The organism is Saccharothrix sp. HUAS TT1 (genome assembly GCF_040744945.1).
In the GTDB taxonomy this organism is placed as follows: domain Bacteria; phylum Actinomycetota; class Actinomycetes; order Mycobacteriales; family Pseudonocardiaceae; genus Actinosynnema.
The window spans coordinates 1,589,941-1,646,116 of sequence record NZ_CP160453.1 but is presented as its reverse complement, the minus strand read 5'-3'; the positions used below and the strand labels follow the sequence as shown (position 1 = coordinate 1,646,116).

The window sequence follows — 56,176 nt, the reverse complement described above, 5'->3', positions numbered from 1 at the left end:
GACCAGGTAGCCGGCCACCTCGTCACCGACCCGGACGTCCGCCAGCAGCGGCGCGGCCGGGTTCAGCGGGTGGATCGGGCGGGGCATGGGGAAGCCGCGGGTGTGCGCTTCGAGCTGGATCTCCGCCGACACGAGGTAGTCGCGCAGCCACCAGTCCTCGCGGGAGCGGTTCAGCCGTTTGACCGCCCACGTGCCGCGGGACGTGCGCAGGCGCCACATCAGGTGCGCACGCCCACCCGTCACCGGCGTCCACGGCTCGACCACGTCACCGAGGCCGAACGCCGCCGCCACCGCTCGCTGCCACTCCACCGGCGCACCTCGGGGTTCAGGACTCGGTCGAACGCCACACCTGCTCGTAGCGCTCCTGGTCACGTCGCGTCCGCTCCTTGCGCACCGCCGCCGCCGCGCCCGTCGGGTAGCCGTACTTCGTCATCCGGTGGTCGGTGCTCTCGATCGCGTACGACACCCCGAAGTACACACCCACCACCAGTCCCAGCGACCCGCAGGCGATCGCCAACGGCCACGGCGAGCCCAGGCCGAGCACCAGCGCCAGCGCGATCACCACCGTCAGCGGCAGCACCTGCAGGAACATCCGGACGCCGAACCAGAACAGCCACGTCGGCTTGGTGGCCTGCTGGAACACCCACTCCCGGTGCCGCTGGGGCAGCCTGCCGCCGAGCAGGTACCACGCCCGCAGCGGCAGCGACGGCCTGTTCACGACCGCTCCGTCGCGGCGATCACCCTGGTCAGCACGGTGTGCAGGTCGCGCAACTCGTCCAGCGACATGCCCAGCCGCTCGACCACCGCGGGCGGGATGGCCAGGGCGCGTTCGCGCAGCGCCGCACCGGCCCCGGTCAGCGCCACGGCGAGCAGCCGCTCGTCCGCCGCGTCCCGCGACCGCGTCACGTACCCGATCGCCTCCAGCCGCTTGAGCAGCGGTGACAGCGTCGCGGGCTCCAGCGCCAGCAGCCTGCTCAGCTCCTTCACCGACAGCGGCGCGCGGCCCCAGAGGGCGAGCATCACCAGGTACTGCGGGTGGGTGAGCCCCATGGGCTCCAACAGCGGCCGGTAGAGCGCGACCACGTTCCTGGAGGCGATGGACAACGCGAAGCAGACCTGCCGTTCCAGGGCCAGCGGGTCCTCAACGTTTTGTGCACTAATCATTTGTACACACACTAACACGCGCCTCGTGCGGCCGTTCTCCCCGCGCGCCACCACCACCGGCGCGGTGCGGGCGCCACGAGGGCGCCCGCACCGGCACGGGTCAGGCGCGCGTGGGCACCTTCTCCTCGTCCGGGTCGGACCGCAGCGACTCGACCAGCGCGTCGCGATCCGGCGACGGCTCCGGCTTGATCACCAGGCCGATGACCAGGTACAGCACCAGCGACACCAGCAGCGGCCAGGACACGATCACCGCCTGGGTGACGAACTCGACCTTGTTCTGCTGCAGCACGTACAGCACGGCCCACGTGCCGAGGCCGCCGACCACCGAGCTGGTCGCGGCGGTCGGGCCGACCTTCTTGAACCACGGCAGCATGCCGAGCATCAGCGGGATCGCGATCGGGCCCATGGTGGCCGCCACCAGGGCGATCACGACCTTGAGCACGAACCCCTTGGTGTCCGCCGTCAGCGCGATCGTCATGCTCAGCCCGATGAACGCGAACGTGGTGATCCGCGCCAGCCGCAGCTGCGCCGCCTCGCTGAGCCGCCGCACGCCCTTCCACAGCTTGGGCAGCATGTCCCGGGTGATGACGGCGGAGATCACGTTGGCGTCCGAGGACACCATCGCCATGGTGTGCGAGAAGAAGCCCGCCAGCACCAGGCCGACCATGCCCGCGGGCAGCATGGCCTTGCCCATCTCGACGTAGGCCTGCTCGGCGTTGGCCTCCATGCCGGGCACGATCAGCGGCGCGGCCCACATCGGGAAGAACAGGATCAGCGGCCAGAGCAGCCACAGCGCGCTGGACAGCAGCGCGGACCGCTTGGCGGCGGCGCCGGACGGCGCGGCCATGTAGCGCTGCGCCAGGTTCCACATGCCGCCGTTGTACTCCAGCGTCTTGATCAGGAACAGCGCCATGAAGAAGATCAGCGTGTACTGGCCGGACAGCGGGTCGGAGTGCGACTCGGGCAGCCGGTCCCAGATGGTCCACATGAAGTCGATGCCGCCGAAGTGCGCCGCGACCGCGACGAACATGGCGATGCCCGCCAGGCCCTGGATGATGAACTGGCCGAAGTCGGTCAGCGCGTCCGCCCACAGGCCGCCCATCACCGAGTAGACCATGGTGACCGCGCCGACGATCGTGATGCCGAGCCAGATCGGGACGCCCGCGAAGCCCTGGAGCAGCAGCGAGACGGCGACCCACTTGGCCGCGATGTCCACGACCTTCAGCGCCGCGCCCGCCCACGCCATGATCTGCTGGGTCGGCACGTTGTAGCGCCGGGCCAGGTACTCCAGCGGCGACTTGACGCCGTGCTTGGAGCGCAGCCGGTTCCAGGCGCCCGCCCAGAGGAAGGCGCCGATGCCGACGCCGACGCCGATCGTCAGCGCCCACCAGATGTAGACGGTCAGGCCGAGGCGGTAGGCCTCGGCGGCGAAGGCCACGAACATGACGGCGCTGTAGCCGGACATGTGGTGCGAGATGCCGGACAGCCACCACGGCATCCGGCCGCCGGCGGTGAAGAAGTCGGCGATGTTCTTGATCCGCCCACGTGACCAGTAGCCGATCGCCACCATCACGAAGAAGTACCCACCGACGACGATCCAGTCGAGGGTTTCCATGAGGCCTCCACGAGTCTTCGGCCCACGGGTGGCAGCGCGGGTACGGGCGGCGGCGGTGCGCGGCGTCCCACATGGGTGTGTGACGTACGTCTTACGAGGCTGTTGCGCCGCGCGGAAGGCCGCGCAGGGTCATTGAGTCACATTCGTGATTCTTGTTCACATATCTGACCCGGGTCAGTGCGCTGAACCCGTGAAAGAAATTCGGAAGAACCGCGTCATGGCTGGTCACCGACGTGGTCGCATGGTCATGCGAACCGGTGTCGACGTGCGCCCGCCCGCTCGGGGCGACGACCTGCGGGCCCCTGGGCCGGGGGTGGCCCTGGTGGACCCCCTGCCCCTGTTCCGCGAGGGACTGGCGGCCGTCGTCCGGCGCACGCCCGCCATGCACTGGCTGGGCTCCACCGGGCAGCTGCACACGGCGGTGCGGCTGCACGAGCGGCTGCGGCCCGACGTGCTGCTGGTGGACTCCCTGCTCGACCCGCAGGGCCACCTGACGACCCTGCTGACCGGCAACGACCCGGCCCTGGTGATCGTGTCGCTGGTCCGCGACCCGCACCGGACGGCGAAGTACGTGCGCACGGCGTTGGCGGCGGGCGCGCGCGGGCTGGTGCCGAGGGCGGCCGAGATCGGCGAGGTGCTGCAGGCCATCTCCCGCGCCCACGCCGACCGGTCCTACCTGGACCCGACGCTGGCGCCGCTGGCCGTCGGGTTCACGCCGACCGCGGAGGCGGGCACGCGCCGCTCGCTGTCCCGCCGGGAGTACGAGGTGCTGCAGCTCATCGCGGGCGGGATGGAGAACCAGGCGGTCGCGAACGAGCTGTACGTCTCGGTGGAGACCGTGCGCACGCACGTGAAGAACATCCTGCGCAAGCTCCGCGCTCGCGACCGGACCCACGCCGTGTCCCTCGCGTACCAGGCCGGGCTGCTCTCCGGTGGTCCGGTCGGGCCGGCCTGAACAGGTCCGATCCGGTCTGATTCGCCACAACCGCAGCGGACGGCCTTGCCGGGGTTACTGACAGGTAATACCCTGTTGTTACCGGTCAGTAGGGGACCGCCCCGACCAGCATGGAGTGAGCGACGAGATGGGTCACTACAAGAGCAACGTCCGGGACCTCGAGTTCAACCTGTTCGAGGTCTTCAACGTGCAGGACCACCTCGGCACGGGGCCGTTCGAGCAGTCCGACGAGGACACCGCGCGCGGCGTGCTTGCCGAGCTCAACAACCTGGCGGTCGGGCCGCTGGCGGAGTCCTTCGCCGACGCCGACCGCAACCCGCCGGTCTTCGACCCGAAGACCCACTCGGCAACGCTGCCGGAGTCGTTCAAGAGGTCCTACCAGGCCATCTGGGACGGCGAGTGGTACCGCTTGTCGCTGCCGAACGAGCTGGGCGGCTTCGGCATCCCGCCCTCGGTCCAGTGGGCCGCGTCCGAGCTGATCCTCGGCGCGAACCCGGCCGTCTACATGTACCTCGCCGGTCCGAACTTCGCCTCGGTCGTCTACAAGAACGGCACCGGGCAGCAGAAGCGCTGGGCCGAGATCATGATCGAGCGCGGCTGGGGCGCCACCATGGTGCTGACCGAGCCGGACGCGGGTTCCGACGTCGGCGCGGGCCGCGCCAAGGCCACGCTCCAGGACGACGGCACCTGGCACATCGACGGCGTGAAGCGGTTCATCACGTCCGCCGACCAGGACATGACCGAGAACATCATGCACCTGGTGCTGGCCCGCCCCGAGGGTCCCGGCATCGAGGCCAGGCCCGGCACCAAGGGCCTGTCGCTGTTCCTGGTGCCGAAGTGGCACTTCGACCCGGAGACCGGCGAGTCGACCGGGGAGCGCAACGGCGCCTTCGTCACCAACGTCGAGCACAAGATGGGCCTCAAGGTCTCCACCACGTGCGAGCTGGCGTTCGGCCAGCACGGCGTCCCGGCCAAGGGCTGGCTGCTCGGCGAGGTGCACGACGGCATCGCGCAGATGTTCCAGGTCATCGAGTACGCCCGGATGATGGTCGGCACGAAGGCCATCGGCACCCTGTCGACCGGCTACCTCAACGCCCTGGCGTACGCCAAGGAGCGGGTGCAGAGCGCCGACCTGACCCGGATGACGGACAAGACCGCGCCGCGCGTCACCATCACCAACCACCCGGACGTGCGCCGCAGCCTGATGCTGCAGAAGGCGTACGCCGAGGGCCTGCGCGCGGTCTACCTGTACACGGCGACGCAGCAGGACAAGATCGCCATGGGCGGCGCGGACAAGGAGCTGGCCGAGAAGGTCAACGACCTGCTGCTGCCGATCGTCAAGGGCGTCGGCTCCGAGCGCGCGTACGAGCAGCTGGCGCAGTCGCTGCAGACGCTGGGCGGTTCCGGCTTCCTGCAGGAGTACCCGATCGAGCAGTACATCCGGGACTCGAAGATCGATTCGCTGTACGAGGGCACCACGGCCATCCAGTCGCTGGACTTCTTCTTCCGGAAGATCATCCGCGACAAGGGGCAGGCGCTCGGCTTCCTCAACGGCGAGATCCAGGGGTTCCTGGACAACGAGGGCGGCAACGGTCGCCTGAAGGAGGAGCGGGCGCTGCTCAAGCAGGCGCTCGAAGACCTCCAGGGCATGCTCGGCGCGCTGGTCGGCTTCCTGACCAGCTCGCAGGAGGACGTGCGCAACCTGTACAAGGTCGGCCAGAACACCGTGCGCCTGCTGATGACCGCGGGTGACGTGCTGGTGGGCTGGCTGCTGCTGCGCCAGGCCGACGTGGCGCTGGGCAAGCTGGGCGGCGAGGCGCCGGTGTCGGCGAGGGACAAGGCGTTCTACGAGGGCAAGGTCGCGGTGGCGTCGTTCTTCGCCAAGTCCGTCCTGCCCGAGCTGACCGCCCGCCGCAAGATCACCGAGAACACCGACAACGCCCTGATGGACGTCGACGAGGCGTCCTTCTGACCTCCGGCCTCGGCCGGAATTGTCAGACCCCTCGGGCAAGATAAAAGCAGGGGTCCCCTTGGCGGGGACCCCTGCTTTTGCTTTGGCGGGGGTGGGGGTGGCGGCCTGGTAGTGGAGGGCGAGCTGCAGCGGGGCCGCCGCCGGTGTTGCCGGAGCAGGTCGGCTTAGCGGTGGGCGGCTCGGTCCGTTGCCGGTCGGGCCCGGTGCTTGGACGGCTGCCCCCGGATACCCGGCTCTGCTCGATCACCACCGTGACCTGCGGGTTGTCGCCTCGCTGACCGGCGGCCACCGCGATCGGTGCGCGTGACCAGCGGCCGGGCTCAGCGGTAGCCGCCGCCGGTGTTGCCGGTGCCGGTCCCACCACGGGACGTGTCAGGAGCCGGCGGCCCTGGCGGCGCGTTCGACCTCCGCACGGCGGTTCGCCCAGAAGGTCGCGTCCTGCCCGCGCCGGGCCAGGGCCTCCGCGTCCATCTCCACCGCGCCGTCCAGCTTTTCGCGCAGGATGTCGGCGTGTCCGGCGTGCCGGTTGGTCTCGGTGAGCACGTGGACCAGGACGTTGAACAGCAGCACGTCGGGGCGCGGCCACCACGGCACGTGGCCGGGTGAGTCGATGGCGAGGGCGGCGATCGAGGGGGCGGCGGACGTCGTACTCGGGCAGTCCGTCGAGCTTCCGCAGCACCGCCTCGCGGACCTCCTTCAGGTCGCCGTGCAGGTACTCCTTCGCGAATTCGTCGATCATGCGGCCAAGGGTGCCCGACCCGTCAGCGGTCCCGGCGGGTGTTGAGCCGGGCGGCCTGGCGCGTCAGGTGCTCGCGCTCGGCCAGGTTGGACGCCTTGCCGGCCGCCTCCACGTACAGCCGGGCCGCCCCGGCCACGTCGCCGTCCCGCTCGTGCAGGTACGCCGCCACCGCCGCGTGCCGGGGCAGGGACGGGTCCAGCGACGAGAGCGCGGCCAGCCCGGCCCGCGGCCCGTCGGCCTCGCCCACGGCCACCGCGCGGTTCAGCCGGACGACCGGGCTGTCGGTGAGGCGGGCCAGCTCGTCGTACCACTCCACGATCTGCACCCAGTCGGTCTCCGCCGCGACGGGCGCGTCGGCGTGCAGCGCGGCGATGGCGGCCTGGGCCTGGAACTCGCCCAGCCGGTCGCGGGACAGGGCGGTGTGCAGGATGCGCACGCCCTCGGCGATCGCCGAGGTGTCCCAGCGGCCGCGGTCCTGGTCGGCGAGGGGGACGAGGCTGCCGTCCGGCGCGGTGCGGGTGGCGCGGCGGGCGTGGTGGAGCAGCATGAGGGCGAGCAGGCCGGCCACCTCCGGGTGGTCGATCGCGGCGGCGAGCCGGCGGGTCAGCCGGATCGCCTCGGCGGCCAGGTCGACGTCGCCGGAGTAGCCCTCGTTGAACACCAGGTACAGCACCCGCAGCACGGTGGCGACGTCGCCGGGCCGGTCGAACCGCGTCTCGGACACCGTGCGCTTGGCGCGGCTGATGCGCTGCGCCATGGTCGCCTCGGGCACCAGGTACGCCTCGGCGATCTGGCGGGTGGTCAGCCCGCCGACGGCCCGCAGCGTGAGCGCCACCGCGGACGACGGCGTCAGCGACGGGTGGGCGCACAGGAAGTACAGCTGCAGCGTGTCGTCCACCGCGACCGCGGGGCCGGGCGCGGGCTCCTCGTCCACCAGGTCCTCGCGCCGGCGGCGGGCGGCGTCCGACCTGGTCGCGTCGAGGAACCGGCGCCACGCGACGGTGACCAGCCAGCCCTTCGGGTCCCGCGGCGGGTCGGCGGGCCAGGTGCGGACCGCCTCGACCAGCGCGTCCTGCACGGCGTCCTCGGCCGCCGCGAAGTCGGCTCCGCGGCGGCCGAGGATCGCGAGCACTTCGGGCGTGAGGCCGCGGAACGTCGCCTCGTCCATCCCAGGGGTCACTCGGTGATGGTGGGCGGCGTGGACAGGAACGGGCGCAGTTCCAGCCACTCGTGGATCGGCTCCCCGCCCGCGCCGGGCGCGGCCGACAGCTCGCCGGCCAGCTCGACGGCGCGGTCGTAGCTGTCGACGTCGATGACCATCCAGCCGGCGATGACGTCCTTGGTCTCGGCGAACGGCCCGTCGGTCATCGGCGGCCGGCCCTCGCCGTCGTACCGGACGAACGTCCCCTCGGGGGCGAGCGCCTGGCCGTCGACGTACTCGCCGGTCTCCTCCAGCCGGGCCGCGAAGTCCCTCATGTACCGCACGTGCGCCGAGATCTCCTCCGGCGTCCACCGGTCCATCGGCACGTCGTTGACCGCCGCCGGCGCGCCGCGGTAGTGCTTGAGCAGCAGGTACTTGGCCATCGTGGTTCTCCTCGGTGTGGTGCGACCCCATTCTGGTCGCTCTCGCACCGGGGACGGAGCGGGCGCGGGGTTCTCGACATCGTCGCCGAAAAAAGTTCGAGGACGGTGCACGCCCGTGGCGCGCACCGTCCTCGAAGGCGACTCCGCTCAGCCCTTGTGCGCCTTGGCCGCGGCGAAGCAGTACGCGCCGAAGCCCAGGAAGCCGACCGCGATCAGGGCCAGCGCGACCAGCCCGTACGGCTGCGCGGCCAGCGTGTGCAGCGCCTTGTCCATCCCGCCGGACTCGGACGGGTCGGCGTTGATCGCCGCGAAGGCGACCAGGACGCCGATGAGGAAGTACGCCGCGCCCTTGCCGATCCAGCCGATCCGGCCGAGCCGCTCGACCCACAGCCGGGTCGCGGGGGGCAGCTCTGACATGTCCAGGTCGTCCTCGAACGACTTCTTCACGCCCTTGCGCGCCACCATCACGCCGAGACCGAGCACGAACAGCGCCACCGCGCCCACCAGGACCTGGCCGAACGGCAGGGCCAGCAGCCGCGCGGTCCACGTCTGGGACTGCTCGGTCGAACTGCTCTGCGACGAACCGGTCGCGTAGCCGATCGCCGCGATGCCGATCACCGTGCCGGTGATGGCGCGGCCGACCGAGCCGCACTTGCGGTAGACGCGCTTGCGCTTCTTGGTCACCCAGCCGTAGCCGGACGCGGCCATGGTGAGCTGCCAGACCGCGAACGCGAACAGCCCGATCGCGAGCACCCACAGCAGGACCGGCCCGAGGGAGGTCTGGGCCAGCGTGGAGACCGCGCCCTTCTGGTCGGTCCGCTCCCCGGTGTCACCGAGGACCACTTGCGCCGTCAAAGCGGCCAGGAGCACGTGGACGAGCCCGTAACAGACCATCCCGGCCCGCCCGAGGACCTGCACGGCGGGATGTCTTCGCACCTCTTGCCCGGTGGTAGCCACGATCGGGTGATACCCGTTCGTGGCTACCGCGAACCGCGGTGGTCAGCCGCTGGGCGGCGGCTCGCAGATGATCTTGAACTGCGGGTCGTACCGGACCGTCCGGCTCTCCTGCCTGGTCTGGCCGGTGCGGCGGTCGGTGATGGTGCGCGTGTCGGTCACCGAGAACCCGGGCGCGCCGCCGCTCGCCTGGCAGTCCGGCTTGTCGACCTTGCGCTCCTGCGGCGGGGTGGGGTTGAACTCGGCGCTGGTGGACCCGGTGACGTCGTAGTTCTTGGTGCCCCACAGCACGATCTTGATCGAGGACGGGGTCCAGATCGTCTGGATCGCCACCCCGGTCTCGTCCGGGTTGGTGAACTTGATGTCGATCAGGCTGTTGCCCGCGGAGTCCATGAACACGGTGGCCTCGCGCCCCTTCGGGTACCGCGAGATCCAGTAGCTGTGCTCCTTGTGGCCCGCGTCCTTCATGCCCGCGTGGTAGGCGGCGTTGTAGAGCGTGGTGGCGAACTGCGAGATGCCGCCGCCGACCGCCTTGCCCGGGACGCCGTTCTCGATGATGCCCGCCTCGACGTAGCCCTGCGCGACGCCGCGCGGACCGGTGTGGCCGTTCAGGCTGAACGTCTCGCCCGGCTTCACGATCGCGCCGTTGACCTTCTCGGCCACCACGCGGATGTTCGTGCCGGACGCGGCCACGAAGCCACCGGTCTGGAACTCGCCGATGACCTCCTTGATGCCCATCTTGTTCGCCTGCTCGGTGGTCACCTTGGCGGGCGTGTGCTTGTACTCGGCCTTGATCGCCCGGTCGTTGTCGCGCTTGAGCACGTCCAGCGCCGTGGCCAGGGACTTCTCCCAGTCGATGCCGAGGCCGTCGACCGACTCCTTGACCACCGGCCGGCCGCCCTCGAACACGATCTCGGCGTCCTTGCCCTCTTTCTCGGTCTCCTTGAGCTGCGGGCCGGCGTGCTCGACCACCTTGGCGACGTCGACCTTCGCGGTCAGGCTGCCGTCCTCGGCCGGCTCGAACACCAGCACGGTGGCCAGCTGCTCGGGCGCGAGGGTGGCGTCCTTGCCCTCGCCCTGGATGATCAGCGGCGCGGCGGTGGCGGGCTTGGCGACCTCGTCCAGCGCCTTCTGCACGCTCTCCTTGGTCGTCTTGACCGGGGTGGTGGCCACCGGCAGGTCGACCGTGCCGCCGTCCGCCCAGTGCGCGAGCAGCTGCTCGGACGCGCCGGGCACGTCCAGCTTCTGCCCCTGCTTCGGGTCGACCGCGACCGGGGTCGCGCCCTCGAACCGGATGGCGCCCTCGGCGGGCTCGTGGTCGGTCTGCGCGCGCAGGGCCTCCAGCGCGGTGGACAGCTTGGCGTCGTCGCTGCGGGTGGCGAAGCCGACCTCGCGGGAGGTGAAGAACGAGGTGACGCGGGTGATCGGGGACAGCGGCTGGCTGCCCGCGCGGTCCAGCGTGGCGGTCCAGTCCAGCTCCAGGCCCGCCGCCTGCGGGTCCACCTCGGTCTCGACGTCGCCCGCGCGCGCCTTCACCGGCGCGGCCAGGCGGGGACCGATCTCGTCGCGCAGCCTCTGCTCGGCCTCGGGGTGGCTCAGGCCGCCGACGTCCACGCCCGCGACGGTCACGCCGCGCGGCACGTTGCCGCCGGAGACGACCAGGTCCAGGCCGTAGAGGACGACCAGCACGCCGAGCACGGCGGCGGCGATCAGGCCGCCCTTGCGCAGGCGCTTGCGACGGGCCTCGGCGTCGTCGGCCCCGGTGTCCTGGTCGACCATGACCGGGCCGTGGACGGTGGCGCCCGGCTCGGGCTCGGGCGGGGACACCGGCGTGGCGAACACGGTGGTGGCGTCCGCCGACGACGGGGGCCGGCCGAAGCCGCCGGGCGGGGTGTTGATCATCTGGGTGCGCTCGGCCGAGGCCGGCGGCGTGAGGGCGCGCGTCTGCTCGCCGGGTGGCGTGATCGCCTGAGTGGGTGGCGTGATCGCCTGAGTGGGTGGCGTGATCGCCTGGGTGGCGTCCGCGCCCCCCGCCGGCGGGTTCTGCTGCGCGTTGCGCGTCGGGTGCTGCTGCGTCACGTGGGGAGAGACGCTCGTCGGGGCGTTCGCGTTGTCGGGCGCGCCGGGCGGCGGCGCCGCGGTGCGGACGGTCGCCGCCGCGTCGGGCTCGTTGCCCGGCTCGTTGTCCGGCTCGTCCTGGGGCCACGCGGCCTCCTGGACCGACCCCGCGTTGAACTTCGCCGTGCGCTCCGATGCGGTGCCCGACGGGCGGACCGGCTCCATGGCCTTGGTCCGCTCAGCGTCGTACTCCGGTCGCTGGTTCTCCGGCACCGCTCCCCCTCTTGCCTCTCCGCAAGGTCCTGGGACTGCTTACCCGACCGTCGTCACGCGATGATCACAGTCGGGTGGTTCACAGGTCTCACCGCAGTTCTCACAGGTAGAGCCCGGTCCCGTGGTCCGTCCGCTCGGTGGCGGTCGCGTGCACGTCCCGTTCTCGCATGACGAGGTAGGCGTGGCCCTGCACCTCGACCTCGAACTGGTCCTCCGGGTTGAACAGCACCCGGTCGCCGACCTTGATGTGCCGCACGTTCGTGCCGACGCCCAGCACGTCCCCCCAGGCCAGCCGCTTGGCCATCTGGGCGGTCGCCGGGATCACGATGCCGCCGCTGCTGCGGCGTTCGCCGTCCTCCGGCGAGATCCGCACCATCACGCGGTCGTGCAGCATCTGGATCTCGAGCTTGACATCGGGCACCAGCAGAGTCTAGATGCCCTCGTCGAGGCCACCCATCATGAGGGGTAGCCGGTGCGGCCCGCCCCGCACCACCCGGATGGGCACACCCCAGTCCTGGCGGGCCAGCTTGCACACCGGGTGTTCGACCGCCGGGTCGTCCGTGCAGCTCGCGGCCTGCGCGACGACGTGCAGGACACCCTCCGTGACGCCCTCGGCGACCCGCAGCACGCGCACCAGGTCGGCGCCGACGCCCGCGCCCGCCTCCAGCAGCCCCGGCGGTGAGCTGGTGACCTCCAGCCGGGTGGACGGGCCGAACCGGTCGTCCAGCTTCTGGCCGGTCGGCGGGGTGAAGACGACCGCCAGCTCCACCTCGCCGGGCGCGATCACCGACGGCGGCCGGCGCACCTGGTGCGCGTCGCCGCTGACCAGCCGCGCGCCGGGGGCGACGGGGCGTTCCAGGCGGTGCGCGGCGGAGGCGACGACGACCAGCTCGCCGTCGACCAGGACCGCGTCGGACGGCTCGGCGACGTCGGTGGCCAGCGTGGACACCTCGCCGGTCGACGGGTCGTAGCGGCGGATCGCGCCGTTGTAGGTGTCGGCGACGGCGACCTGGCCGCCGGGCAGGACCGCCACGCCGAGCGGGTGCTGGAACAGCGCCTGGTCGGCCGGGCCGTCGCGGTGGCCGAAGTCGAACAGGCCCTTGCCGACGACGGTGCGCACGGTGCGGTCGGCGTCCAGCCGGCGCAGCGCGGAGGTCTCCGAGTCGACCAGCCACAGCCGGTCGCCGTCGGCGGCCAGGCCCGAGGTCTGGGCGAAGTGCGCTTCCGGCGCCGGGCCGTCGTGCAGGCCCTCGACGGTGGTGCCGGCGAGGCGTTCGACGCGGCGTTCCAGCGGCTTGAACAGGCCCAGCGTGTGGTTGCCCGCCATGGCGATGGCGACGCCGCCCGCCGGCTCCCACCAGGCCACGTCCCACGGGCTGGTGAGGTCGATCGCGTCGGCCGGGCCGTCGGTGTCGCCGGCGCGCCACTGCTCGCCGGTGCCCGCGACGGTGGTGACCTCGCCGGTGCCCAGGTCGAGGCCGCGCAGGAGGTGGTTGACCGTGTCGGCGACGACGACGTGGTAGCCGACCTCCGCGGCGACGTGGTCGGGCAGCAGCGCGATGCCCGCCGGTTCGGAGAAGGTGGGGTTCAGGCCGTCGCGGCGACCGCGCTCGCCGGTGCCGATGCGCCGGATCACGGTCTCGCCGTCGAGTTCCAGCTCGACCAGGCCGTGGTGCGCGGAGTCGCTGACCAGGAGGGTGTTGTTCCCGGTGAGGACGGCCTTGGCGGGGAACCGGAGCTCGGTCTCGCGGGGTGGCGGGGCGACGTACGGGCCCGTGCCGCGGTGCAGGGTGCCCTTGGCGTCGTGCTCGGCGACGATCTCGGACACCACCTGCCGCAGGGCGTCGAGGTGGCCCTCGCCGGCGGCGACGTGCACGACGTAGCCCTCCGGGTCGACCAGGACGAGCGTGGGCCACGCCTTCACCGCGTAGTTCTGCCACGTCGTCAGCTCGGGGTCGTCCAGCACCGCGTGCTCCACCTCGTACCGCTCGACGGCGGCTTCGAGGGCGGCGGGCTCGGCCTCGTGGACGAACTTGGGCGAGTGCACGCCGACGGTGACCAGGACGTCGGCGAACTCGGCTTCGAGGGGGCGCAGCTCGTCCAGCACGTGCAGGCAGTTGATGCAGCAGAAGGACCAGAAGTCGAGCAGCACGATCTTGCCGCGCAGGTCGGCCAGCTTGATGTCCCGGCCACCGGTGTTGAGCCAGCCGCGGCCCACCAGCTCGGGGGCGCGGACGCGGGCGCGGCGGCGTTGTGCGGTCGTCACGACCGGAGTCAACACGACTCGGACACCGACGTATTTCGGTGTCCACCAGCTGGGACGGCAGGTCGGTCAGCGGACGGTGCGCGGGCCCAGGACGGTGGCGTTCAGGGCTTCCACGCGGTGGCGCAGGGCGCGGTCGGCGGTGATCACCAGGCAGGGGCGGTCCGGTGGGTTGGCGCGGACCACGTCCACGATCGTGTCGTCACCCGATCCGGGGGCGGAGACCACGTGGACACCGGGGACCGACTCGACGTGCCGCGCCTTGCCCTCGACCACGAGGACCACTTCCAGCGGGCCTGGGAGGTTGGGCAAACCGCGTTCGGCCACCTCGACCAGGTCGTCCCGGAGCCGGGCGGCGGCGCCGGCGCGGTCGCGCCACCAGCCGTCGGGGACGGAGCCGACCACGTTGGCCGCGTCCACCACCAGGAGGGGGATGGTCATCGGACCATGCTCTCAGCAAACACCTGAACATTTGTCATACCCCGATGGCACCATGGAGTAGTCCATTGGGGGACAGACATGAACACGCAGGGGGAGATAGTGATGATCAGGCGCGCCCGCACGACGACGGACGACACCTGGAACGGTTCGGCCACCGTCAGGTAGCCGGACACAGGAAACCCCGCGGTGCTGCCAGGTCGGGGGTCCGACAGCACCGCGGGGTCACCTACATCATCGAGACACGATCGTGGACCGTTACATCCACTTACACGTGTGATGCAGATCACTTTCTGTGATGACAAAGCCCTGCCGCGCGGGAGGTGCGGCAGGGCTTCGTCATTTCCCCCTTCGCCGGCACGCGGACGACGGGGCGTGCACCCGGTGTCGATCGGGTGGTCGTCACGCGCGCCGGAGGAAGGACGTTCAGCGCAGGCCGCTCACCTGGGCCTGGGCGATCGCCATCAGCTCGTGCCGCATGGCCGGGGTGGGCGCCATGTCGATCGCGCGGGCGACGGCCTTGCGGTTGCGAGCCTCGACACGACGAGCGCGGAGCTTCGCAGTGAAGTTCATCGGGGGTTCATCCCTCTCAAAGGTGTTCCTCGGTGGTGTGCCTCAAGTATGCACCCAAGACGGGGTCGAGCGCACCCGATTATCCGGTGAGGTGCCGCACATGCCGATGAATCATCGGCAGTAACGCTCCGCTTCCCGACGATTCGCCTGAAGGACACCCTCTGGACCGGACGTGATGGGCGCAACGCGCGGGCTCGGCCGGCGTCGGCGCGGGCGGTAGCGTCGTGCCATGGCTGAGGTGGTGACGAAGGGCGTCGGCAAGGTCGAGCGGACCGCCGACCGCGCCGAGGTGCAGGTGAGCTTCGAGACCAAGGGCCCGACGCGCAACGAGGCGGTGGACGCGCTGACCGCGCGGGTCGCCGAGGTGGAGCCCGCGCTCGGGCAGCCCGGCGTCGAGGTGCGGTCGCGGCAGCTCAGCGTGCACGACGACTGGAACGGCAAGCGCCGGCACGGCAGCCGCGCGACGCAGAACTACGTGGTGCGGGTCAACGACGTCGCCGCGCTGGACGACCTGCTGGCCGCGCTCGTGCTCGCCGAGCCGACGTGGCTGAGCGGGCCGACGTGGCAGCTCGGCGACGACGCGGAGGCCGTCCGCGAGGCGCAGCGCGAGGCCGTGCTGGACGCGCGCCGGCGTGCCGAGGGGTACACGGCCGCGCTCGGCGCGCGGCTCGGCCCGCTCCAGCTGCTGACCGACGGCGACGCCGAGCTCTGGGCGACCGAGGCGCGCGGCATGCGGGCGGCCGGCTACGGCGGCGGCGCGCCCGGCGTGCCGCCGCAGGTGGACCAGCTGAACCTGGAGGCGCAGCAGATCGTGGTCACGGTCCGCTGCACGGCCTCGTGGACGCTCCTCGACTGACCTCCCCCGCGCTCAGCTGCTGGTCCTCGGCCCCGCCAGCTCCACCACGACCGAGCGGTTGCGGGCGGCGGCGGCGGGGATCAGGTCGCCCGCGCCGTCCAGGTCGACGGCCAGGGGCGAGGTGAAGCCCGCGCCGACGACCTCGGTGAACGCCGCCCGGCTCACGCCGAGGTCGACCAGCTCCGCCACCACGCGCTCGCCGCGCCGCTGGGTCAGGTTGGCCGACGCCTCGGCCGACGCCGAGCTGGCCGTGCGGGCGATGACCCGCGCGGTGGTGCGCCCGTCGAACTTCTCGGCCACTTGGCGCAGCAGCTCGCGCGCGCCCGGCGCCGGCTCGTCGCTGCCCGCCTTGAACAGCAGCGAGTTGGGCAGGTGCGACAACGCGTCCTGGTGCACGACCTCGCCGACGTCCACGGTCGGCACCTCGGCGCGCCCGATCGACGCGCCGCCGGGCACCGGCTCGGTGTCGTTCACGCAGCTCCTCGCGCCGAACTTCGCGCAGATGCCCAGCCACAGCGCGACCAGCGCCTCCTGCGCCGCGGGCGGCAGCGGCGGCTGGTCGCCGACCACCTGGCCGAGCCCGGAGAAGACCACGTCCTTGCCGGTCAGCTCGGGCAGCGCGTCGTCCGGCACGGACGCCACCACGGCGGCGACGTCGATGTCGAGCCCGATCCGGGTCAGGTCGACCGGGTCGGTGGTCTGCAGCCCGCTGCTCTGCAGCACGAGCACCGCGGGTCCCGCCGCCGACGCCATGTCCGCGAGCACGGACAGCGGGTCGAGGTCTTCGCTGGCGCCGCCGATCTGGGTGAGCTGCCCGGTCAGCCGGGTCATGTTCTGCTCGAAGCCCTGTTCGCGCAGCGCCGAGTCGCCCTCCAGGTCGTTGCCGTCCCGGACGGTGAAGTCCTCGTCGTAGTACGCGCCGCCGGACGCCTCGCCCTGGCGGTAGACCACGACGCGGGTGACGCCGTTGTCCACCGCCTGCGCCAGGCGGTCGACAACGCTCCTGGTCAGCGCGACGCGGGGCTCGTTGGCCGAGGCGGTGACACCGATGCGGACGGTGGTGGCCTCGCGGGACTGCTCCCCGCAGGCAGCACAGGACGCCGCCACCAGCACGACCGCGGCGAAGAGCCGTGAGTGGTTCATGCCATGGAGAGCGGAATCGGACAGCTTTGTGTTACCGCTAACACCCGTTCGGAGCAGCGATCAGCCCTCGCGCTCCACGATCGCCGTAACGCCCTGGCCACCCGCCGCGCAGATCGAGATGAAGCCCCGACCCGATCCCCGCTCCGCGAGCAGCTTCGCCAGGGTGGCCACGATCCGCCCGCCGGTGGCCGCGAACGGGTGACCGGCGGCCAGCGACGAGCCGTTGACGTTGAGCTTCGCCCGGTCGACCGGGCCGAGCGGCCCGTCCAGCCCGAGCCGGTCCCTGCAGAAGTCCGCGTCCTCCCAAGCCTTCAGCGTCGCCAGCACCTGGGACGCGAACGCCTCGTGGATCTCGTAGAAGTCGAAGTCCTGGAGCGACAGCCCGGCGCGCGCGAGCATCCGCGGCACCGCGTACGTGGGCGCCATCAGCAGGCCCTCGCCGCCGTGCACGTAGTCGACCGCGGCCGTCTCGGTGAACGTGAGGTGGGCCAGCACGGGCAGGCTCCGCGCCGCCGCCCACTCCTCGGACGCCAGCAGCACGGCCGACGCGCCGTCGCTGAGCGGCGTGGAGTTGCCCGCGGTCATCGTCGCGCCCTCGCCGCGGCCGAACACCGGCTTGAGCCGGGCCAGCGCTTCCACCGACGAGTCCGGCCGCAGGTTCTGGTCGCGGGTCAGCCCCCGGTAGGGCGTGACCAGGTCGTCGAAGAAGCCGCGCTCGTAGGCGGCGGCGAGGTTGTGGTGGCTGGCGGCGGCCAGCTCGTCCTGCTCCTCGCGGCCGATGCCCCACTCGCGGGCGGTGATCGCCGCGTGCTCGCCCATGGACAGGCCGGTGCGCGGTTCGCCGTTGCGCGGGACGTCCGGCACCACGTGCTTGGGCCGCAGCTTCAGCGCCGCCTTGAGCTTCGCGCCGGCGCCGCGCGCCCGGTTGAACTCCAGCAGCACGCCGCGCAGGTCCTCGTTCACGCCGATCGGCGCGTCGCTGGTGGTGTCCACGCCACCCGCGATGCCGACCTCGATCTGGCCGAGCGCGATCTTGTTCGCCACCGCGATCACGGCCTGGAGGCCGGTGCCGCACGCCTGCTGCAGGTCGTGGGCGGGGGTGGCGGCGGACAGCCCGCTGCCCAGCACGGCCTCGCGGACCAGGTTGAAGTCGCGGCTGTGCTTGAGCACCGCGCCCGCGACGACCTCGCCGAGCCGTTCGCCCCGCAGGCCGAACCTGCTGACCAGGCCGTCCAGGGTGGTGGTCAGCATGTCCTGGTTCGACGCCGTGGCGTAGGGGCCGTTCGAGCGGGCGAACGGGATGCGGTTGCCGCCGAGGATGGCTACTCGGGCCATGTCGTCCTCCAGGGTGGTGGGCGGGGTCGTGGTCGATTCTACCTACTGACCAGTAGACTTACTATCGAGTAGGGAGTGTGATGTGCGCATGGATCGTTACCAGTCGTTCGCCAGGTCCGGTCTCGGGCGGTTCGTCGTCGGCAAGCTGGGCCTGCCGGACCCGTACCCGCTGCGCCGCCACTCACCCGGACAACCCGCCCTGGACGGGCCCGTGCTGCTCGGTGGCGGCGACCGGCTGCTGGAACCGGTCCGCTCGGTGGCGCGGTCGACGGGCCTGGACGTGGTCGACACGGCGGTCGACGGCGTCCGGCACGGCGCGCTGGTGTTCGACGCGTCCGGCATCGACTCGGTCGAGCGGCTGCGCGAGCTGCACGCGTTCTTCCACCCGGTGATCCGCTCGCTCGCGCCGTCCGGTCGGGTGGTCGTGCTCGGCACGCCGCCCGAGCTGGCCGAGTCGCAGGTCGCGCAGCGCGCGCTGGAGGGGTTCACGCGCAGCGTCGGCAAGGAGCTGAAGCGGGGCGGCACGGCCCAGCTGGTGCACGTCGAGCCCGGCGCCGAGGACGCGGTCGGGTCGACCCTGCGGTTCCTGCTGTCCGGCCGGTCGGCGTACGTGTCCGGCCAGGTGGTGCGGGTCGGGCCGGCCGACGTCGAGGAGCCCGCGGACCGGGACCGGCCGCTGGCCGGGAAGGTCGCGCTGGTCACCGGCGCGGCGCGGGGCATCGGCGCGGCGATCGCCGACGTGCTCGGCCGCGACGGCGCGCACGTGGTGTGCCTGGACGTGCCCGCGCAGGGCGAAGAGCTGTCCGCGGTGGCCAACCGGGTCGGCGGCGCCTCGGTCCAGCTCGACATCACCGCGCCGGACGCGCCCGCGCGGCTCGTCGACCACCTCACCGGGCGGCACGGCGGCGTGGACGTCGTGGTGCACAACGCGGGCATCACCCGCGACCGCACGCTCGGCCGGATGGACGCCGACCGGTGGGACGCGGTGGTCCAGGTCAACCTGGCCTCGCCGGAACGGGTCAACGAGGCGTTGCTCGCCGCCGGCGCGCTGCGGCCCAACGGCCGGATCATCGGCGTCTCGTCCATCGCGGGCATCGCGGGCAACGTCGGCCAGACCAACTACGCCGCCACCAAGGCGGGCGTGATCGGCATGGTCGACGCGCGGTCGCGGCAGCTCGCGGGCCGGGCCGCGGTGAACGCGGTCGCGCCCGGGTTCATCGAGACGAAGATGACCGCGGCGGTGCCGCTGTTCATCCGCGAGGCGGGGCGGCGGATGAACAGCGTGTCGCAGGGCGGCCTGCCGGTGGACGTCGCCGAGGCCGTCGCGTGGTTCGCGCACCCCGCGTCGGCCGGCGTGACCGGCAACGTCGTGCGGGTCTGCGGGCAGAGCCTGCTGGGCGCGTGATGGCGAACCTGGTGCTGCTCTACGCCAAGGCCGCGCTGACCGCGTTCACCCGGCGCGGGGGCGAGCTGCCGGAGTCCTCTTCGGACGCCGAGCTGACCGTGGACCCGGCGCACCTGGCCCGGTACAACGAGGTCTGCGGGTTCGGCGCGCGCGACCACCTGCCGATCACCTACCCGCACGTGCTGGGGTTCGGGCTCCAGGTCCGGCTGATGACCGTGCCGGACTTCCCGTTCCCGCTGCCCGGCCTGGTGCACGTGGCGAACCGGATCGCGCAGCGCCGGCCGCTGTCGGCGGCCGAACCGCTGTCGCTGCGCGTGGCGCTGGCGAACCTGCGTCCGCACGAGCGCGGGCAGCAGTTCGACGTGGTGACCACGGTGTCCGTGGCCGGCGAGGAGGTGTGGGTCGATGTGTCGACATATCTCCGTCGCGACGGCGACGGCGACGGCGGCAGCGGCGAGGCGGGGAAGTCGACCCGGCAGGCCCCGCCGGAGCCGACGGCCCGGTGGCGGCTGCCCCGCGACCTCGGCCGCCGGTACGCCGCCGCGTCCGGCGACCGCAACCCGATCCACCTGCACCCGTTGGCCGCCAGGGCGTTCGGCTTCCCCCGCGCCATCGCGCACGGGATGTGGTCGAAGGCGCGCTGCGTGGCCGCGTTCGAGGGCAGGCTGCCGGACGCGCACGAGGTCGACGTGCGGTTCAGGGCCCCGGTCCCGCTGCCCGGCCAGGTCGACTTCTCCTCCTCGCGCGCCGGTGACGGGTGGCGGTTCGCGCTGTGGTCGGACCGGCCGCACCTGGAGGGCGTGATCAGCGGCTGACGTTGTCGGCCAGCGTGCGCAGGAGGTCGCGCAGCCGTGCCGTGTCCTCGGCGCCCAGGTCCATCGCCTCGCCCATCGCGGGCGGCACGTCCTTGGCGCGCTCGCGCAGCTCGTCGCCGAGCGCGGTGAGCACGAGCCGGACCGAGCGCTCGTCGTCCGGCCGGCGTTCGCGGCGGATCAGGCCCGCCGCCTCCAGTCGCTTGAGCAGCGGTGACAGCGTGCCGTAGTCGAGCTGGAGCGCGGCGGCGACGTCCTTGACGGGGACCGGACCGCGTTCCCACAGCACCAGCAGCACCAGGTACTGCGGGTAGGTCAGGCCCAGGTCGTCCAGCAGCGGCCGGTACCGCGCGGTGACGGCGCGCGAGGCGGCATAGAGCGCGAAGCAGAGCTGGTCGTCCAGCTCCAGGCTGAAGTCCCGCACGGCGGCCTCCTCTTGTGAGCGAGCCCACGATACACCCGCCCCCATTTAGATTGTGCACGATGGAATCGTGCACTAGCTTTTGGCGTTGTGAGGGTCAGCCGCACCACGCAGAGGAGCCAGAGATGACCGTCCTGGAACCGGCCGCCGCCGAGTTCGCCGCCGCGACCGCCAACCCGCCCTACCTGTTCGACCTCGGCCCGGTCGACGGCCGCCAGGCGGTGGACGCCGTCCAGTCCGGCGAGGTGGCCCGGCCCGAGGTCGCCGAGGAGTGGGTGACCGTCGGCGAGGTGCCCGTCCGGATCGTCCGACCCGTCGGCGCGACCGGCGCCCTGCCCGTCGTGCTCTACGTCCACGGCGCGGGCTGGGTGTTCGGCAACGCCCGCACGCACGACCGGCTGGTCCGCGAACTGGCCGTCGGCGTCGGCGCGGCCGTGGTGTTCCCCGACTACAGCCTCTCGCCCGAGGCGCACTACCCGGTCGCGCTGGAGGAGAGCTACGCCGTCGCGCGGTGGGTCGTCGCCGAGGGCGCTTCCCGCGGGCTCGACGCGTCGCGGCTGGCCGTGGCGGGCGACTCGGTCGGCGGCAACCTGTCCGCGGCGCTGACGCTGCTGGCCAAGCGGCGCGGTGACGTGGTGTTCCGGCAGCAGGTGCTGTTCTACCCGGTGACCGACGCGTCGTTCGACACGCCGTCGTACCGCGAGTTCGCCGAGGGCTACTTCCTGCGGCGCGACGCGATGCGGTGGTTCTGGGACCAGTACACGACGTCCGAGGAGCAGCGCGCGGAGATCACCGCCTCACCGCTGCGCGCGACGGTGGAGCAGCTGACCGGCCTGCCGCCGGCGCTGGTGATCACCGCCGAGGCCGACGTGCTGCGCGACGAGGGCGAGGCGTACGCGAACAAGCTGCGCGAGGCGGGCGTGCCCGTCACGGCGGTGCGCTACCAGGGCGTGATCCACGACTTCGTGATGCTCAACGCCCTGCGCGGGACGCACGCCGCCGAGGCCGCGATCAACCAGGCGGTGGCCGTGCTGAAGGGCGCGCTCGCCTAATCCCCGGGAGCGGCTTCCGCCCGGCGTGACGGCGGGCGCCAGACGTCGCCCGCCACGAGGTCGCCGAACCCCATCCACACCAGGTTCATCAGCCGGGCGGCGACGACGCCGGCCGGCTCCTCGGGGTTGTCGAGCCACCAGTCGGCCAGCGACTCGCCCGCCCCGACCAGCGCCGCGGCCAGCGACTCGGCCTCCTTGTCGCCCGCCCGCGGCACGGTGGTGAAGTCCGACGAGTGCACCAGCAGCGCCGCCACCAGGCTGATCGCCCGGCCGCGCATGTCGGCCAGCTCCGCGGCGAACGGCCCGCCCTGCGAGGACGCCTGCCGGTGCAGCACCTGCCAGCTCGCGCGGTTCTCGCCGACGAAGCCGAAGAACGCCCGCAGCCCGCTCCACAGCTGCACGTCCGGCGGCTCCTCGGCCTCGACGCCGGTCGCGATGGCCTCCATCATCCGGGTCGCCTCGCGGCGGATGCAGGTGGCGAACAGCTCCTCCTTCGAGCCGAGGTAGGCGTACAGCATCGGCTTGGAGATGCCCGCGACGTCGGAGATCTCGTCCATCGACGCCGCGTGGAACCCCAAGCGCGAGAAGACGTCCACCGCGGCGTCCATGATCTGCCGCTCGCGCACCGCGCGCGGCAGCCTCTTGGCCCGGCCCGAGCGGACCGGTTGCTCTGCGTGCATCGCACCCCCTGGATGGCTGGGACAAGATTACTCCGAGCCCCTTGCCGCCTTACCTACTCGCCAGTAGATTTACCAACGAGTAGGTAGCGGAGGTGCCACATGACCATCGACCTCACCACCGAGGCGATCGCGAAGCTCGGCCCGCAGGAGCTCATCTCGGCGCTCCGGCAGGTCGACCCGGGCGACCCGGCGCTGAAGGACGTCGACATCGACGTGATCGCGCGCGGCATCGACCCGAAGCGGCTCGGGCGGGACGAGTTCGCCGACCTGCTGGACGCGCTCGGCGCGCTGGCCGACGGCGGGGCCGACCTCGACCTGGCGAAGATGGACGCGCAGAACTTCGCGCGGATCATCTCGCGCGCGTCCAAGGAGCAGGTCGAAGCCGTCACGTCGCGGCGCGGGCTGCGCGAACGCGTGCTGGACGAGGTGTTCCGGCGCATGGAGGCGCACTTCCGCAGCGAGCGCGCGGGCGCCACGCGCGCCGTCGTGCACTTCCGGCTGACCGGCGGGTTCGACGGCGACGACGTGTACGAGGCGGTCATCGAGGACGCCGGTTGCACGATCAACAAGGGCACGACCCGTGACCCCCGGGCCGTTGTGGCGTTGGGACCGGTGGAGTTCCTGAAGCTCGCGACCGGCAACGCGTCGGCGCCGGTGCTGTTCATGACCGGCAAGCTGAAGGTCAAGGGAGACCTCGGCTTCGCGGCCGGGTTCATGAGCCTGTTCGACATTCCGAAGGCGTGAGGGGATCATGGGCGGTTTTTCGCTGGAGCTGAACGAGGACCAGGTCGACCTGCGCGAGTGGGTGCACGGCTTCGCGAAGGACGTGATCCGACCCGCGGCGTCCGAGTGGGACGAGCGGGAGGAGACGCCGTGGCCGGTGATCCAGGAGGCGGCGAAGATCGGCCTGTACGGGTTCGAGTCGCTGGCCACCTGGTTCGCCGACCCCATCGGGCTGTCGCTGCCGATCGCCACCGAGGAGCTGTTCTGGGGTGACGCGGGCATCGCGCTGGCCCTGATGGGCACCGGGTTGGCGGCGGCCGGCATCTTCGCCTCCGGCGAGCCGGAGCAGCTGGCCGAGTGGGTGCCGGAGTGCTTCGGCACCGAGGACGAGCCGAAGCTGGCCGCGTTCTGCGCCTCCGAGCCGCAGGCGGGCTCCGACGTGGCGGGGTACCGGACGCGGGCGGTGTACGACGAGGCCACCGACGAGTGGGTGCTCAACGGGCAGAAGGCGTGGGCGACCAACGGCGGCATCGCGAACGTCCACGTCGTCACGGCCGTCGTGGACCCGGCCCTGGGTGCGCGCGGCCAGGCCGGCTTCGTCGTGCCGCCCGGCACGCCGGGGCTGTCGTCGCCGGGGAAGATCCGCAAGCACGGGATGCGGGCGTCGCACACGGCGGACGTGTTCCTCGACGACGTGCGCGTGCCCGGCCGGTGCCTGCTGGGCGGCAAGGAGCGGCTGGACGCCCGGCTGGCACGGGCCCGCGAGGGGCAGAAGGCCGGCGGGCAGGCCGCGATGGCGACGTTCGAGACGACCCGCCCGGTCGTCGGCGCGATGGCGGTGGGCGTGGCGCGGGCGGCTTACGAGTACTCGCTGGAGTACGCGAAGGACCGCGAGGCGTTCGGCCGGAAGATCATCGAGAACCAGTCGATCGCGTTCGACCTGGCGAACATGAAGATGGAGATCGACGCGGCCCGGCTGCTCGTGTGGCGGGCGGCCTGGATGGGCCGCAACAACGTCCCGTTCACGGCGGGCGAGGGCTCGATGTCCAAGCTCAAGGCCGGTGAGGTGTCGGTGTGGGCGACGGAACGCGCGATCCACATCCTGGGTGGGGCCGGGTACACGCGGGAGCACCCGGTGGAGCGCATGCACCGGGACGCCAAGATCTTCACCATCTTCGAGGGGACGTCGGAGATCCAGCGGTTGGTGGTGGCCAGGGCCATTTCTGGCATGTACATCAAGTGAGTCGATCTTCCCAGGCCGTCATCAGGCCGTCTGGGAGGTGGGCGGGGTCTCTCGGGACGCGGGGGACCCCGTCCGGCGCTTCGGGCGTGTCACAGGTCGTCGGGTTAGTTCGTCCTTGGTCCGCAACCACTGACGACGGCTAGGAGCGCACTGTGGACGCACGCCTGAACGTGTTCGCCGAGTCGGTCTCGGCGAAGGTCATGAGGCACTTCATCGCCGCCAACAAGGCGGTGCACGACTCGGCGCTGCCGACGGCGACGCAGGAGCTGGTCAAGATCCGCGCCAGCCAGGTCAACGGCTGCGGGTACTGCGTGGACATGCACACCAAGGACGCCGCGGCGGCGGGTGAGGTGGTGGGGCGGCTCAACCTCGTGGCGGTTTGGCGGGAGGCCACGGTGTTCACCGAGGCCGAGCGGGCCGCGTTGGAGTTGGCGGAGCAGGGGACGCGGATCGCGGACGCGGCCGGTGGGGTGTCCGACGACGTGTGGGCGAACGCGGCGGAGCACTACGACGAAGAGCAGTTGGCGGCGCTCGTCAGCGTCATCGCCGTGATCAACGCCTTCAACCGGGTGAACGTCCTGGTGCGGCAGCCCGCCGGGGACTACCGGCCGGGGCAGTTCGGGTGATCGCCGCCGGTGGGCGAAGACCTCCGTCGAGGTCTTCGCCCGCCGGTGGTCAGCGGCCGGCTTCGGCCAGCCAGCCGCGTTCGGCGGTGGTGTCGGGGACCGGGGTCTCCCAGCCGTTGACCTTGCCGATCAGCTGCCAGTAGCGCTCCGCCCTCGGGTCGCCGAACTCGACCAGCCGCTGCGACAGCTCCGGGCCGACCGGCACGTCCAGGACCGTCGACCACTTCTCGTTGATCGCGGCGATGATCCCGGCCGCTTCCGGTGAGCGCGGCTCGATGCCCGCGTCCAACGCCTCGCGCACCCGCGCGAACGCGTACTGGAACGCCTCCATCTGCTGCGGCGAGTTCGGCGTCATGTCCGCGCCCTCGGCCCGCATCTCCTCGTGCCGCGCCGACATCCGCCGGATCGACGCCCGGAAGTCCGGGTCGCGCACCAGGTTCGCCAGTTCGATCCACGCCTCCAGCTGCTCGGTCGTCGGGTCGTCCGGCAGCTCGACCCGGACCGACCGCATGTGCTGCTCGAAGGCCGGGTCCAGGTCGAAGCCGCCGAACACCTCGTCGAAGAACTCGTCCAGGATCGCCTGCCGCTCTTCCTCCGACAGCCGCGCCAACTCGTGCACCATCTCCACCTCCCCGTTCCGCGCCACGACCCGCAGCACGGCCCGGCGCAACCGGAGCGTGCGCAGTTGCGCGTCGATGGCCTCCGCGTGCGTCCGGGCCACCTCGGCCACGGACACCTCCCGCGCCAGCACCTGCTGCGCCGTGGGCAGGTCCACGCCCAGGGCGCGCAGGGTCCGCACGAGCTTGAGCCGCGCCAACCCGTCGACGTCGTAGGTGCGGAACCCGCCCGCGGTGCGCCCCGCGACGGGGATCACCCCGGAGTCGGAGTAGAACCGGATCGTCCGCGTGGACAGCCCGGTCATCCGCGCCAGTTCGCCGATCGAGTAGTGCGTCACGGTGACCACCCTGAACTCTCCAGTCACTGGAACTTCAACCGATTAACGCGATCCCCCGGTCGGAGGTCGCGCACGCGGTGCTCGGCCGCGGCCGAAGTGGCTGGAGGTGCGGGTGGACGGGCGGGGGGAAGTCGCCCGGGAACGGGAGCGCCGGGAGCCCGCGCAGGACTCCCGGCGCCTCCGGTGATCAGTAGGTCATCGCCACGCCGGGGTCGGCGAGCAGCGCGCCCACGTCGGCCAGGAACTGCGAGCCCTGCTGGCCGTCGACCACGCGGTGGTCGAAGCTGAGCGCCAGCTGGCACACCTTGCGCGGCACGACCTGGCCGCCCACCACCCACGGCATGTCCCGGATCGCGCCCAGGGCCAGGATGGCCGACTCGCCGGGGTTGATGATCGGGGTGCCGGTGTCGACGCCGAAGACGCCGACGTTGGTGATGGTGAACGTGCCGCCCATCATGTCGGCCGGCGACGTCCTGCCGTCGCGGGCGGTCGTGGCCAGGGCTTCCAGGGCCGCGGCCAGTTCCTTGAGCGACATGCGGTCGGCGTCGCGGACCTTCGGGACCACCAGGCCCCTCGGCGTCGCGGCGGCGATGCCCAGGTGCACGTAGTCCTTGTAGACGATCTCCTGGGCCGCCTCGTCCCACGTCGCGTTGACGTCGGGCGTGCGGCGGGCGGCCAAGACGACGGCCTTGGCGGCGAACGCCAGCGGCGTCAGCTTCACGCCGCGGAACTCCGGCGCGTCCTTCAGGCGCGCCCGCAGCTCCATCATCGGCGTCACGTCGACGGTCAGGAACTCCGTGACGTGCGGCGCGGTGAACGCGCTGTCCACCATCGCCTGCGCGGTCGCCTTGCGGACGCCCTTGATCGGGACTCGACGCTCCCGGGTGCCGCTGTCCACTGTGGACGGCGCGGCGGGTGCGGGGGCGACGGCCTGCTCGACGTCCTCCCTGGTGATCACGCCGCCCGGACCGGAGCCCGCCAGCGCGAACAGGTCGACGCCCAGGTCCTTGGCCAGCTTGCGCACCGGCGGCTTGGCCAGCGGCACGTAGCCGCCGGGGGTGGCCACCGGTTCCGCGACGACCGGGACCGGAGCCGGTGCGGGCGCCGGAGCCGGGGCGACGACCGCCGCCGGAGCCGGAGCGGCGGCGACGGGCGCCGGGGCGTCCTTGCGGGCACGGCGCTTCGCCGCACCCGCCCGGGGCCCGTAGCCGACCAGGGTGGCGATCCGGCCGCCCGGCATCTCCTCGCCGATCTTGCCGTTCGACTCGGCCGGCGGAGCGGACGCGGCGGACGCGGGAGCCGGGGTCGGCGCCGGGGCGGCCGAGCCGGACGGGTCCACGTCGATGGTGATGATCGGGACGCCGACCTCGACCGTCCGGCCGACCTCGGCCAGCAGCTCGGTCACCACGCCGTCCCACGGGCACGGCAGCTCGACGGCGGCCTTGGCGGTCTCGATCTCGACGATGATCTGGTTGACCTTCACCGGGTCGCCCGGCTTGACGTGCCAGGTCAGGATCTCGGCCTCGGTCAGCCCCTCTGCCGTGTCGGGCATGGGGAACTGCTTGAACTGCGGCACAGCTATCCCCTTACCAGGCCAGCGAGCGGTCGACGGCGTGCAGCACCCGGTCGAGGTCGGGGAGGAACTCCTCCTCCAACTTCGACGGCGGGTACGGGGTGTCGAAACCGGTCACCCGCAGCACCGGCGCCTGCAGCGAGTAGAAGCACTCCTGCTGCACCTTGGCCGCGATCTCGCTGGAGATGGAGGACTCGCTGGGCGCCTCGGTCACCACGACCAGCCGGCCGGTGCGCCGCACCGACTCGTACACCGGCGCGAGGTCGAGCGGGGACAGCGAGCGCAGGTCGATCACCTCCAGCGAGCGGCCCTCCTCCTCGGCCGCCGCCGCGGCGTCCAGGGACGTGCGCACCATCGGCCCGTACGTCACGAGCGTGACGTCGCGGCCGGTGCGCAGCGTGCGCGAGGCGAACAGCGGTCCGGGCGAGGCGGTCGTGTCGACCTGGCCCTTCTCGTAGTAGCGCCGCTTGGGCTCGAAGAACAGCACCGGGTCGTCGCAGTCGATCGCCTGCTGGATCATCCAGTAGGCGTCGGCCGGGTTCGAGCACGAGACGACCTTGAGGCCGGCGGTGTGCGCGAAGTACGACTCGGGCGACTCGGAGTGGTGCTCGACCGCGCCGATGCCGCCGCCGAACGGCACCCGGATCACCATGGGCACCTTGAGCCGGCCCTGGGTGCGGAAGTGCAGCTTGGCGACCTGCGACACGATCTGGTCGAAGCCGGGGAAGATGAAGCCGTCGAACTGGATCTCGCACACCGGCCGGTAGCCGCGGATCGCGAGGCCGACGGCGGTGCCGATGATGCCGGACTCGGCCAGCGGGGTGTCCAGCACGCGCTGCTCGCCGAAGTCCTTCTGCAGGCCGTCGGTGATCCGGAAGACGCCGCCGAGCTTGCCGACGTCCTCGCCCATCACGATGACCTTGGGGTTGGCCTCCATCGACGCGCGCAGGCCGTTGTTCAGCGCCTTCGCGATGGTCAGCGTCTGCACCGCGGGCACGCCGGCGTCGTCGGTCGCGGGGCGGTCCATGGTCGGAGCAGCCATCAGTGCTCACCTCCCGCGAACCCGGCGTGGTAGGCCAGGAACTCGTCGCGTTGCGCCTCCAGGACGGGGTTGCCCTCGGCGTAGACCTCGCTGAAGATCCGCCCGGCCGGTGGGTCGGGCAGGGTGACGCAGTACTCCCGCAGCTCGATCGCGATCTGCTCGGCCTCGGCCTCGACGGACTCGAAGAACTCCTGGTCGGCCCACTGCTGCTTGACCAGGTGCACCTTGACCCGCTCGATGGGGTCCTTGAGCTTCCACAGCTCCAGCTCGTCGGACAGCCGGTAGCGCGACGGGTCGTCGGAGGTGGTGTGCGCGTCCATCCGGTAGGTGAACGCCTCGATCAGGATCGGGCCGTTGCCCTGGCGGCACTCCTCCAGCGCCCAGCGGGTGACCGCGAGGGTGGCCAGCACGTCGTTGCCGTCGACCCGGATGCCGGGGAAGCCGTAGCCGCGGGCCCGCTGGTAGAGCGGGAGGCGGGACTGGCGCTCGGTCGGCTCGGAGATGGCCCACTGGTTGTTCTGGCAGAAGAACACCAGCGGCGCGTCGTAGACCGCGGCCCACACGAAGCCCTCGTGCACGTCGCCCTGGCTGGTCGCGCCGTCGCCGAAGAAGCAGATGGTGGCCTCGCCGTCGGCGTCGCCCACCTTGCCGTCGAACTTCTGGCCCATGGCGTAGCCGGCGGCGTTGAGCACCTGGTTGCCGATGACGATCGTGTACGGGTGGAAGCGGTGCTCGACCGGGTCCCACGTGCCCATGTCGGTGCCCCGGAAGATGCCGAGCAGGTCGGTCGGCTTGATCCCGCGGGTCCAGGCGATGCCGTGCTCGCGGTAGCTGGGGAACGCCATGTCCTCCGGCCGCATCGCGCGGCCCGCGCCGATCTGCGCGGCCTCCTGGCCGAGCAGCGGCACCCAGATGCCCAGCTCGCCCTTGCGCTGCAGCGCGTTCGCCTCGCGGTCGACCCGCCGGACCAGGACCATGTCGCGGTACAGCCCGCGCAGCTCCTCGCCGGTGATGTCGATGTCGAAGTCCGGGTGCTGGACGCGCTCGCCCTCGGGGGTGAGCAGCTGCACCAGGTCGGCGCCGCCCTCGTCTGTCGCTCGCAAGCCTGCGATCACCTGTTCCGCTGTCGGTGTGGCAGCAGTGGCCGGCGCGGCATCCGGCCCTGGGTGCGTCCATTCTTCGGGGGACGACATGCGCCTTGTCTCCTCGTCTACGAGGCCGCCCGGTCGCTTGTGACGACACTGCGCGGCTGCACCGCCAGTCGCCGTCGACCCCTGGGTGTCGGGGTTCGGGCAACCGTCGGCGCTGACGGTGTTCTCATCCACATCCTGACATGGCCTCACCCGTCTTGGTGAGCCCCATCCCAGTTCGTAATCTCCGGTACAACGGCCTGACGTGCGGTAACGGTTGGACGGCCTATCTTCGGCCGTCCGAGTAGGGCGTTCGATCACCGAACGCCGTTGTCCCGGTTACCGATCGTTAACCTCCGTTCGTGGTGAATCGGACACGCTGGGTCGACCGGAACTGCCCACGTCGGCCCCGTTGCGTTGGATGGACTACCGACCATCGGCCCGACTGGGCATTTCCACCACGCGAAACCACGGGGTACCCACTCCGCGGGCCCGTTCCGCCTCGCGCCGCGTGACAGGATTCGGGGCGTGGACCGTTCAGCGCTGACCCGTACCGTTCGCGGGCTCTGGGACGACGACATCCTCCCGAGCCTGTCCGCCTTGGTCGCGGTACCCGCGATCTCACCCGTCTTCGACCCCGAGTGGGCCGCGCACGGCCACCTCGCCGACGCCGTGGAGCACGTGCGCGCCTGGCTGGCCGACCGCGACCTGCCCGGCGCCGCCGTCGAGGTGGTCCGACTGCCCGACCGCACGCCGGTGCTGCTGGTCGACGTGCCCGGCACCGAGCCGGGCTCCGGTGCTCGACCCGCTTCCGACACGGTGCTGCTGTACGGCCACCTGGACAAGCAGCCGCCGGTCGGCGGCTGGGGCGACGGGCTCGGGCCGTGGACGCCGGTCGTGCGCGACGGGCGGCTCTACGGCCGCGGCGCGGCGGACGACGGCTACTCGGGTTACGCGGCGATCGCCGCGATCGAGGGCGTCCGGCGGGCGGGCGGCGCGCACGCGCGGTGCGTCGTGCTGCTGGAGACCGGCGAGGAGTCCGGGAGCCCGGACCTGCCCGCGTACCTGGAGCACCTGCGCCCGCGGCTGGGCGACGTGTCGCTGGTGGTGTGCCTGGACTCGGGCGGCAACGACTACGACCGGATGTGGCTGACCACGTCGCTGCGCGGGTTGGCGCAGGTCACGGTCACCGTGCGGGTGCTGGAGAGCGGGCTGCACTCGGGCATGGCGAGCGGGATCGTGCCGTCGTCGTTCCGGATCGCCCGGCAGCTGCTCGACCGGCTGGAGGACTCCGCGACCGGCGAGGTGCTGCTGCGCGAGATGCACGTCGACATCCCGGAGGATCGGGTGGCCGAGGTGCGGGACGCGGTGTCCAGCGCGCCCGGCGTGCTGGTCGGCAGCGTGCCGTGGGCGGCCGGGACCCGGCCGATGGGCGACGACGAGGTCGAGCTGGCGCTCAACGCCGGGTGGCGGCCGACGCTGTCGGTCACCGGCGCGGCCGGGCTGCCGCTGCCGGCGGACGCGGGCAACGTGCTGCGGCCGGCCACGTCGCTGGTGCTGAGCTTCCGGCTGCCGCCGACGGCCGACGCCGAGGTGGCGATGGACGCGGTCCGCGGCGCGTTGACGACCGACGTGCCGTACGGGGCCGTGGTGGAGCTGTCCCGGATCGAGTTCGCGGACGGGTGGAGCGCGCCGGACCTCGCGCCGTGGCTGCGGGAGACGTTGGACCGGGTCGGCGAGGAGGTGTTCGACGCGCCGTGGCGGACCGTGGCGCTCGGCGGCTCGATCCCGTTCATGGGGCTGCTGCACGAGGCGTACCCGGAGGCGCAGTTCCTGGTCACGGGCGCGGTCGGGCCGGACTCGAACTGCCACGTGCCGGACGAGTGGCTGCACCTGGCGCACGCCACCCGGATCACCGAGGCGGTCGCCGTGGTGCTGGACGCGCACTCGCGGCGGTGACCGGCGGACGGCCCGCGCCCGGTCGGCGCCGACACACCGGCGCACCGGCGGACGCGGGCCGTCCACGGAGAGTGACGATCGCGGCCCACTGACAGGGTTTGCAAACACCGGGAAGAGCTGTGACCTAACCGACGGGTAACCGCTTTACTGAACCGATGCCGCACACTGGCCGAGTGAACGAGCACAGCCGGCAAGCCGAGCGGACGCGGTTGGCGGAGTCCGACTCGCCCACCGCACCGTGGCGCCTCTGGGGCCCCTACCTGGCCGGACGCCAGTGGGGGACGGTTCGCGAGGACTACTCGGCCGCCGGAGACGCGTGGACGTCCTTCCCGTTCGACCACGCCCGCTCGCGCGCCTACCGCTGGGGCGAGGACGGCATCGCGGGCATCTGCGACGTGCACGGCTTCCTCAACCTCGGCGTCGCGCTCTGGAACGGCCGGGATCCGATCCTCAAGGAGCGCTACTTCGGGCTCACCAACAACGAGGGCAACCACGGCGAGGACGTCAAAGAGCACTGGTGGGTGACCGACGGCACGCCGACGCACTCGTGGATGCAGGTCGTCTACCGGTACCCGCAGTGCGAGTTCCCCTACGCCGAGCTGCGCGGGATGGCCGAGCGCGCCGGTCGCAACGAGCGCGAGCCCGAGCTGTCCGACACCGGGGCGCTGGACGACAACCGGTTCTTCGACGTGCGGATCAGCTACGCCAAGGCCGGTCCGAAGGACGTCTGCGTCGAGCTGACCGCCACCAACCACGGCCCGGACCCGGCGCCGCTGCACCTGCTGCCCCAGTTCTGGTTCCGCAACACGTGGGCCTGGGGCCGGGACGACCGCCGGCCCGCGCTCACCGCCCGCACGCGGGACGGCTGGCGGCGGGTCACCGCCGAGCACGGCGCGCTGGGCCGCTACACGCTGCACGTCGAGGGCACGCCGACCTTGCTGGTCACCGACAACGAGACCAACGAGGTGGCGCTGTTCGGCGCCGCGCGCAACCCGACCCGGCACACCAAGGACGGCATCGACCGGTACGTCATCGGCCGGGACGCGACGGCGTGCCAGGTCGTCGGCCCGGACGACGCCAGCGAGCCCGGCACGAAGGTCGCCGCCTGGTACTCGTTCGACCCGGTCGAGCCGGGCGAGTCGGTCACCGTCCGGCTGCGGCTGGTGGAGGGCGACGGGCACCTCGACGCGTTCGGCCCGAGCTTCCAGGACACCGTCGACCAGCGCCGGGCCGAGGCCGACGAGTTCCACCACACCGACCTGGACCCCAAGCGGGCCGCCGTGGTGCGGCGGGCGCTGGCGGGCCTGATGTGGACCAAGCAGCACTACCGCTTCCGCACCCGGGACTGGCTGGACGGCGACCCGGCGCAGCCCGCCGCCCCCACGTCGCGCCGGGGCATGCACGCCCGCAACACGCACTGGCGGCACTTCGACGTGGCCGACGTGATCTCCATGCCGGACGAGTGGGAGTACCCCTGGTTCGCCGCGTGGGACCTCGCGTTCCACACCGTGCCGTTCGCGAAGGTCGACCCGGCGTTCGCCAAGGAGCAGCTGCTCCTGCTGTGCCGCGAGTGGCTGATGCACCCGAACGGCCAGCTGCCCGCCTACGAGTGGGAGTTCGGCGACGTCAACCCGCCGGTGCACGCCTGGGCGGCGTTGCAGGTGTACCGGTCCGAGGAGGTCAAGGACCGCAGGTTCCTGGCCAAGGTCTTCCACAAGCTGCTGCTGAACTTCTCCTGGTGGGTCAACCGCAAGGACGCCGACGGCAGCTACCTGTTCGAGGGCGGCTTCCTCGGCATGGACAACATCGGCCCGGTGAACCGGTCGGAGCCGATGCTCGGCCAGTGGCGGCTGGAGCAGTCCGACGCCACGTCGTGGATGGCGGCCTACAGCCTGCACCTGATGCAGATCGCGCTGGAGCTGGCCCGGCACGACGAGTCGTACGAGGACGTGGCCACGAAGTTCGTGGAGCACTTCCTGAGCATCGCCGAGGCGTCCACCCAGTTCGGTTCCGGCGGGCGCGGCATCTGGGACGAGACGGACGGCTTCTGCTACGACGTGGTGTCGCGGCGGCTGCCGGACGGGCACGTGGAGTCGAAGCCGGTCCGGGTGCGCTCGATGGTGGGCCTGATCCCGGTGCTGGCGTGCGCGGTGCTGGAGCCGTGGGTGTTCGAGGAGCTGCCGGAGTTCTCCCGGCGGCTGGAGCACCTGCTGTCCCGGCGGCCGGAGCTGCAGCGGTTCCTCAGCCGCAGCGGCGGCGGGGCGCTGCTCAGCCTGCTGGACGAGCGCAAGCTGCGGCGGGTGCTGAGCCGGATGCTGGACGAGGGCGAGTTCCTGTCGCCGCACGGCATCCGCAGCCTGTCGGCGGCCCACCGCGAGGGCCTGGAGGTGCAGGTCGCCGACCAGGAGCACCGGATGGGCTACGAGCCGGGCGAGTCGCGGACGCCGATGTTCGGCGGCAACTCGAACTGGCGCGGACCGGTCTGGTTCCCGACGAACGCGCTGCTCGTGGAGGCCCTGCGGACGATCGAGGAGTTCCACGGCGGGAGGTTCCACGTGGAACTTCCCACTCGCAGCCAGCGCCACGTGACGGCCGGCCGGGCGGCGGACGAGCTGGTCAGGCGGCTGGTCTCGCTGTTCATGCCCGACCACGACGGCCGCAGGCCGGCGGACGGCAAGCGGATCGAGTCGACCGACTCGCCGCTGTGGCGCGAGCACGTCACCTTCAGCGAGTACTTCGACGGCGACACCGGCGAGGGCCTGGGCGCGACGCACCAGACCGGGTGGACGGCGCTGGTGGCGAGCTTGCTGACGGATCGTCGCCAAACCGGCGCTCTCGGTGAATCAATTGTGTGATTAAAGCCAACCGGCTGAATAATTTGCCGCCGCCCAGGTCCTGTGACGCAAGATTCATGCGCTCCGAAGCTCTGTAACACCCGCGTGCTGTGCACCGCGTCACCCAAGTGGCAGTATGCCGTGCACTCGACCGACACAGTTACGAGGAGTGACACCGTGGCCCGTCGTACCAGGCACGCTGCGCTCGCCCTGTTCCCCGTGCTCGCCTTGGCGGCCACGATGACGGCGTGCGCGACCAAGGTCAACACCGGCTCGCAGGACAACGGGTCGGGCATCTCCCTGGTCCAGAGCGGCAAGCTGGTCACCTGCACCCACCTGTCCTACAAGCCCTTCCAGTTCTCCGAGGGCGACAAGACCGTCGGCTTCGACGTCGACCTGGTCGACCTGGTGGCGGCCGAGCTGGGTGTCACCCAGGAAATCTTCGACACGCCGTTCGAGACCATCACCTCCGGTGAGGTCTTCAACACCGGCAAGTGCGACCTGGCCGCGGCCGGCATGACGATCAAGCCCGACCGCGCCGAGGTCATCGACTTCTCCGAGCCCTACTTCGACGCGTCGCAGGCGCTGCTGGTGAAGAAGGACTCGCCGGTCAAGTCCCTGGACGACCTGAAGGACAAGCGGATCGGCGTCCAGCTGGAGACCACCGGCGAGATCTACGCCAACGAGAACGCGGCGAAGCACGGCTACACCGTCGTGCAGTTCGAGGACCTGCCGCTGATGGAGACCGCCGTGCGCACCGGCGCGGTGGACGCGGCCATCAACGACAACGGCGTGCTGCTGGACTACGTCAAGGAGTTCCCGGACACCGCCGTGGTCGCGGAGTTCGACACGCAGGAGAAGTACGGCATCGGCATGAAGAAGGGCAACACCGCCCTCAAGGCCAAGGTCGACGAGGTCCTGAAGAAGGCCAAGGACAGCGGCAAGTACGACGAGGTCTACGAGAAGTGGTTCGGCAAGAAGCCCGAGTCGAAGTAAGCGGCTGACCACGGGGCCGGTGCTCTGGCACCGGCCCCGTGCCTCGTCCACCCCACCCACGAGGTAATCCACATGGCACTCTCCAAGCGACAGCGGGCCAAGGCGTTCCGCGTCGGCCAGTACGCGCTGCTGGTCGTGGTCGCCGTCGTCCTGGCGTTCGTCGCCGACTGGGCCGAGATCCAGCGCAGCTTCTTCAACCTGGAGATCGCCGCGGAGATGTTCCCCGCCGCCATCACCGTGGCGCTGAAGAACACCCTGGTCTACACCGCGCTCGGCTTCGCGTTCGGACTGGCGCTGGGCCTGGTGCTGGCGCTGATGAAGCTGTCCTCGGTCGCGCCGTACCGGTGGCTGGCCACCATCTACATCGAGTTCTTCCGCGGTGTGCCGGCGCTGCTGGTGTTCATCGCGCTGAGCTTCGGCGTGCCGCTGGCGTTCGGCCTGCAGTTCGACATCTACTCGACGGTGATGCTGGCGCTGGGCATCGTCGGCGCGGCCTACATGGCCGAGACGATCCGCGCGGGCATCCAGGCGGTGCCGAAGGGCCAGATCGAGGCGGCCCGGTCGCTGGGCATGTCGCAGGGGCGCACGCTGCTGACCGTGGTGATCCCGCAGGCGTTCCGGATCATCCTGCCGCCGTTGACCAACGAGCTGATCCTGCTCACCAAGGACTCGTCGCTGATCTACATCATCGGCCTGGCGCGCGACCAGTACGAGCTGACCAAGTTCGGCCGCGAGACGCTGAGCCGGTCGCCGTCGCTGACCCCGATCCTGGTGGTCGGCCTGTGCTACTTGATCATCACGTTGCCGCTCGGCCAGCTGTCGAGGCACCTGGAGCGGCGCACCGGCGGCAAGAAGATCAGCACGCCGGAATCGACCGGGGTGGGGGTGTCGGCGTGAGCGACGTCGTGGTGGAGGTCACCGGGCTGAAGAAGTCGTTCGGCCCCCTGGAGGTGCTGAAGGGCATCGACCTGTCGGTCAACCGCGGTGACGTGGTGTGCATCATCGGGCCGTCCGGCTCGGGCAAGTCCACGATGCTGCGCTGCGTGAACCTGCTGGAGGAGCCGAGTGGCGGCAGGATCGTGGTGCACGGCGTCGAGCTGACCGACCCGGACGTCGACATCGACCGGGCCCGCGCCAAGATCGGCATGGTGTTCCAGTCGTTCAACCTGTTCTCGCACCTCAGCGTGCTGAACAACCTGACCGTCGCGCAGCGCAAGGTGCTCAAGCGGGACGCGAACCAGGCGCAGGAGGTCGCGCTGCGCAACCTGGAGCGGGTCGGGCTGTCGGACAAGGTGAACGCCATGCCCTCGCAGCTCTCCGGCGGCCAGCAGCAGCGCGTGGCGATCGCCAGGGCGCTGTCGATGGACCCGGACGTGATGCTGTTCGACGAGCCGACGTCCGCGCTCGACCCGGAGCTGGTCGGCGACGTGCTCGGGGTGATGCGGCAGCTGGCCGACGAGGGCATGACGATGCTCGTGGTGACGCACGAGATGCAGTTCGCCCGCGAGGTGGCCGACCGGGTGCTGTTCATGGACGGCGGCTACGTGGTCGAGGAGGGGCCCGCCGAGCAGGTCATCGGCGCGCCGCGGCACGAGCGCACGCAGTCGTTCCTGGCCCGCGTGCTCGACCCGACGCACCAGGGGCCCGCCGGGGGCTGATCCCGTCGGGGTCCGCTTGCCAAGGCGCCGGTCGAGCCAGCATTGTCGATCACATGACGGAGGCGGGGGCGCGCGGGCTGGACGTGTTCGACCCCAGCCCGCCGCGCTCCGCCCGGATGGCCGCGGCCGAGGTGCTGCGCGGTGTCGGCGAGCCGGACGGGACGTGGCGGTTGCCGCGGCGGCGGGCCGGGATGCCGCCGGTGGTGCGGGTGGCGGACCGGTTCCTGACCGGCGTGCTCGACCTGCGCGCGGTGGAGTTCCCCTACCTGCTGGAGTTCGTGCGCTGCCGGTTCGAGGAGCCACCGGACCTGCGGCAGGGCAAGCTGGCCGGGATCGAGTTCGCCGACTGCTGGTTGCCCGGCCTGTCGGCGCGGAACCTGAGCAGCGCCAACGAGGTCTCGCTGGCGGGCAGCGCGGTCGAGGGCCTGGTGGACCTGGTCGACGCGGACGTGGCCGGGTCGCTGTCGCTGCGGGACAGCTCGTTGCGGGTGCCGGACGGCATCGCGCTGCACGCCGACCGGTTGAAGGTGGCGGGCGGGTTGCTCGCGCAGCGGGTCCGGGTCGCCGGTGAGCTGCGGATGGCGGGCGCGCACGTCGGCGGGTACTGCAACTTCACCGGCGGGCTGCTGGACAACCCGGGCGGCCACTCGGTCAACGGCACCGGTCTGCACGTGGGCGGCAACCTGCTGATGACCGGCTGCGCGCTGCGCGGCACCGTGCTGCTCGCGGGCGCGCGGGTCGACTCGGCGCTGACCCTGCGCGGCGCGACCGCGTCCGACGGCCGGCCGGACGACGACGCGCTCGACCCGCACTCGGACCCGAACGCCACCCTCGTGCTCGACCGCATCGCGGTGGACGGCGACGTGCAGCTGGACCGGGGCTTCCGCAGCGCGGGCGCGGTCCGGATGGTCAACGCCACGCTCGGCGGCACGCTGTCGCTGTCCGGCGGCGAGTTCGACGCGCTGGGCGAGCCGGACGGCGAGCCGACGGGCTACGGGCGCGCGTTGGCGACCGACACCGCCGAGCCCACGGGGTTCGGGCGCGCGCTGCACCTGGACGGCACGAGCGTCGGCGGGGACATCATCGGCCGCCAGGCGACCGTGCGCGGCCAACTGCGGATGGTGGACCTGCAGGTCAGGGGCAGCCTCATCCTGGACGGGTCCGCGCTGGAGAACCCGCGGGCGGACGCCGTGCTGGGCAACCGGTCCCGGATCGGCAGCAACCTGGCCGCCCGCGAGGTGGAGGTGACCGGCGGGCTGGAGCTGCGCGGCGTGCACGTCGGCGCGAACCTGGACCTGCGCGGCAGCCGGATCACCCGGCCCGGCCGGTACCGGCACCAGCCGGCGGGCAAGCCGTCGCTGGACGTCGGCGGCGCGGTCATCGGGCGCGACCTCATCTGCGCGCGCGGCGCGAAGGAGTTCGTCGCGCACGGCGGCGTGCGGGCCAGGCGGGCGCAGGTCGGCCGGATGGCCACGTTCGCGGGCGCGGTGCTCGGCGACAAGCTGGACGCGCACGCGCTGAACCTGCTCGGCATGCAGGTGCAGGAGCTGGTGGTGACCGCGATCAGCCCGCCGCGCGGTGACGTGACGCTGCGGCAGGTGCGCTGCACGGTGCTGGACGACAACGAGCACTTCTGGGGCGCCACCGGCCGGATCGACCTGGAGGAGTTCCGCTACGACTCGCTGCGCCACCCCATCGACCTGCGCGACGACGGCGAGGTCGAGCGGCGGCTGCGCTGGCTGCGGCAGGCGATGCGGCGCTCGTACCGGCCCGGGCCGTACGACCAGTTCGCGGCGATGCTGCGGGCGGGCGGCAACGACGAGCACGCGGCGACCGTGCTGGTGGAGAAGCAGCGGCTGCGGTACCGGGCGGTCGCCGAGGGCAGGCGCTGGCTCGGGCCGCTGGTGCTGGTGTGGAGCTGGCTGCAGCGGGCGATGGTGGGCTACGGCTACCGCCCGGCCCGCGCGCTGGCGTGGCTGGTGGTGACGTGGCTGCTGGGCAGCGCGTACTTCGCCGCCGGGCCGGAGCTGTCGGAGATCAACGAGCAGGACCGGCTGACCTGGAACCCGTGGCTGTTCACCATCGACCTGGTGGTGCCGATCGTCGACTTCGGCAACAAGAACCGCTGGCACACGCCGGGCGGCGCGCAGTGGATCGCGTCCGGGCTGATCGTGATGGGCTGGATCCTGGCGACCACGGTCGCGGCGGGCGTGACGCGGACGTTGAAGAGGTGACCATCCCCGGTCGTTGCGGTTGCCGCGGGAGCCGGGCGGGGGTGACCTAGGGTGGCCGGCGTGACGGATCTGGTGCTGGCACTGGACGTCGGCGGCACCAAGGTCGCCGGCGCGCTGGTGGAACGGGGTGGCGCGGTGCGCCGGGCGGTGCGGGCGCCGACGCCGCTCGGGTCCGCCGAGGAGACGTGGGGCGCGGTGGCGTCCGTGGTCGAGCAGGTGCTGCGGGGCGAGGGCGTGGCCGGGGTCGGCATCGCGTCGGCCGGGCCGGTCGACCTGGGCGCGGGGACGGTGAGCCCGATCAACGTGCCGGGGTGGCGCGGTTTCCCGCTCCGGGACCGGGTGTCCGAGCTGTTGCCGGGCGTGCCGGTGGAGCTGGCGGGCGACGGGGCGTGCATGGCGCTCGGCGAGCACTGGCTCGGCGCGGGGCGTGGCAGCCGGTTCATGCTCGGGCTCGTGGTGAGCACCGGGGTCGGCGGCGGGCTGGTCCTCGGCGGGCGGCCGTTCGGCGGGCGGACCGGGAACGCCGGGCACGTCGGGCACGTGGTGGTCGAGCCGGACGGCGAGCCGTGCGCGTGCGGCGGGCGCGGGTGCGCGGAGGCGGTGGCGGGCGGGCCGCGGCTGGTGGCGTGGGCGCGGCGGCACGGCTGGCAGGCGCCGGACGACGCCGACGCGGCGCTGCTCGCGGCGGCGGCCGGCGCGGGTGAGGAGATCCCGAGGGCCGCGTTCGAGCGGGCCGGGCGGGCGGTCGGGCTGGCCATCGCGGCGACGGCCGCGGTGGTGGACCTGGACCTCGCGGTGGTCGGCGGCGGGGTGGCGCAGGCGGGGGACCTGCTGCTCGACCCGATCCGCCGGACCGTCGCCGACCACTGCGGACTGTCCTACCTGGACACCTTGCGGGTCGAGCCCGCCCGGCTGGGCGGCCGGGCGGGGCTCGTCGGTGCGGCGCGGTTGGCCCTGGGCTGACCGCGCCCGGGGCTGACCGCGCCCGCCCGCTAGTGCGCGGAGGCGATCGGCTTGACCCGGTCGCTGTCCTCGTCCACGTGGTAGTCGTCGGCCTGCGTCTGGTCGGTCCCGTTGAACACCCGGGCCTTCTTCAGGATCAGCGTCACGATGACGGCGACCAGCAGGTTCACCACGATGGCGAGCGCGCCCGCGTAGATCTGCACGGTGGAGCCCTCGAACGGGTGCCAGCCGAACACCGACAGCTTGCCCAGCGGCAGCGCGGAACCGGCGAAGTGCGCCTTGCCGATGGCCGGGTTGCCGATGTTGTACAGCAGCCACATGCCGTAGCCCATGCCGGCGACCCAGCCCGCGATGAGGCCGTACACGTGGAACCAGCGCGTGTACAGCGCGATGGCCACCGCGGGCAGCGTCTGCAGGATCATCACACCGCCCATGAGCTGGAGGTCGATGGAGAACTGCGGGTCGATGAACACGATGAACGCGACCGCGCCGAACTTCACCACCAGCGACGCCAGCTTGGCCTGCTTGGCCTCCTGCGCCGGCGTGGCGTCCTTCTTCATGTACTCCTTGTAGATGTTGCGCGTCCACAGGTTGGCCGCCGCGATCGACATGATCGCCGCGGGCACCAGGGCGCCGATCGCGATGGCCGCGTACGCGACGCCGGCGAACCAGCTCGGGAACTCCTGGCCGAACAGCACCGGCACGATGGTGTTGGTGTCCGGGCGGCCGGTGGCCTGGTTGGTGATCGGCTTGACGCCCGCGCTGATGGCGACGAAGCCCAGCATCGCCAGCAGGCCGAGCAGCAGCGAGTACGCGGGCAGCGCGACCATGTTCCGCTTGATCACGTTGCGGCCGCGCGAGGCCAGGATGCCGGTCAGCGAGTGCGGGTAGAGGAACAGCGCCAGCGCCGAGCCCAGCGCGAGCGTCGCGTACTGGAGCTGGTTGTTGGCGTTGAGGAGGATGCCGTCGGCCTTGTTCTCCGACGCGGTGTACTTCGCCTGGGCGGTGTCGAAGATCGCGCCCCAGCCGCCGAACTTCGACGGCAGGTAGATCACCGCGACCAGGATGACGATGTAGATCAGCGTGTCCTTGACGAACGCGATCAGCGCGGGCGCGCGCAGGCCCGACTGGTAGGTGTAGAGCGCGAGGATCACGAACGCGATGAACAGCGGCAGGTGGCCGAGGATGCCGGAGCCGTTGAGGCCCATCGTGCGCAGCACGGCCTCCAGGCCGACCAGCTGCAGCGCGATGTAGGGCATCGTGGCGACGATGCCGGTGACCGCCACCAGCAGCGCGAGCCAGTGCGAGCCGTACCGGCCGCGGACGAAGTCCGCCGGCGTCACGTAGCCGTGCACGCGGGACACCGACCACATGCGCACCAGCGGCAGGAACACGATCGGGTACAACACGATCGTGTAGGGCAGCGCGTAGAAGCCGAGCGCGCCCGCGCCGAACACCAGTGCGGGCACCGCCACGAACGTGTAGGCGGTGTACAGGTCACCGCCGACCAGGAACCAGGTGATCCAGGAGCCGAACTTGCGGCCGCCGAGGCCCCACTCGTCCAGGTGGTCGAGGGTGTCGCCCGCCTTCCACTTCGCCGCGACGAAGCCCAGCACGGTGACCAGCAGGAACAGCGCGCTGAACACCACCAACTCGGTCCACTGCATTACTTGGCCCCCTCGTCCAGGTCATCGACGCCCAGCAGGTCCGGCTTGCCCTTGACGACGGGTTCGTCCTTGGTCTTGACGTAGACCAGGCCGACGCACAGCACCCCGACCGGGACCCAGGCGAACTGGTACCAGTAGAAGAACGGCAGCCCCAGGACCCTCGGCTCGTCGAAGTTGAACCAGGTCGTGATGAGCATGAGCAGCGGAACCAGCAGGAGCAGGTTCCAGTTGCTCCAGCGGAGGCTGGATTTTCGAGCAGACGACATGTGCCCCTCCGTACGGCGGCCCGGTGACGCAGTGACGCGGTGTCGCGCGATGCTAGGCCGGAGGAAGGACAGTAGTCACCATTTCAGGTGGGTTATGGACGGATGACGTAGTTGGATCGTGACCAACCACCAGTCACCGCAGGCCGGTGACCAGGTGCTGCTCGGCGCGGTCGAAGTAGGTCAGCAAAGCTTCTTCGGCCTGCCGAACCTCGCCCGCGTCCAGGCGGTCCACGATGGACTGGTTCAGGGCCAGGTAGTCGCGGTAGAACTCCTCGTGGTCGCCCATCACGTGGAAGGCCAGCCGGAGCTCGGCGAGCAGGCGCTCGACCTCCTCGTCCAGCCGGGCGCTGCCGGCCAGCGCGGTGATGGCCCGGTGGAACTTGACGTTCGCGGTGCCGACGCCGGTCCAGTCGTCCCGCTCCCGGCAGGACAGTCCGAGCGCGACGGCGTCGCGGACGGCCTGGCGCGCGTCCTCGTCCACGTCCGGCCAGCGGCGGATCGCGCCGCACTCGATGACGCGGCGGGCGGCGTAGAGGTCGACCACGTCGGGCACGTCGGGGCGGCGGACGAAGACGCCCTTGCTGTACTCGTGCACCAACAGGCGTTCGTGGGTGAGCAGCCGGAACGCCTCGCGCAGGGTGTTGCGGGAGACCCGGAGCGCTTCGCCGAGGGCCTTCTCGTTGAGCTGCTGGCCGGGCTTGATGCCGCCGTCGAGGACGCCGGCCCGCAGCTTGTCCGCGACCCGCTCGGCGGTGCTGGAGCGGTCGAGGTCGCCGCGCTCCTTCGCCAGGGCGTTGAGCCAGCCGTCCGCCTGAGCCGTCGTCATGTTGAACGAGTCTAGTGCCGTACGAGACAAATGAAGTATTGCAGGATCGTTCAACAACAGGTCGGGATCACTGCGTCCGATCGGCGGCCGTTCGGCGGGTTCTGGATCCAGCCGTGGTCGGGGAGCATCGTCGAGTGACCAGACGACTCCGCGCAGTGATCACGCTCACCCTCGGTCTGTCCCTCCTCTCCCTGCCCGGCATCGCGCACGCGCAGCCCGCGCCGTGCTTCGACCCCACTGCGCCCACCACCGTGGAAGAGCAGCGGTTGGACGACCGGCTCGTGCCGGACGGGCCGGCGGTCGGGCCCGAGCTGGTCCGGCTGGGCGGTTTCGACGACGACGTCAGCCGGTTCACCACGCGCCTGTGCGAGCCGATGTCGCACAGCCAGGCCCTCTACCACGTGGCGGCCGGCGGGACGCAGCTGTGGCAGGCGGCCGTGCGGCGGGCGCAGGCGCCGCAGACCTGGGACTCCTACGACGACCGGCCGCTGTACTGGGCGCGGCTGCTCGCGACCAAGGCGCTGCGGCAGTGGCAGCCCCGCCCCTGGCAGCCCACCGCCGCGGACCGGGCGAAGCTGGTCGAGGTCTTCGACCGCGCCTCGCGGGGCGTCTTCGACGTGCGGTTCGCCGGCGGGGTGCGGCGGATCGCGGTGACCGGGTTCGACCCGTTCCAGCTCAGCGGCACGTCGGTGCGGCGCAGCAACCCGGCCGGGGCGGCGGCGTTGCGGCTGGACGGCAAGGTGGTCGACACGCCGTCCGGGCCCGCCGTGGTGGAGGCGGCCGTGCTGCCGGTGCTGTGGGGTTCGTTCGACCAGGGGATCGTGGAGCGGTTCTACGGCACGGCGCTGGCCTCCGGGCCGACCGCGCTGGTCACGATCAGCCAGGGCAGGCCCGGTCGGTTCGACGTCGAGCGCTGGGCCGGGCGGTGGCGGGGCGGGTTCCCGGACAACGACGACGTGTCGGCCCTCGGCGTCGTGCCGGACGCGGCCGGGTGGCCGCAGCCCGCGCACGAGTTCATCGAGACGACGCTGCCGCACCAGCGCATGGTCGACGCCGGGACCACGCCGTTCCCGGTGTTCTACAACCGGGAGTTCTGCGAGTGGCCGGTGGGCGCGGTCCCCGGCACGGGCGCGCCGGACTGCCGCACCGACGAGCCGACGCCCGGCGCGGCGGCGGCGAGCGGCAGCGGTGGCGACTACCTGTCCAACGAGTCGATGTACCGGGCGAACCGGCTGCGGCTGGGGCTGTCGGCCACCGCGACCGCGGGCGGCCACCTGCACACGCCGGTGCTCGGCCAGCCCGCCGACCCGGCCGCGCTCACCGACCCGGCGTTCGAGCGGGACCGCCGGGCGATCGCCGACCAGGTGGTCGCGCTGGTGTCGGTAACCTGACCGTCGTGGAGGGCTGGCGGGCGGCGGTCGTGGCACTGTCCGCGCTGGTGCTCGCCGCCTGCACGACCCCGGTCGCGGGCGTCCCGGACGCCGCGGTCGTCCGGCCGTCCCTCACCCCGACCCCCGACCTGCTGCCGAAGGCGGGCCAGTGCACGGACACCGGCCTGGAGGTGCTGGACTGCGCGACCGGGCACGAGGCCGAGGTGACCGAGGTCGGCGTGCTGGAAGGGCTCGGCGACGCGTACCCGGACGACCGCGACCTGCGCCGGGCCGTCCTGCCCGCGTGCCGGGCGGCGCTCACCGCGTACCTCGGCAGCCCCGACCACGACGCCACCCGCCTGCGGGCGCACGCGTTCTGGCCGAGCCGGGACGGGTGGGCCAGGGGCGACCGCTGGCGGGTGTGCGCGGTGGTGGAGCTGAAGCCGGACGGCGGCCGGGTGCGGCGCGAGAGCAGCGCCAGGGACCTGCTCAAGGCGGCCGGGTTCGGCACCGTGCAGCTGTGCGCGACCGCGTCGCCGGGGGCGGCCGAGGACCCCGGGATCACCGCCTGCGACCAGCCGCACCGGGCCGAGGCCGTGCCGGGTGTGCTCGCGCTCGGTGGTCACCGCGACCCCGCGCCGTCGGTCGAGCAGGTGAACGCCGCGGCGGCCGAGCACTGCGGCAGGGCCGTGACGAACTACGTCGGCGCGCGGCGCGAGGACGTCTTCGCGTCGTGGCGCGCGTTCGGCAGCCAGGCGTGGTCCGAGGGCTACACGTCGGCGATCTGCTACGCCGAGGCGGTCCGCCCGTTCACCGGCAGGCTGTGGGGGCTGGGCGCCAACCCGCTGCCGGGCTGACCCACAGGCTGTGCACAGCTCCATCCACAGGCTGTGGACAACTGGTCCCGACACCTCGCCGGCGGCAGCGGCACCAGGTCCCCACGACCGGTTCGACCAGCGCCGGACCGGTGTGCACAGCCGGTCCTGTGGACAACGGCACGGCTGGGGACAGCTCCCCCACCGGCACCAGCAGTCCCACGACTCATCGGGTGTCACACGAAAGAGACCCGGTGGACGCCGTTGGCCACCGGGTCTCCCGCTGAGGGGTTGACGAAACGCCGGCGCGGCTCAGCCGAGCCGCAGGCGCAGCGCCTCCAGCTCGTCGCGCAGCGAGGTCGGCACCTTCTCGCCGATCTTGGCGAACCACTCCTCGATCATCGGGAGCTCGGCCCGCCACTCGTCCGCGTCGAACGCGAGCGCCGCCTCGACGTCCTCGCGCGACGCGTCCAGCCCGTCCAGGTCCAGCTCGCCCGCGGTCGGCACGTGGCCGATCGGCGTCTCGACCGCGGCGGCCTTGCCCTCCAGGCGCTCGACGGCCCACTTCAGCACGCGCGAGTTCTCGCCGAACCCGGGCCACAGGAACCGCTTGTCCTCGCCGCGGCGGAACCAGTTGACGTAGAAGACCTTCGGCAGCTTGTCGGCGTCGGCCGACTTGCCGGTGTCGATCCAGTGCTGGAAGTAGTCACCGGCGTGGTACCCGATGAACGGCAGCATCGCCATCGGGTCGCGGCGCACCACGCCGGTCTTGCCGACGGCGGCGGCGGTCGTCTCGCTGGACAGCGTCGCGCCCATGAACACGCCGTGCTGCCAGTCGCGGGACTCGGTGATCAGCGGGATCGTGGTGGCGCGGCGACCGCCGAAGAAGATGGCCGAGATCGGCACGCCCTTCGGGTCCTCCCACTCCGGCGCCTTGATGTCGCACTGCGAGATCGGCGTGCAGTAGCGGGAGTTCGGGTGCGACGACAGCTCCTCGCCGCCCGGCGCCCAGTCCTGCTTCTTCCACGAGGTCAGGTGCGCGGGCGGCTCGCCCATGCCCTCCCACCACACGTCGCCGTCGTCGGTCAGCGCGACGTTCGTGAACAGCGAGTTCCCCTTCTCGATGGTGCGCATCGCGTTGGGGTTGGTGTGGTAGTCGGTGCCCGGCGCGACGCCGAAGAAGCCGTTCTCCGGGTTGACCGCGTACAGCCGGCCGTCCTCGCCGAACCGCATCCAGGCGATGTCGTCGCCCAGGGTCTCGACCTTCCAGCCGGGGATGGTCGGCTCCAGCATGGCGAGGTTGGTCTTGCCGCAGGCGCTGGGGAACGCCGCCGCGATGTAGTACGCCTTCTGCTCCGGCGAGGTCAGCTTGAGGATCAGCATGTGCTCGGCCAGCCAGCCCTCGTCGCGCGCCATCACCGAGGCGATGCGCAGCGAGTAGCACTTCTTGCCCAGCAGCGCGTTGCCGCCGTAACCCGAGCCGAACGACCAGATCATCCGCTCCTCGGGGAACTGCGTGATGTACTTCGTCTCGTTGCAGGGCCACGGCACGTCGTCCTGGCCCGGCTCCAGCGGCGCGCCGATCGAGTGCAGCGCCTGGACGAACTCGGCGTCGTCGCCGAATCGCTTCAGCGCCTTCGTGCCCATGCGGGTCATGATGTGCATCGAGACGACGACGTACTCGGAGTCGGTGATCTCGACGCCCAGCATCGGCTTCTCCGCGTCCAGCGGGCCCATGCAGAACGGGATCACGTACATCGTCCGACCGCGCATGCACCCGCGGTACAGCTCGGTCATGATCCCCTTCATCTCGGCGGGATCCATCCAGTTGTTCGTCGGGCCCGCGTCCTGCGGGTCCACCGAGCAGATGAAGGTGCGCTCCTCGACCCGCGCCACGTCGGTCGGGTCGGACGCCGCCCAGAACGAGTTGGGTTTCTTCTTCAGCGGGACGAAGGTGCCCGCGTCCACCAGTTTGGCGGTGAGCCGGTCCCACTCGTCCTGGGAACCATCGGCCCACACCACCTCATCGGGGCAGGTCAGCTCGGCGACCTCGCGCACCCAGGAGAGCAGGCGCGGGTGGTCGGTGGGTGCCTGGTCGAGACCGGGAATGGTCACTGCCGTCATCTCGTCTCGTCTCCTAGCTGAGCGCCAAGCCCACGGTGGACGTCGTCGTCCTGGTGGGACGTCCTCGGGAATGGCTCCGCCCGCCCGGTGGAGGGCGTGCCGTTTAAGGGGATAGACGGAGGTTAGCCGGGTTAATCCCCGGCAACGCACATTCGACCTGTCGGCTGGCTCACAAAACCGATTCTGGAATCGATTCAGCACCCGATCACCCCAAATTCGGCTGTGACCTGGGCTTTAGTCGGCGGAATGCAAGGGCGTCCCGGTGCGTCGATCACCACATCGGCAGGTGTCGACACGGTAACGCGTGAGAGCGCTCTCATGTTCACCCGGAGGAATTCGCGCGACGAATTGCCCGGATTTCTCGACCGTTTCAGAAAGCCTGTTCGGAGGCGCTTTCAGTTGTGCCGCAACGGATTCGGCCCGTCCAGCCGCCGGTAGTACTGGACCTGGGGGAACGGCGTGAAGCCCGCGCGTTCGTAGGTGCGGCGGGCCGCCGCGTGCCCGGGGTCGCCACCGGTCCCCACGACCGCCAGCGTGACACCGGCCTCGCGCAGGTGGTCGACGGCGCGCTCGGTGAGCGCCGACCCGATCCCCCGTCGCTGGTGGTCGGGGTCGACGGCCAGCATGTGGATCTCGCCGTCACCCACGCGGACCGCCACGAACCCGACGGCGCGGCCCCGCAGGTCGGCCACCCACACGGCTGTCGCGTCGTCCCGGCAGACGTCCTCGACGGCCTTCGCCTGGCTCGACACCCAGTCCGGGAACAGCGCCTCGTAGATCGGCTTGCCCAGGACGGCGCGGAACGAGTCGAACACAGGAGCCCAAGCGCGCAGCGAGAACTCCACGACGGTGGCGACGTCGTCGGCCGTCAGCGGGCGGATGACCATCCGGTCATCATCGCGACAGGCGCACCACCCCCGCACCCGATTTCCCGGCCAGGTCCGCCTCCGCGCGGGCGATGGCCGCGTCGAAGGCCGCCCGGAAATCGGCGATCGAGGTGTCTTCGAGCTGGAAGCAGAACTCGTCGTCCGGACCGAGGAGTTCGAGCACGCCGTCGTTCACGTTGATCGTGCAGACGGCCGCCTCACCCCGGTCGGTCTGGCACCTCAACAGCCACTCCCGCCGCTCCCGGTCCTTGCGGATCACCCTCCGCGCCACGCTTGCCTCCTACCTGGTTGTATGTGCTCGGATACACGGTGTAACCCCTATAGATTAGGGTTTCGATAGCCTGATAGCGATAACCCGATGGAGTGGACACATGGCGCTGGCGCGGCAGACCATCGAGCGCCTTCAGCTCGGGCTCGAACTCACGCGGCTGCGCAACCAGGCGAAGAAGTCCCAGGGCGAGGCCGGCGCGGCGATCGGCCGCACTCCCGGCCGGGTCAGCCAGGTCGAGAACGGCCGAGGCGGGCTGGGTGCGGAGGAGCTGACCAAGCTGCTCGACTTCTACGGCGCGCGGGGTCGGGAGCGGGAGACCATCCTCGCCCTCGGGGCCGCTGCCCGGCGCCGGGCTCCGCGTCGGGGTTACGTCGACAACCTGCCGGAACCCTTCCAACGGCTGGCCGAGCTGCAGGCCGCCGCCGACAGCATCCACTGGTACGAGTGCGGGGTGATCCCCGGCTTGGTCCAGTCGAAGGACTACGTCCGGGCGATCATGGCCCTGTCCAACTCGATCTACTGGCCCGACTCCGAGGCGGAGACCGCCGAGCGCATCGCGTTCCGCCTGGACCACCAGCGACGGGTGCTCGAAACCGGCGAGCCCAAGCGGATCGGGATCGTCTTCACCGAGGACTCGCTGGACAACGTGGTCGGTGACGCCTCGGTGATGCGCGGGCAGGTCCTGCACCTGCTCCAACTCCTGGAGCGGCGGGTGGACATCCGGATCGTGCCGAAGGGGACCGCCAACAACCCGGCACTCGGCGGTGGGCTGGTGGTGCTGGACTTCCCCCAGGCCACACCGGTGGGCTTCGCGTCGGTTCTGCACGGCCCCGCCACCTACTACGATCAAGCCGAGGACGTCGAGCCGATCCAGCGGATCTTCAGCCGGGTCGAGGAGCTGGCGCTGAGTCGAGCGGACACCCGAGCACTGCTGATCGAACGGATCAAGGAGGGCACGTGACCACGCGCGACACGGGCTGGTTCAAGAGCACTCACAGCTCTGGCGGCAGCAACGCTTGCGTCGAGGTGCGGTTGGCCCCGACCACCGTGGGCGTGCGGGACTCCAAGAACCCCGACGGGCCGCGCTTCTCGTTCACGTCCCGCGCCTGGTCCTCGTTCCTCGCCCGCCTCGCCGACCGTCAGTAGACGGCCGACACGTCCCACTCGACGCACGTCGGGCGCCGGCCGGTACGCATGAACTCGTGCAACGCCTCCCGCCAGAGGTCCAGCGGCAGCACGGCGTGCCTCGGGAACTCGGTCATCACCGCTTTGTCGATGTACAAGGGCGGCGCGTCGGCAGGCGGTTCCCAGCTCTCGCACCGGGCTACCCACACCCCGCCGGCATCGTCGGAATCGATCTTCACCTGGTGATCGGGCCGTCCCCGACGACCGACCCCCGGCCGCTCCCGTGCCACGAGAACGAGCGGGTTTGGCTGGTGGTTGACGAGCACGTACGCCAGGACATCGGCCGGCGACTTCGGCCGGGCTCGTGGGCGCGTGCGGGCTCAGTTCGGGCTGATCCACTGGCCGGTGACGGAGTCGATCCGCACCACGCCCGAGACGGTCACCTTCTCGCCCGACCACAACTCGTCGCTGTCCGGCGTGTACTTGCCGTCCTCGCCGATCCGCCCGTGCTCGACCTCGGTCCACTCGTCGTCACCGGTGTGCTTGGAGACCGTGACCTCGCCGTCCTGGGTGATCTCGGTGGCCAGGTCGGCGGTGCCGTCGCCGTCGGCGTCGGTGAACAGCCAGGTGTCGCCGTCCTCGTCCTTGACCACGGCGGTGTCGGCGCGGCCGTCGCCGTCGGTGTCCTCGGTCGCGGGGCCGACGTCCTGGTCCGCGCCGTCCTCCATGTCGACCACGATCGACTTGCCGGCGTTCGTGTTCGCCTGCCGGCCGGGGTCGTCGTCCGGGTCGACGGCGACCCACTCGCCGGAGTCCTCGTCGAACTCGGCCTGGCTCGTCAGCTCGCCGTCGGCGTCGAACGTGCTCATCAGGTCGGCTTCGCCGTCGCCGTCGGTGTCGCTGAACGCAAGGTGCCCGCCGTCGCCGGTCTCCACGACCGCGCTCTCCTCGACACCGTCCTGGTCGAGGTCGTAGGTCGCCTCGGCGGTGTACTCCTCGTCGCCGACCGTGACCTTCAGCTCGCCGTCGGTCGCGCCTGTCTCGTCGATGTACACCGTGTCCCACCCTCCTGCGTCCTGTACCGGGTAAGACTCACGTTATGCCTGTTCGGTTCCCCTAGGAAGCTCCGACACGCAAGCCCCCAGGCGGCCGGCGGTCAGAGATCACTCGTGGTGGTCGCGGTTTCCAGGGAGTGGAGCGACACGTACCGCTGCCTCTGCACGAAAGCGGACCCCCTGCCGGAGCCGTCGTGCGGCAGGGCCGCAGCGAGGCGTCGGCGGGAGGGGTGCCCGGAACCGGTCAACAGGAAAACCTGATAACGACCGTCCTTCCAGACCGCGCTTGACGCGTCGATGACGTTGCCGATCTTCCGGTCGTATCGATCGGTCGACGCCCGCAACCGGTCGGCTTCTTCCGCTGTCCACTCCACGTTGTCACGTCGGTGCAAAACTGCCGGGACGTCCTGCTTGATCTCACGATCAGCGTAGAAAGCGATGCGCTCGACCGGGCGGAAACCACGGCCGGCTTGGCACACGTACGCGTGGCACTGTTCGTAGAGCGCCCAGGCGGACTTGGCCGGGACTACGACGGTGTCCTCCACCTTGGCTGGGCGCTGGGCGTACACATCCATCACGTTGCTGCACCGCTGAAGCCACTTCGCCGCATCCTGGTCTACGAACGCGGCCAATTCGATGACCTGCCTGACCTCGAACGGGACGTCGACGTTGATCGTCGAGTCGTGGTGTGCCAGGCGGTTCCGGAACTTCCGAACCCGCTCGATGGCCACCGCGACCTGCTTTCGCCTGCCGGACGAGTTCGGGAACGCCCGGTGGAGGCAATCGCGCCACAGGTCTTCGTACTTCGGACCGAGGATGCCGGACCAGAACCCGAAGCTGAGCCCCGCGACGATCTGGTGTCGCGATTCCTTGTGCAGTGGCCGCAGCCGCTCACGAACCACGTTCACCGCTTCCGCGACGTGCTCGCCACCCGGCGTCGGCAACAGGAACCACGGAATTCCACAATTCTCCTCGTCGAAGTGATCGCGCAGGCAGCGGTCGATGGCGTTCCGCAGCAACACCTCGAAGTGTCCTACGAGTTCGAAGGCAGCCGACGACGTACGAGCACTCCACTCGTACAGCGCGAGCGCCTTCGTCTTGTCACCACCGGCACTGCGAAGATAGGGAGCCATCCGCGGTTCCGAGAGCATGTTCCACACCACGGATGAATCAACCTCGACGGGCGACATGGCGAGATGGCGAGATGCTACCGTTGGCGGTGAACGCCCCAGTGCCGCCTCTGCTCGCACGCGCCTGGGGCTTCCTCACGACCACGGGCGGGAAGCTCACACGCGGTCGCGGTCGCGGACGGCGCGGATGCGGGCCAGGAGTTCGTCCACCTTCAGCCGGCCGGCGGTCAGCTCGGCCACCCGGCGCGTGACGGCCTGCAGCGCGCGGGTGCGTTCGCCCGCTTCCATGCGCAGCGCCTTGTCGACCTCGCGCAGCTCCGCCTCGATCGCGTCGACCCGCTTGCCGAGCGCGTCGTCCAGCGCCAGCGACAGCTGCTGCTCGGCCTCGATCAGCTGCTCGGCCACCAGCTGGTCCACAGTGGACCTGGCGTCCGCGATGGCGTCCGACAGCCACTGCTTGAGGTGCTGCTTGTCGGCCGAGTGCTTCCTGGTCCGCGCCATCCACCAGCCCGCGCCCAGGCCGAGCACGATGGTCACCGGCAGCACGACCGGGTTCAGCGCCGCCACCCCGAGCCCGGCCAGCGGCAGCGCGGCCAGCCGGCCCGCGCCCAGGCCGCCGGACACGCCCATGAACACCAGCAGCTTGTCCTCGGCGGTCGGCGCCCGCTTCTCTGGTGGCCGCAGCACGACCGGCGGGGTCGCGCCGCGCGCGAACTGGCCCCGGATCACCGCCAGCTCCTCCGCCGAGAACAGGTCGGCCAGCGCCGAGTCGGCGACCTTGGTCAGCCGCACGGCCAACCCGGCGCTGATCCGGCCGGACACCACCTGCAGCGCCGCGTCCACCTCCTGCGGCAACGTCGCCAGCCGCTCGCGCGACGCCGAGTCGATGGCCGTGCGGAACCACGCCTGCACGTCCCGCATCTGCCTGCTGACCTCGTGCGAGCCCTCCACCCTGGCCCGCTGCACCTCGCCGCGCAGCCGCACCTGCCAGCTGCGCGTCGACGAGCGGCGCTGCGAGTTCAGCTCGTCGCGCCGGTCGCGCAGCGTCTCCGCTTCCTCCTCGCCGGACGACAGCGCGCGCTTGTCCGCCTCGCTGCGCGCGATCAGCTCGTCCAGCACGGTCGCCAGCGCGCGCAGCCCGTTGGCCTCGCCGAGCATCGCCGCCCGGCCGACCACCAGCTCCTGCAACGCCTCCTGCAGCGCGCCGATCCCGGACCGCTCGCGCAGCATCGCCGCCGCGTCCGGGTTCGGCGCCTTGGCCGCCAGCTCGAACACCCTTGACGACACCGGGTGGAACACCGCGCCCCGGAACCGCGGCGCGTGCTCGGCCAGCAGCGCCTGGTCGGCCTCCAGCACCTGCCGCCAGCCGCGGTACTGGTCGACCTTGGTCAGCGCGAACACCACGGTCTCGACGCGCTCGCCGACCGTGCGCAGGAAGTCCAGCTCACCGCGGGTGAACGGGGCCGAGGCGTCCACCACGAACAGCAGCGCGGTCGCGGTGGCGGCGGCCTCGGCGGCCAGCTCGCCGTGCGCCGAGTCGAGCCCGCCGACGCCCGGCGTGTCCACCACGGACAGCCGTTCGAGCAGCGGGATCGGCGCGTCGACCTCGACGTGGCGCGGCGGCAGCATGCCCTCGGGCAGCTCGTGCGCCGCCGACACCCAGTTCACGATCTCGGACCGGTCGAACGGCACCGGCGACATCGACCCGGCGTAGCAGGCGCGGGCCGACCACTCCTCGCCGTGCCGGAACACCAGGTACGTCGCGGTCGCCACCTCGGCGTCGACCGGTGACAGGCCCGGTGTCGCCAGCAGGGCGTTGACCAGCGAGCTCTTGCCGCGGTTCGTCTCGCCGACGACCACCACCGACGCCGGGCCGGCCCGCCGCCCCTCCACGAACGACGCGGCGGACGGGTCGAGCGAGCGGACCAGGTTCGTCAGCTTCTCCCTGGTCTGCCGGACCACCTGCGGGAGGGTGCTCATCAGGCCCGACCCCTCAACGCGTCGTGTACACGGTGACGACCGGCGCGCGCAGCGTCCGGCCGCGATCGGCGAAGCCGACCACCTCGGTCTCGGCGACCAGGCCGTCCAGCGACGCGTCGCCCGTCGGCACCGTGCCGCCCGCCTCGTGCCGCGACGGGTCGAACCGCTCGCCGTCCGGCCGCAGCGCGATCACGCCGATCGCCGCCAGGCCCTCTTCGAGCCGTTCCACGACGCCGGCGCTGCGGGCCCGGTCCAGCGCGTACAGGCACAGCTGCACCAGGGCGCGCCGCTCGGCCAGCGCCTGGTCGAGCAGTTCGTCGGCGATGGTGGTCTCCAGCACACTCTCCACAGCGTGGTCGGACGCCCCGCCGACCGGTTCCGTTCCGCTCATCGCCGTCCCCGCAGTTGTTGCCAGATCAGGAAGTACGCCCGGTGCACCACGTGCGCCACCCGGCTCTGCGCGGGTGTCGCGCCGAACGACGCGAAGGAGCGCCACCAGCCCGCCCGCTCCAGGGCGTAGGCCATCAGCTCCCGCGGCGGCCTGCCGCGCAGGCCCAGCTGCTCGGACACGTCCGGCGAGCTGCCGAACCGCAGCACCTCTTCCACCAGGTCGTTCGGCATCGCCACGGCGCCGGACGCGACCAGCGTCAACGCCTCCAGCAGCCGCAGCTGGTGCGCCTCGGGCTTGGCCAGCAGCACCTCGATGGCGTCGTGCACGCGCTGCCGCTCGTTCGGGTCGCCGGAGGCGGCGGCCAGCGACGTCACCGACGCCAGCGCGGCGGCGGCCTTGATGCCGTCGGCCCGCGACCGGAACACCGCGTTGAGCTTGGCCCGCACGCCGTCCAGGCCGGAGGCGTCGAGCAGCTTGCGGCGCAGCGCGCCCGCGGTGATGCCCGGCTCGGCGTCGACGGCTTCGAGCGCCTTGCGGACGCCGTACAGGTCCAGCTTCTCCAGCAGCCGGGTGCGGGTGCCGACCGGCACGTCGCACTCCCAGCCCACGAACAGGTCCGCCGAGATCAGCATGGTCTCGCGGGTGGCGTCGTCCAGCTCGGCCAGCTTGCGCAGCGCGTCCGCGTCGGCGGAGGTGAAGCCGCCGGTCTCGGTCGACTCGGCGACCAGGCCGATCACCGGCAGCACGTCCGCGACCCGCGGCTTGAGGGTGAGCGCCTGCCGCTCGGCGAGCAGCACGGCGGCCCGCCAGGTGTCGCCGTCCGAGCCCTCGACGGTCTCCGCGGCGATGGTGTCGGCCTTGTTCAGCACCGCGATCGCGTTCACCGGTCCCGCCTCGCGGCTCGCGGTGGCGGCGGTGAACGCGGCCAGCGCCTGCTGGTCGTCCGCGCGCACGCCCTGCGTGACGACGTAGAGCACGGCCTCCGCGCCGGCCACCGCGTTGCGCGACACGGGGTCCAGCTCACCGCCGAGCAGCGCCTCGGTGCGGGCCACCGACGCCGCGTCGAGCGAGCCGAGGCCGGGGGTGTCGATCACGGTCAGGTCCCGCAGCACCGCGTTGGTCAGGTACGCCTCGACGTGCGACACCCGGTCGATGTCGACACCGAGGTCCGGCGGGATCGAGCCGTTCGGCTCGAACGGCAGCACCTGCTTGCGGCCGTCGGTGAACACGACCTCGATCCGGTCCACCGTGCCGTACTGGAAGCGGGTCACCAGCCGGGTGCACTCGCCGACGTCCGTCGGTGCGACGCGACGCCCGATCAGCGCGTTGACCAGCGTCGACTTGCCGGACTTGATCCGGCCCGCGACGGCGACCTGCAGCGGGGCGGACAGCCGGCGCAGCACCTCGCGGAACCCCGCCGCGGTGGCGGGCGAGACCTGCGGCTGGAGGCCGACGCAGAGGTTCGCCACCGCCGCCGAGAGCGGACCGGCGAGCTGCTTGGCCTGCGTCGTCACGCCGGAGATCGTGCCACGAGCGGGTGGCGCGCGGTTTGCGAACACGGCGACCGGGGTATTTCCGCGACCGACGAGGGAGGTCCGCCATGGAACAGGGATATGCGGTGTTCCTGCTGCTCGGCGTGGTGCTGGTGCTCATCGACGGGCAGCTGATCTACCGCAGCGGCAAGGGGTACATGAGCCGCGCGTACGGCGATCCGGAGGCGGCCCGTTCGATGACCCGCCTCGCGACGGTGCTCTTCCACCTCGTGGTGCTGGGCCTGCTCGCCATCGTGTCGATCATCACGGTCGAGACCGGCGACCCGGTCAAGGACGTCGTGGTGAAGCTCGGCGTGATGCTCCTGGTCCTGGCCCTGGTGCACGCGGTGACGATGATGATCCTCGGCCGCATCCGCGACCGGCAGCTCCAGCAGCAGCTGGCCGACGAGATGTCCGAGGAGCACCGCCAGTACGAGCAGCAGCGCGCCGTCCCGCCGCAGACGCGGGTGGAACCGGTGCACGGCGCGCCCGCGCCGCGGGTCGGCGAG

At 71.6% G+C, this 56,176-nt stretch carries 53 protein-coding genes and 1 pseudogene (2 of these 54 running past the window's edge); 21 read left to right on the top strand and 33 right to left on the bottom strand.

What is annotated here, in order from left to right:
- The 4 genes from AB0F89_RS08040 to AB0F89_RS08025 all read right to left on the bottom strand — a co-directional run.
- Positions 1-309: the beginning of a phosphotransferase enzyme family protein gene (locus AB0F89_RS08040; protein WP_367134103.1), read on the bottom strand. 645 nt of this gene lie to the left of the window's left edge; only the first 309 of its 954 coding nucleotides appear in the window; the start codon lies at positions 307-309; the stop codon falls past the left edge of the window.
- 16 nt (positions 310-325) lie between these two features.
- Positions 326-718 carry a DUF5313 family protein gene (locus AB0F89_RS08035; RefSeq protein ID WP_367134101.1) on the bottom strand — a complete coding sequence of 131 codons (393 nt, stop codon included), beginning with the start codon at positions 716-718 and terminating at the stop codon, positions 326-328.
- Positions 715-1,164: a MarR family winged helix-turn-helix transcriptional regulator gene (locus tag AB0F89_RS08030; RefSeq protein ID WP_367134099.1), complete on the bottom strand. Its 450-nt coding sequence runs from the start codon at positions 1,162-1,164 to the stop codon at positions 715-717. The genes AB0F89_RS08035 and AB0F89_RS08030 overlap by 4 nt, the downstream gene beginning before the upstream one ends.
- 100 nt (positions 1,165-1,264) lie before the next feature.
- Positions 1,265-2,779, bottom strand: a complete 1,515-nt coding sequence (locus AB0F89_RS08025; RefSeq protein ID WP_367134097.1) for a sodium:solute symporter family protein — start codon at positions 2,777-2,779, stop codon at positions 1,265-1,267.
- 241 nt (positions 2,780-3,020) lie between these two features.
- Between AB0F89_RS08025 and AB0F89_RS08020 the strand changes: the two genes are divergently transcribed.
- On the top strand, positions 3,021-3,734 hold the full coding sequence (locus AB0F89_RS08020; RefSeq protein WP_367134095.1) for a response regulator transcription factor: 714 nt from the start codon (positions 3,021-3,023) through the stop codon (positions 3,732-3,734).
- A 127-nt stretch (positions 3,735-3,861) separates the two neighbouring features.
- Positions 3,862-5,706 (top strand): acyl-CoA dehydrogenase, encoded by a 1,845-nt coding sequence (locus AB0F89_RS08015; RefSeq protein ID WP_367138776.1) that lies wholly within the window; start codon positions 3,862-3,864, stop codon positions 5,704-5,706.
- 372 nt (positions 5,707-6,078) lie between these two features.
- On the opposite strand, the pseudogene AB0F89_RS08010 reads toward AB0F89_RS08015, so the two are convergent.
- The 9 genes and pseudogenes from AB0F89_RS08010 to AB0F89_RS07970 form a co-directional block, all read right to left on the bottom strand.
- Positions 6,079-6,445, bottom strand: a pseudogene (locus tag AB0F89_RS08010) (DUF664 domain-containing protein).
- A gap of 22 nt (positions 6,446-6,467) precedes the next feature.
- Positions 6,468-7,613, bottom strand: a complete 1,146-nt coding sequence (locus AB0F89_RS08005) for an RNA polymerase sigma factor (RefSeq protein WP_367138774.1) — start codon at positions 7,611-7,613, stop codon at positions 6,468-6,470.
- An 8-nt stretch (positions 7,614-7,621) separates the two neighbouring features.
- The gene (locus AB0F89_RS08000; protein ID WP_367134093.1) at positions 7,622-8,029 is read right to left on the bottom strand and encodes a YciI family protein; all 408 of its coding nucleotides are present in this window, start codon (positions 8,027-8,029) and stop codon (positions 7,622-7,624) included.
- A gap of 147 nt (positions 8,030-8,176) precedes the next feature.
- Positions 8,177-8,986: a DUF1206 domain-containing protein gene (locus AB0F89_RS07995; protein ID WP_367134091.1), complete on the bottom strand. Its 810-nt coding sequence runs from the start codon at positions 8,984-8,986 to the stop codon at positions 8,177-8,179.
- A 42-nt stretch (positions 8,987-9,028) separates the two neighbouring features.
- On the bottom strand, positions 9,029-10,762 hold the full coding sequence (locus AB0F89_RS07990) for a VanW family protein (RefSeq protein WP_367138772.1): 1,734 nt from the start codon (positions 10,760-10,762) through the stop codon (positions 9,029-9,031).
- A gap of 652 nt (positions 10,763-11,414) precedes the next feature.
- The gene (locus AB0F89_RS07985; RefSeq protein ID WP_367138770.1) at positions 11,415-11,708 is read right to left on the bottom strand and encodes a co-chaperone GroES; all 294 of its coding nucleotides are present in this window, start codon (positions 11,706-11,708) and stop codon (positions 11,415-11,417) included.
- A 36-nt stretch (positions 11,709-11,744) separates the two neighbouring features.
- Positions 11,745-13,580 carry an NHL domain-containing thioredoxin family protein gene (locus tag AB0F89_RS07980; RefSeq protein WP_367134089.1) on the bottom strand — a complete coding sequence of 612 codons (1,836 nt, stop codon included), beginning with the start codon at positions 13,578-13,580 and terminating at the stop codon, positions 11,745-11,747.
- 66 nt (positions 13,581-13,646) lie between these two features.
- Positions 13,647-14,018 (bottom strand): NTP pyrophosphohydrolase, encoded by a 372-nt coding sequence (locus AB0F89_RS07975; RefSeq protein ID WP_367134088.1) that lies wholly within the window; start codon positions 14,016-14,018, stop codon positions 13,647-13,649.
- Between the two features lie 423 nt (positions 14,019-14,441).
- Positions 14,442-14,588, bottom strand: coding sequence for a hypothetical protein (locus AB0F89_RS07970; RefSeq protein ID WP_367134087.1), 147 nt, complete (start codon positions 14,586-14,588; stop codon positions 14,442-14,444).
- A gap of 229 nt (positions 14,589-14,817) precedes the next feature.
- Between AB0F89_RS07970 and AB0F89_RS07965 the strand changes: the two genes are divergently transcribed.
- A complete protein-coding gene (locus AB0F89_RS07965; protein WP_367134086.1) occupies positions 14,818-15,444 on the top strand; it encodes an SIMPL domain-containing protein in 627 nt (208 codons plus the stop codon).
- A 12-nt stretch (positions 15,445-15,456) separates the two neighbouring features.
- Here AB0F89_RS07965 and AB0F89_RS07960 read toward each other — a convergent pair whose 3' ends face one another.
- Positions 15,457-16,587: a hypothetical protein gene (locus tag AB0F89_RS07960; protein ID WP_367134084.1), complete on the bottom strand. Its 1,131-nt coding sequence runs from the start codon at positions 16,585-16,587 to the stop codon at positions 15,457-15,459.
- Between the two features lie 60 nt (positions 16,588-16,647).
- Entirely contained in the window at positions 16,648-17,922 is a 1,275-nt protein-coding gene (locus AB0F89_RS07955) for an acetyl-CoA C-acetyltransferase (protein ID WP_367134082.1), read from the bottom strand.
- Between the two features lie 88 nt (positions 17,923-18,010).
- Between AB0F89_RS07955 and AB0F89_RS07950 the strand changes: the two genes are divergently transcribed.
- Positions 18,011-19,327: a 3-oxoacyl-ACP reductase gene (locus AB0F89_RS07950; RefSeq protein ID WP_367134080.1), complete on the top strand. Its 1,317-nt coding sequence runs from the start codon at positions 18,011-18,013 to the stop codon at positions 19,325-19,327.
- Positions 19,327-20,142 carry a MaoC family dehydratase gene (locus AB0F89_RS07945; RefSeq protein WP_367138768.1) on the top strand — a complete coding sequence of 272 codons (816 nt, stop codon included), beginning with the start codon at positions 19,327-19,329 and terminating at the stop codon, positions 20,140-20,142. Before AB0F89_RS07950 ends, AB0F89_RS07945 begins: the two co-directional genes overlap by 1 nt.
- Here AB0F89_RS07945 and AB0F89_RS07940 read toward each other — a convergent pair.
- Entirely contained in the window at positions 20,132-20,608 is a 477-nt protein-coding gene (locus tag AB0F89_RS07940; RefSeq protein ID WP_367134077.1) for a MarR family winged helix-turn-helix transcriptional regulator, read from the bottom strand. The two genes, AB0F89_RS07945 and AB0F89_RS07940, sit on opposite strands and share 11 nt — an antisense overlap.
- A 77-nt stretch (positions 20,609-20,685) precedes the next feature.
- Between AB0F89_RS07940 and AB0F89_RS07935 the strand changes: the two genes are divergently transcribed.
- A complete protein-coding gene (locus tag AB0F89_RS07935) occupies positions 20,686-21,612 on the top strand; it encodes an alpha/beta hydrolase (RefSeq protein WP_367134075.1) in 927 nt (308 codons plus the stop codon).
- Here AB0F89_RS07935 and AB0F89_RS07930 read toward each other — a convergent pair.
- Positions 21,609-22,292 carry a TetR/AcrR family transcriptional regulator gene (locus AB0F89_RS07930; RefSeq protein WP_367134073.1) on the bottom strand — a complete coding sequence of 228 codons (684 nt, stop codon included), beginning with the start codon at positions 22,290-22,292 and terminating at the stop codon, positions 21,609-21,611. The two genes, AB0F89_RS07935 and AB0F89_RS07930, sit on opposite strands and share 4 nt — an antisense overlap.
- A 99-nt stretch (positions 22,293-22,391) precedes the next feature.
- On the opposite strand from AB0F89_RS07930, the gene AB0F89_RS07925 reads away from it, so the two are divergent.
- The 3 genes from AB0F89_RS07925 to AB0F89_RS07915 all read left to right on the top strand — a co-directional run bounded on the left by AB0F89_RS07925 (position 22,392) and on the right by AB0F89_RS07915 (position 24,884).
- A complete protein-coding gene (locus AB0F89_RS07925; protein WP_367134071.1) occupies positions 22,392-23,036 on the top strand; it encodes an SCP2 sterol-binding domain-containing protein in 645 nt (214 codons plus the stop codon).
- Between the two features lie 7 nt (positions 23,037-23,043).
- Positions 23,044-24,258 (top strand): acyl-CoA dehydrogenase family protein, encoded by a 1,215-nt coding sequence (locus AB0F89_RS07920; RefSeq protein WP_367134069.1) that lies wholly within the window; start codon positions 23,044-23,046, stop codon positions 24,256-24,258.
- 152 nt (positions 24,259-24,410) lie between these two features.
- Positions 24,411-24,884, top strand: a complete 474-nt coding sequence (locus AB0F89_RS07915; protein ID WP_367134067.1) for a carboxymuconolactone decarboxylase family protein — start codon at positions 24,411-24,413, stop codon at positions 24,882-24,884.
- A 49-nt stretch (positions 24,885-24,933) separates the two neighbouring features.
- Here the strand turns inward: AB0F89_RS07915 and AB0F89_RS07910 are convergent, their stop codons facing one another.
- The 4 genes from AB0F89_RS07910 to pdhA form a co-directional block, all read right to left on the bottom strand.
- On the bottom strand, positions 24,934-25,839 hold the full coding sequence (locus AB0F89_RS07910; protein WP_367134065.1) for a MerR family transcriptional regulator: 906 nt from the start codon (positions 25,837-25,839) through the stop codon (positions 24,934-24,936).
- 187 nt (positions 25,840-26,026) lie between these two features.
- Positions 26,027-27,415 (bottom strand): dihydrolipoamide acetyltransferase family protein, encoded by a 1,389-nt coding sequence (locus AB0F89_RS07905; RefSeq protein WP_367134063.1) that lies wholly within the window; start codon positions 27,413-27,415, stop codon positions 26,027-26,029.
- A gap of 10 nt (positions 27,416-27,425) precedes the next feature.
- Entirely contained in the window at positions 27,426-28,454 is a 1,029-nt protein-coding gene (locus AB0F89_RS07900; RefSeq protein ID WP_367134061.1) for an alpha-ketoacid dehydrogenase subunit beta, read from the bottom strand.
- Complete coding sequence (pdhA, locus tag AB0F89_RS07895) at positions 28,454-29,647, bottom strand: pyruvate dehydrogenase (acetyl-transferring) E1 component subunit alpha (protein WP_367134059.1); 1,194 nt, start codon at positions 29,645-29,647, stop codon at positions 28,454-28,456. Before pdhA ends, AB0F89_RS07900 begins: the two co-directional genes overlap by 1 nt.
- A gap of 456 nt (positions 29,648-30,103) precedes the next feature.
- Here pdhA and AB0F89_RS07890 point away from each other — a divergent pair, with 456 nt between their 5' ends.
- From AB0F89_RS07890 to AB0F89_RS07860, 7 genes are all read left to right on the top strand, one after another.
- A complete protein-coding gene (locus AB0F89_RS07890) occupies positions 30,104-31,543 on the top strand; it encodes a M20/M25/M40 family metallo-hydrolase (protein WP_367138766.1) in 1,440 nt (479 codons plus the stop codon).
- 173 nt (positions 31,544-31,716) lie between these two features.
- The gene (locus tag AB0F89_RS07885; protein ID WP_367134057.1) at positions 31,717-34,398 is read left to right on the top strand and encodes a glucosidase; all 2,682 of its coding nucleotides are present in this window, start codon (positions 31,717-31,719) and stop codon (positions 34,396-34,398) included.
- A gap of 156 nt (positions 34,399-34,554) precedes the next feature.
- Complete coding sequence (locus AB0F89_RS07880) at positions 34,555-35,373, top strand: transporter substrate-binding domain-containing protein (RefSeq protein ID WP_367134055.1); 819 nt, start codon at positions 34,555-34,557, stop codon at positions 35,371-35,373.
- A 72-nt stretch (positions 35,374-35,445) separates the two neighbouring features.
- Positions 35,446-36,270 (top strand): amino acid ABC transporter permease, encoded by an 825-nt coding sequence (locus AB0F89_RS07875; RefSeq protein ID WP_367134053.1) that lies wholly within the window; start codon positions 35,446-35,448, stop codon positions 36,268-36,270.
- Entirely contained in the window at positions 36,267-37,031 is a 765-nt protein-coding gene (locus AB0F89_RS07870; protein WP_367134051.1) for an amino acid ABC transporter ATP-binding protein, read from the top strand. The genes AB0F89_RS07875 and AB0F89_RS07870 overlap by 4 nt, the downstream gene beginning before the upstream one ends.
- Before the next feature lie 53 nt (positions 37,032-37,084).
- Entirely contained in the window at positions 37,085-39,265 is a 2,181-nt protein-coding gene (locus tag AB0F89_RS07865; RefSeq protein WP_367134049.1) for a hypothetical protein, read from the top strand.
- A 60-nt stretch (positions 39,266-39,325) separates the two neighbouring features.
- Positions 39,326-40,228, top strand: a complete 903-nt coding sequence (locus AB0F89_RS07860) for an ROK family protein (protein WP_367134047.1) — start codon at positions 39,326-39,328, stop codon at positions 40,226-40,228.
- A gap of 29 nt (positions 40,229-40,257) precedes the next feature.
- Here the strand turns inward: AB0F89_RS07860 and mctP are convergent, their stop codons facing one another.
- From mctP to AB0F89_RS07845, 3 genes are all read right to left on the bottom strand, one after another.
- Positions 40,258-41,895 (bottom strand): monocarboxylate uptake permease MctP, encoded by a 1,638-nt coding sequence (gene mctP / locus AB0F89_RS07855; protein WP_367134045.1) that lies wholly within the window; start codon positions 41,893-41,895, stop codon positions 40,258-40,260.
- Positions 41,895-42,161 carry a DUF3311 domain-containing protein gene (locus tag AB0F89_RS07850; protein ID WP_367134043.1) on the bottom strand — a complete coding sequence of 89 codons (267 nt, stop codon included), beginning with the start codon at positions 42,159-42,161 and terminating at the stop codon, positions 41,895-41,897. Before AB0F89_RS07850 ends, mctP begins: the two co-directional genes overlap by 1 nt.
- Positions 42,162-42,294: 133 nt before the next feature.
- Entirely contained in the window at positions 42,295-42,987 is a 693-nt protein-coding gene (locus AB0F89_RS07845) for a GntR family transcriptional regulator (protein ID WP_367134041.1), read from the bottom strand.
- A 134-nt stretch (positions 42,988-43,121) separates the two neighbouring features.
- On the opposite strand from AB0F89_RS07845, the gene AB0F89_RS07840 reads away from it, so the two are divergent.
- Both AB0F89_RS07840 and AB0F89_RS07835 read left to right on the top strand, forming a co-directional pair.
- Positions 43,122-44,378 carry a hypothetical protein gene (locus AB0F89_RS07840; RefSeq protein WP_367134038.1) on the top strand — a complete coding sequence of 419 codons (1,257 nt, stop codon included), beginning with the start codon at positions 43,122-43,124 and terminating at the stop codon, positions 44,376-44,378.
- 5 nt (positions 44,379-44,383) lie between these two features.
- Positions 44,384-45,214 (top strand): septum formation family protein, encoded by an 831-nt coding sequence (locus AB0F89_RS07835; RefSeq protein ID WP_367134036.1) that lies wholly within the window; start codon positions 44,384-44,386, stop codon positions 45,212-45,214.
- Between the two features lie 270 nt (positions 45,215-45,484).
- Here AB0F89_RS07835 and AB0F89_RS07830 read toward each other — a convergent pair whose 3' ends face one another.
- The 3 genes from AB0F89_RS07830 to AB0F89_RS07820 form a co-directional block, all read right to left on the bottom strand.
- A complete protein-coding gene (locus AB0F89_RS07830) occupies positions 45,485-47,296 on the bottom strand; it encodes a phosphoenolpyruvate carboxykinase (GTP) (protein ID WP_367134034.1) in 1,812 nt (603 codons plus the stop codon).
- 395 nt (positions 47,297-47,691) lie between these two features.
- Entirely contained in the window at positions 47,692-48,183 is a 492-nt protein-coding gene (locus AB0F89_RS07825) for a GNAT family N-acetyltransferase (RefSeq protein ID WP_367134032.1), read from the bottom strand.
- A 7-nt stretch (positions 48,184-48,190) separates the two neighbouring features.
- Positions 48,191-48,454, bottom strand: coding sequence for a hypothetical protein (locus AB0F89_RS07820; RefSeq protein WP_367134030.1), 264 nt, complete (start codon positions 48,452-48,454; stop codon positions 48,191-48,193).
- Between the two features lie 100 nt (positions 48,455-48,554).
- Between AB0F89_RS07820 and AB0F89_RS07815 the strand changes: the two genes are divergently transcribed.
- Both AB0F89_RS07815 and AB0F89_RS07810 read left to right on the top strand, forming a co-directional pair.
- Positions 48,555-49,415 (top strand): helix-turn-helix domain-containing protein, encoded by an 861-nt coding sequence (locus AB0F89_RS07815; protein WP_367134028.1) that lies wholly within the window; start codon positions 48,555-48,557, stop codon positions 49,413-49,415.
- The gene (locus AB0F89_RS07810; RefSeq protein ID WP_367134026.1) at positions 49,412-49,600 is read left to right on the top strand and encodes a DUF397 domain-containing protein; all 189 of its coding nucleotides are present in this window, start codon (positions 49,412-49,414) and stop codon (positions 49,598-49,600) included. The genes AB0F89_RS07815 and AB0F89_RS07810 overlap by 4 nt, the downstream gene beginning before the upstream one ends.
- Here the strand turns inward: AB0F89_RS07810 and AB0F89_RS07805 are convergent.
- The 6 genes from AB0F89_RS07805 to AB0F89_RS07780 form a co-directional block, all read right to left on the bottom strand.
- On the bottom strand, positions 49,594-49,818 hold the full coding sequence (locus AB0F89_RS07805) for an Imm1 family immunity protein (protein WP_367134024.1): 225 nt from the start codon (positions 49,816-49,818) through the stop codon (positions 49,594-49,596). The two genes, AB0F89_RS07810 and AB0F89_RS07805, sit on opposite strands and share 7 nt — an antisense overlap.
- Before the next feature lie 141 nt (positions 49,819-49,959).
- Positions 49,960-50,634 carry a hypothetical protein gene (locus tag AB0F89_RS07800; protein ID WP_367134022.1) on the bottom strand — a complete coding sequence of 225 codons (675 nt, stop codon included), beginning with the start codon at positions 50,632-50,634 and terminating at the stop codon, positions 49,960-49,962.
- A gap of 101 nt (positions 50,635-50,735) precedes the next feature.
- Complete coding sequence (locus AB0F89_RS07795) at positions 50,736-51,824, bottom strand: hypothetical protein (RefSeq protein WP_367134020.1); 1,089 nt, start codon at positions 51,822-51,824, stop codon at positions 50,736-50,738.
- 96 nt (positions 51,825-51,920) lie between these two features.
- Complete coding sequence (locus AB0F89_RS07790) at positions 51,921-53,744, bottom strand: dynamin family protein (RefSeq protein WP_367134018.1); 1,824 nt, start codon at positions 53,742-53,744, stop codon at positions 51,921-51,923.
- A 13-nt stretch (positions 53,745-53,757) separates the two neighbouring features.
- Complete coding sequence (locus AB0F89_RS07785) at positions 53,758-54,135, bottom strand: nucleotide exchange factor GrpE (RefSeq protein ID WP_367134016.1); 378 nt, start codon at positions 54,133-54,135, stop codon at positions 53,758-53,760.
- Positions 54,132-55,649, bottom strand: a complete 1,518-nt coding sequence (locus tag AB0F89_RS07780; RefSeq protein WP_367134014.1) for a dynamin family protein — start codon at positions 55,647-55,649, stop codon at positions 54,132-54,134. The genes AB0F89_RS07785 and AB0F89_RS07780 overlap by 4 nt, the downstream gene beginning before the upstream one ends.
- Before the next feature lie 86 nt (positions 55,650-55,735).
- On the opposite strand from AB0F89_RS07780, the gene AB0F89_RS07775 reads away from it, so the two are divergent.
- Positions 55,736-56,176: the 5' portion of a hypothetical protein gene (locus AB0F89_RS07775; RefSeq protein ID WP_367134012.1), read on the top strand. Its footprint extends 36 nt past the window's final position; the window shows 441 of its 477 coding nt (coding positions 1-441); the start codon lies at positions 55,736-55,738; its stop codon lies off the right edge, out of view.

What these genes read in the sequence shown, in the direction of transcription:
- pdhA (WP_367134059.1), bottom strand. Translation starts at nt 29,647, where the DNA reads ATGTCGTCCCCCGAAGAATGGACGCACCCAGGGCCGGATGCCGCGCCG.
- AB0F89_RS07965 (WP_367134086.1), top strand. Translation starts at nt 14,818, where the DNA reads ATGGCTGAGGTGGTGACGAAGGGCGTCGGCAAGGTCGAGCGGACCGCC.
- AB0F89_RS07795 (WP_367134020.1), bottom strand. Translation starts at nt 51,824, where the DNA reads ATGTCGCCCGTCGAGGTTGATTCATCCGTGGTGTGGAACATGCTCTCG.
- AB0F89_RS07925 (WP_367134071.1), top strand. Translation starts at nt 22,392, where the DNA reads ATGACCATCGACCTCACCACCGAGGCGATCGCGAAGCTCGGCCCGCAG.
- AB0F89_RS07900 (WP_367134061.1), bottom strand. Translation starts at nt 28,454, where the DNA reads ATGGCTGCTCCGACCATGGACCGCCCCGCGACCGACGACGCCGGCGTG.
- AB0F89_RS07970 (WP_367134087.1), bottom strand. Translation starts at nt 14,588, where the DNA reads ATGAACTTCACTGCGAAGCTCCGCGCTCGTCGTGTCGAGGCTCGCAAC.
- AB0F89_RS07845 (WP_367134041.1), bottom strand. Translation starts at nt 42,987, where the DNA reads ATGACGACGGCTCAGGCGGACGGCTGGCTCAACGCCCTGGCGAAGGAG.
- AB0F89_RS07935 (WP_367134075.1), top strand. Translation starts at nt 20,686, where the DNA reads ATGACCGTCCTGGAACCGGCCGCCGCCGAGTTCGCCGCCGCGACCGCC.
- AB0F89_RS07985 (WP_367138770.1), bottom strand. Translation starts at nt 11,708, where the DNA reads ATGCTGCACGACCGCGTGATGGTGCGGATCTCGCCGGAGGACGGCGAA.
- AB0F89_RS07790 (WP_367134018.1), bottom strand. Translation starts at nt 53,744, where the DNA reads ATGAGCACCCTCCCGCAGGTGGTCCGGCAGACCAGGGAGAAGCTGACG.
- AB0F89_RS08000 (WP_367134093.1), bottom strand. Translation starts at nt 8,029, where the DNA reads ATGGCCAAGTACCTGCTGCTCAAGCACTACCGCGGCGCGCCGGCGGCG.
- AB0F89_RS08020 (WP_367134095.1), top strand. Translation starts at nt 3,021, where the DNA reads ATGGTCATGCGAACCGGTGTCGACGTGCGCCCGCCCGCTCGGGGCGAC.
- AB0F89_RS07825 (WP_367134032.1), bottom strand. Translation starts at nt 48,183, where the DNA reads ATGGTCATCCGCCCGCTGACGGCCGACGACGTCGCCACCGTCGTGGAG.
- AB0F89_RS07865 (WP_367134049.1), top strand. Translation starts at nt 37,085, where the DNA reads ATGACGGAGGCGGGGGCGCGCGGGCTGGACGTGTTCGACCCCAGCCCG.
- AB0F89_RS07955 (WP_367134082.1), bottom strand. Translation starts at nt 17,922, where the DNA reads ATGGCCCGAGTAGCCATCCTCGGCGGCAACCGCATCCCGTTCGCCCGC.
- AB0F89_RS07960 (WP_367134084.1), bottom strand. Translation starts at nt 16,587, where the DNA reads ATGAACCACTCACGGCTCTTCGCCGCGGTCGTGCTGGTGGCGGCGTCC.
- AB0F89_RS08015 (WP_367138776.1), top strand. Translation starts at nt 3,862, where the DNA reads ATGGGTCACTACAAGAGCAACGTCCGGGACCTCGAGTTCAACCTGTTC.
- AB0F89_RS07945 (WP_367138768.1), top strand. Translation starts at nt 19,327, where the DNA reads ATGGCGAACCTGGTGCTGCTCTACGCCAAGGCCGCGCTGACCGCGTTC.
- mctP (WP_367134045.1), bottom strand. Translation starts at nt 41,895, where the DNA reads ATGCAGTGGACCGAGTTGGTGGTGTTCAGCGCGCTGTTCCTGCTGGTC.
- AB0F89_RS07930 (WP_367134073.1), bottom strand. Translation starts at nt 22,292, where the DNA reads ATGCACGCAGAGCAACCGGTCCGCTCGGGCCGGGCCAAGAGGCTGCCG.
- AB0F89_RS07875 (WP_367134053.1), top strand. Translation starts at nt 35,446, where the DNA reads ATGGCACTCTCCAAGCGACAGCGGGCCAAGGCGTTCCGCGTCGGCCAG.
- AB0F89_RS07830 (WP_367134034.1), bottom strand. Translation starts at nt 47,296, where the DNA reads ATGACGGCAGTGACCATTCCCGGTCTCGACCAGGCACCCACCGACCAC.
- AB0F89_RS07950 (WP_367134080.1), top strand. Translation starts at nt 18,011, where the DNA reads ATGGATCGTTACCAGTCGTTCGCCAGGTCCGGTCTCGGGCGGTTCGTC.
- AB0F89_RS07920 (WP_367134069.1), top strand. Translation starts at nt 23,044, where the DNA reads ATGGGCGGTTTTTCGCTGGAGCTGAACGAGGACCAGGTCGACCTGCGC.
- AB0F89_RS07940 (WP_367134077.1), bottom strand. Translation starts at nt 20,608, where the DNA reads ATGGGGGCGGGTGTATCGTGGGCTCGCTCACAAGAGGAGGCCGCCGTG.
- AB0F89_RS08005 (WP_367138774.1), bottom strand. Translation starts at nt 7,613, where the DNA reads ATGGACGAGGCGACGTTCCGCGGCCTCACGCCCGAAGTGCTCGCGATC.
- AB0F89_RS07815 (WP_367134028.1), top strand. Translation starts at nt 48,555, where the DNA reads ATGGCGCTGGCGCGGCAGACCATCGAGCGCCTTCAGCTCGGGCTCGAA.
- AB0F89_RS08025 (WP_367134097.1), bottom strand. Translation starts at nt 2,779, where the DNA reads ATGGAAACCCTCGACTGGATCGTCGTCGGTGGGTACTTCTTCGTGATG.
- AB0F89_RS07850 (WP_367134043.1), bottom strand. Translation starts at nt 42,161, where the DNA reads ATGTCGTCTGCTCGAAAATCCAGCCTCCGCTGGAGCAACTGGAACCTG.
- AB0F89_RS07990 (WP_367138772.1), bottom strand. Translation starts at nt 10,762, where the DNA reads ATGGTCGACCAGGACACCGGGGCCGACGACGCCGAGGCCCGTCGCAAG.
- AB0F89_RS07975 (WP_367134088.1), bottom strand. Translation starts at nt 14,018, where the DNA reads ATGACCATCCCCCTCCTGGTGGTGGACGCGGCCAACGTGGTCGGCTCC.
- AB0F89_RS07785 (WP_367134016.1), bottom strand. Translation starts at nt 54,135, where the DNA reads ATGAGCGGAACGGAACCGGTCGGCGGGGCGTCCGACCACGCTGTGGAG.
- AB0F89_RS08030 (WP_367134099.1), bottom strand. Translation starts at nt 1,164, where the DNA reads ATGATTAGTGCACAAAACGTTGAGGACCCGCTGGCCCTGGAACGGCAG.